Below are 54038 nucleotides of genomic sequence, written 5' to 3' on the forward strand. Positions count from 1 at the left end.
CCGTTCGGCGACGGTCTGAGCCGGACCAGGACTCCAGGAGCCACCATGACCATGCAGACCCCACTCTCCCGCGACACCGACCCGGCGACGTCCGGGCCGGCCACCGCGGCCGCCCGCACGCACCGCGCTGCCGGTTCGCGTCGCGCCGCCGGTTCGCGTCGCGCCGCCGGTTCGCGTCGCGCCGCCGGTTCGCGTCGCCCGGGTTCCCTCCGTCGGACCGAGGGCATGTACTACCTGTTCCTCGTGCCCGCCCTCATCGCGTTCACGGCCTTCGTCGTCGCACCCGCCTGCGTCGGCATCTTCTACAGCTTCACCGACTACCTCGGCTTCGGGCGGTGGGACTTCCTCGGGCTCGAGAACTACCGGGCGCTCGTGTCCGACCCGGCGATCCTCGCCTCGTACGGCTTCACCCTCGGGTTCGCCGTCGTCACCGTGATCGTCACGCAGGTCATCGCGCTGGCTCTGGCGATCGCGCTGGCGAAGAAGATCCGGTTCGCCGCGGGCCTCCGCTCGATCTTCGTGATCCCGATGGTGATCTCCGGGATCATCGTCGCCTACGTGTTCAACTTCCTGTTCTCCAACACCGTGCCCGCGCTGGCCACGAGCGTCGGGTTCGGACCGCTGGAGCAGAGCATCCTCGGTGACCCGAACCTGGCCTGGGTCGCGATCGTGATCGTCTCCGCCTGGCAGACCGTGCCCGGTGCCCTCCTCATCTACACCGCCGGGCTCACCTCGATCCCCGAGGAGCTGTACGAAGCGAGGCTCGCTCGACGGCGCGACCGGGTGGAAGCAGTTGCGCGCGATCACGCTCCCGCTGCTCGGCGGCTTCATCGTCATCAACACCGTGCTCGGAGTGAAGGGCTACCTCGGCGCCTACGACGTCATCGTCGGCCTGACGAACGGCGGGCCGGGGAGCGCGACGAGCAGCGTCGCGATGACCATCTTCGGCGGCTTCACCGGGGGCGACTACGCCTACCAGATGGCGAACGCGACCGTGTTCTTCATCATCACCGTCCTCATCTCCGTGCTGCAGCTCGCGGCGACCCGCGGAAGGAACCTGCGACTCGCATGACCGCCATCGACACCCGCCCACCCACCGACACCCGCGCGGTGACCACCGGCGACGCGCGACGACCGGGCCGTGGGCACCGGCGACGCCTCGGCGGCACGAACTGGACCCTGACCGTCGTGCTCGGACTCGCCGCGTCGACGGTGCTCATCCCGCTGTACGTCACCGTCGCGATGGCGTTCAAGACGAGCGAACAGTCCGTCGACGGCAACGCCCTGTCGCTGCCGTTCCCGTTCAACCCCGGCTCGTTCGCGTCGGCCTGGGAGCTCACGCGCTTCCCCGTCTCGTTCTCGGTGTCGCTCGGCGTCGCAGCGCTCACCGTCGTCGCGACCCTGCTGCTCAGCTCGTTCGCCTCGTACGCGATCGTCCGGAACTGGCACAAGCGGTTCTTCCGGTGGTCGTTCGTCTACCTGCTGGCGGCGATGTTCCTGCCGTTCCCGGTCGTGGCACTGCCGCAGATCAAGCTCACCGCCCAGATGGGCCTCGACAACCCGATCGGCGTCGGCATCCTGCACGCCATGTTCCAACTGTCGTTCAGCGTGCTGCTCTACTCGGCGTACCTCCGGTCGATCCCCGTCGAGCTCGAGGAGAGCGCCCGCATCGACGGCGCGAGCACGTGGCAGATCTTCTGGCGGATCATCCTGCCGCTGCTCGGACCGATGAACGCCACCGTCGGGATCTTCGCGTTCCTGGCGTCGTGGAACGACTTCATGATGCCGTCGCTCATCACCGCCGACCCGACCCTGCAGACGCTGCCCGTGGTGCAGAACATCTTCCAGAGCCAGTTCGGCACGAACTACAACGTCGCCTTCGCCTCGTACCTGATGGCCATGGCGCCGACGATCATCGTCTACCTGTTCGCGCAGCGCTGGGTCATCAGCGGCGTGACGCAGGGCGCGGTCAAGAGCTGAGGGGTACGACGTGACCATGACCACCACCGCACTCCCGACCATCCGGCCGTTCCCCGGATCCGACCCGGTCGCCGACCCCGCAGCCGTCGTCACCGGCGAGCACTGGCGGATCACCGTCCTCGACGCCGGCGCGTTCCGGATCGAGTGGAGCGACGACGGCGGGTTCGAGGACCGCGCCTCGACGTTCGCGATCCGGCGGCGGTTGCCGGTGCCGGCGTTCACCGTGGAGCGCGTCGGCGAAGGTGGCCTCGTCGTCACCACCGAACGGGCCCGGCTCCGGTACGACGGCCGCCCGTTCAGCCCGAGCGGCCTGGTCGTCGAGACCATCGGCCCGGACGCGAACCGCTGGCGCTGGGGGCAGGAGCCCCGCGACCTCGGCGGCACCGGCCGTACCCTCGACGACGTCGACGGCCGGATGCCGCTCGAGCCCGGCATCCTGGCCCGCGACGGCATCACCGCGCTGGACGACAGCGAGTCGTTCCTGTTCGAGGACGACGGCTGGATCGGCACGCGCGTGCCCGGCCGCCGTGACGTCACGGTGTTCGCGTACGGCCGTGACTTCGACGCAGCCCTCCGCGCCTTCCACCAGGTGTCCGGCGCCCCCACACGACTGCCCCGGTGGGCGCTCGGCAACTGGTGGAGCCGCTACCACCCGTACAGCGACGCCTCGTACCTGGAGCTCATGGACCGGTTCGCCGAGGAACGCCTGCCGTTCTCGGTCGCGGTCATCGACATGGACTGGCACCGCGTCGACTCCGTTCCGCCGCAGTTCGGTGACGGCTGGACGGGCTACTCGTGGGAGCCCTCGCTGTTCCCCGACCCGCAGGCCCTCCTGGCGGAACTGCACCGGCGGGGATGCGCACGACGCTCAACCTGCACCCCGCCGACGGCGTCCGGGCGTTCGAGGACGCCTACCCCGCGGTGGCCGCGGCGATGGGGATCGACCCGGCGACCGAGCAGCCGATCCCGTTCGAACCGACCGACCGACGGTTCCTGCAGGCGTACTTCGACCAGCTGCACCGACCGCTCGAAGCGCAGGGCGTCGACTTCTGGTGGATCGACTGGCAGCAGGGCAGCGAGAGCGGTCTGCCCGGCGTCGACCCGCTGTGGCTGCTGAACCACTTCCACCTGCTCGACTCGGCGCGCTCCGGGGGTCAGGGGATGACCTTCTCGCGCTACGCCGGCCCCGGCAGCCAGCGGTACGCCGTCGGGTTCTCCGGCGACGCCGTCGTGTCCTGGGCGTCGCTGGCGTTCCAGCCCGAGTTCACCGCCACCGCCGCGAACATCGGCTACCCCTGGTGGAGTCACGACATCGGCGGCCACACCCGCGGCGTCCGCGACGACGAACTCGCCATGCGCTGGGTGCAGTTCGGGGTGTTCTCGCCGATCATGCGCCTGCACTCCGCCAACAACCCGTTCATCCGCAAGGAACCGTGGGTGTTCCCGGCCGAGGCACGCACCGCGATGGGGAGGCCCTGCGCTTCCGTCACCGCCTGGTGCCGTACCTGCACACCATGAACCACCGGACCGCCGAGGGCACCGCGCTCGTCCGCCCGCTGTACCACCTGGAACCACGGCGCGACGAGGCGTACCGGGTGCCGAACACGTACGCCTTCGGGTCCGAACTGCTCGTCGCCCCGATCGTCGAACCGCGCGACCCCGTCACCTTGCACGGGACCGCACGGGCCTGGTTGCCGCCGGGGACCTGGACCGACGTGTTCACCGGCACCGTGTACGCCGGCGACCGGTTCGTCGACCTGCACCGCACCCTCGACACCGTGCCCGTGCTGCTGCGCGCGGGCGGGGTGCTGCCCCTCGCCGCCGCGGACCAACTCGACGCCACCTCGAACCCGACCGCGTTCGAGGTCCTCGTCGCCCCCGGTGCCTCCGGGTCGTTCACCCTGGTCGAGGACCAGGAGGACCCCGCCGGCGGCACCGGCCGCAGTGCCGAGACCCGTCTGACGTGGGACGCGGCGCTCGGCGAGTTCCGCGTGCACGCCACCACGGGCGCGGTCGACGTCGTCCCGGCCCGTCGCGACTGGCGGATCACGTTCCTCGCCGCCCCCGCCGACGGGCAGGTCGTGTCGGCCCGCGCCGAGGACCGGTTCTCCGTCGATCTGACGGTGGACTCGAGCACGGGTGGGGCGGTCACGTTGTCCGGGCCGCCGGTGGTCGGCGTCGACGCCCGGGAGCCCGTGCGGCGAGCCCTCGGGCGTGCGCAGGCCGGGAACGCCGAGAAGCTCACCGCGTGGGAGATCGTGTCGAAGGACCTGCCGCGCGCCGACCGGATCGTCGAACTCGGCACCGTCGACCTGCCCGAGGCGCTGCGTGCCGTCGTCGTCGAGCTGTTGGGGAGCGTGCACCCGGGCGAGCGCTGACGCGCGGAGGAGCGGCCCCGAGACTCGCGCTGGGCGACACTCCTCGGGCGGATCGCCACGAGGAGTGTCGCTCAGGCCGAGACTCGGCCCTGGCCCTGCGCCTGCCCGCGGTCGACCGAGCCGTCCGGGAACGGCGCGCTCTCGCCCACCAGCAGCCGATGCCCGACCGTGACCAGCCGGCCCGGTACCTCCGAGCCGTCCATCCGCTCGAGCAGCAGGTCGAGGGCGGTGTCCGCCAGCGCGACGGTGTCCGGCGCGACCGACGTCAGGCTCGGCACCAGGCTCGAACCGAGTCCCATCGCGTCCCACCCGACCACCGCGATGTCCCGCGGAGCGTCGAGCCCACGCAACCGCATCGCGCGCAGGACCCCGAGGGCAGCGAGGTCGTCGCGGCAGAGCAGTGCGTCGACCCGGAGCCCGGCATCGAGCGCCCGACCGAACGCGGTCTCGGCACCTGCGGCGTCACCGACCTCGCGGGGGACCAGGAGCGCGTCGTCGACCGGCAGACCGGCGGCTGCCAGCCCGGCCCGGTAGCCGTGGAGCCGCACGCCGGAGGTGCTGGACTCCGGGCCGGTCTCGTGCCCGAAGAAGCCGATGCGTCGGCGACCGAGCGCGACGAGGTGCGCGACGGCCTGCGCCGCCGCGGCCGCGTTGTCGATGACCACCTGGTCGGAGTACTGGGGGCGGACGTCCTCGCCGAGGAACACCACGGCGGTGTCCCCGCGGATCCGGTCGATCGCCTCGGGGGTCAGGACCTGGGGGTGGATGACGACGCCGTCGACCACCCCGGCCTCGCGACCGCGCACAGCGGAGCGCTCGCCGTCGGCCTCGCCGAGGGTCTCCTCGAGCAGCAGTTGGTACCCGCGTTGCGCGCAGACGCGGGAGAACACGTGCGCGAGGCTCGGCGAAGTACGGCCGCCGGAGGTCGGGGAACGCGAACGCGAGCATGTTCGACCGGCCGGTGGCGAGCGACCGTCCGGAGACGTTCGGGCGGTACCCGAGCTCGTCGATCGCGGCCTGCACCCGGTCGCGCATCGGCGGACTGACGTGCTGGTAGCCGCGCACGACGTTGGACACGGTCTTCATCGAGACGCCGGCGTGCACGGCGACGTCCTGCAGCGTGACCTTGCCCATCCGATCACCGTAGTGGGCAGGCTGATTGCCAGGTGGAATCGCACCTTCAGGCCCTAGGGTCGCACCAAGCGCAATCGCGTGAACTCTCTCGAACCGGCTGAAGGGCCGGTCCGTACCGGAAGGTCGGTCCTCTTGACCACCACTCCGCTCGCTCCGGGCTACACACGTACTCGTCCAGGAACAGGAAGCCCCAAGGGCACCTCGACCTACTCCGCTCTGCTCGCGCAGGTGAAGGAGAACGGACTCCTCCGCCGCCGCACCGGGTTCTACTGGTCGCTGTTCGGCACACTCATCGTCACCTTCGCGCTCGCATGGGTCGCGTTCGCGTTCCTCGGTGACTCGTGGTTCCAGCTGATCGTCGCCGGCGCGCTCGGCGTGATCTTCACGCAGTTCGCGTTCCTGTCGCACGAGGCCGCGCACCGCCAGGTCTTCGCCTCGCAGAAGTGGAACGACCACGCCGGCCGCTGGCTCGGCACCTTCCTGGTCGGCCTCAGCTACTCGTGGTGGATGAACAAGCACACCCGCCACCACGGCAACCCGAACACCGTCGGCAAGGACCCGGACATCGCACCCGACGGCATCCGGTTCCTGCCGGAGGACGCCGCCGCGGTCAAGGGCCCGCTCATGACGACGTTCATGCGGTTCCAGGGCTGGCTGTTCTTCCCCCTGCTGACGCTCGAGGGCCTGAACCTGCACCGGTACGCCGTGCAGAGCATCGTCACCGGCAACGGCACCAAGGCCGACGTGAAGCACCGCTGGCTCGAGGCCGCGCTGCTCGTCGCCCGCTTCGGCATCTACCTGACGGTCGTGTTCTGGTTCCTGCCGTTCGGCATGGCCTGCGCGTTCCTCGGTGTGCAGCTCGCCGTGTTCGGCGTGATGATGGGCGCCTCGTTCGCCCCGAACCACAAGGGCATGCCGACGATCGCGCACGACGCCAAGGTCGACTTCTTCTCGCGCCAGGTCCGCACGTCGCGCAACATCCGCGGCGGCTGGTGGGTCTCGTTCCTGATGGGCGGGCTGAACTACCAGGTCGAGCACCACCTGTTCCCGTCGATGCCGCGTCCGGCGCTGAAGCAGGCCCGCCTGCTCGTCCGCGACCACTGCGACACACTCGAAGTGCCCTACACAGAGACCACCCTGCTGCGCTCCTACGGCATCGTCGTCCGGTACCTGAACCGCGTCGGGCTCGCTGCCCGCGATCCGTTCGCCTGCCCGATGGTCGCGCAACTGCGCATCCACTGACGCTGTGCTGTCGACCATGCCGACCGGCACCGTGAAGTGGTTCGACCACGCCAAGGGGTACGGCTTCATCCACCCCGACGACGGGTCCGAGGACCTGTTCGCCCACTTCTCCAGCATCATCGCGACGACCGGCTACCGGTCGCTCGAGGAGAACGACCACGTGCAGTACGACGTGGGCCCCGGCAAGAAGGGCCCGCAGGCGGACAACATCTCGATCATCCGCTGACGCGGACGACGGACGGGAGGCACGGTGCCAGCTGGCACCGTGCCTCCCGTCGTTTCTTTCCCTTGTCCACTGCGCTGGTACGCCCGATGACGCCAGGGACGCGCGGGCCGGCCTGGCTCGAGGTTCAGGGCGTCAGGACGATCCGTCCGAACACCCGGCCCGCGTCCATGCGTCGGTGCGCCTCCGCTGCCTCGGCGAGCGGCAGCACGTCGTCGACGACCGGGGTGAGCTCGCCTGCGGCGGCGGCGCGGAACAGCTCCGCGCGGGCCGCGGCCAGCGCGCCGCGCGGCACCGAGTCGAGGCTGAACGTCGCGACGGACCGCGACTGCTGGAACGCGCGCAGCAGGTGCCCTCCGAAGTCCGCCGGCGGCATCCCAGCGACGGCACCGACGATCACGAGCCGCCCGTTGGGTGCCAGGCGGTCGATGAAGTCGGGCATCGCGGGGCCGCCGACGACGTCGATGACGGCGTCGTAGGCCTCGGGGCCGTCGCCGAGGCCCTGCCGGTCGAGCACGTGCGTCGCGCCGAGTCCGCGCAGCCGTTCGCCGCGCTCCGCCGAACCGGTCGTCACCGCGACGGCTTCGGCTCCCGCCTGCACGGCGAGCTCGACCGCTGCGATCCCGATGCTGCCGGCGGCGCCGCGGACCAGCACTCGCTCGCCGGCGTCCAGGTGCGCGTGCGCGAGCGCAAACCGTGCAACCGGGGCCGCCGACCCGAGGGCGACGGCCTCCACTGCGCCGAATCCGTCGTCGAGCGGTGTCAGGTCGGCGATCCGCGCGACGACCCGCTCGGCGTAGGCCCCGCCGACCCCGGTGAACGCCCACACCCGCCGGCCGAGCCACGCGTCATCGAGGGCGTTCCCGACGGCGACGACCGTACCGGCCACCTCGCTGCCGGGGACGTACTCGGGGTCGATCCCCGGGCGGCCGAGGGTGCCGCGCCGGATGACGGCGTCGACACCGCCGACGCCGATCGCCTCGACGTCGATGACGACCTGGCCGGGCGCTGCAACGGGTTCTGTGAGGTCGGTGGGGACGAGGCCGTCCGGCGATCCGAAGGACTGGATGGTGACTGCGAGCATGCTGCGACGCTAACGGACGCCTGCGTCCACTTGACTAAAGTGGAACGGATGACCGCCCAGATGCCTCACCTGCGGGCTGATGCGCAGGCTAACCGCGACCGTGTGCTGCAGGCGGCGCGTGACCTGTTCGGCTCGCGCGGTCTCGACGTGACGATGCGCGACGTCGCCCGGCACGCGGGGGTCGGCCCGGCGACGCTGTACCGACGCTTCCCGACGCGGCAGGACCTGGTCGACGCCGCGTTCGAGGACGAGCTCGAGCTGTGTCGGAGCATCGTCCTCGAGGGCGCCGTGCACCCCGACCCCTGGCTGGGCCTGCGCTCCGTCGTCGAGCGCACCGTCGAGTTGAACGCCCGCAACCAGGGCTTCGTCGATGCGCTCGTTGCCGCCGGGCAGGTGTCCGACCGGCTCGCCCGGCACCGCGCCGAGCTCCTGCACGCGATCGCAGCCCTGTCGGTGCGAGCGAAGGCCGAGGGACGGCTGCGGCCGGACTTCGTCGTCGACGACCTGCTCCTCGTGCTGTTCGCGGCGCGGGGGCTCCGGGGAGACGACGAGGCCGAGCGACTCGGGGCCGCGCGGCGGTTCGCTGCGCTTGCACTCGACTCCTTCCGAGCGTCGGCGACGAACGAGCAGCTGCCGGAGCCCGCGCGGGTCGTGGGAGCTGTGCTCCGCGCCGCGGTCTGACGGGGGCCGGGGTCCTCGGGACGGCCCTGCTCAGCCGTCGGTGAGGGACCCCGGGAAGCACTGCGAGAACGACGAGATCCGGGCCTTCTGCGTGTCGTTGTAGATCGTGACGAGGAACTGGTCGTCGTCGGCACCGGTGATCGTCAAGCGTTTCGCCCCCTTGCCGGTCGTGTCCGTGGTCGCGGTGTAGCCGTCGTCGCGGACAGCCGCGATCATCGCGTCGTACGCGGCGTCCGCGTCCACGTCCCGTGCCAGCGTCAGCCATGCGCCGCCGGCAGCCGAGACTTCGGTGTCCGAGCACGCGAGCAAGGTCCAGTCGATCGTTCGACGGCTCGCGACCGCGCCGTCGGGGAATGCAGCGATGACACGGTCCAGGATCGACGTCGTCTGCTCCTCAGCAGCAGCGCGAGTGATCGAGGGCGATGTGCTCGAATCGGGTGTCTCGGTCATCGACGGTCCTCCATCGCACGCGGTGAGTGACAGGGCCAGGGACATCACGAGGCTGGCGATGACCGTTCTGGACCGTCCTGTCACTCGCGCGGCTGCGGACACCTCACCGGTCGGCCAGGGATCCGGGGAAGCACGGCGAGAACGAGGCGATGCGGACGATCCCCGTCATCGTCGATCGTCACGAGGTAGCGTTCGCCGGCGCCGTTGCTGAGGGACAGCCGATCGAGACCCTTCGACGTCTGGTCCGTCTTCGTCGTGAACGACGGCTCGTCGGAGATCGCACCGCGGATCGACTCGTACGCCTCGTCGACCGGCACCGACTTCGCGAGCTGGAGCGTGATGCCGCCGGCCGACTGGACCGCATCGGCTGCGCAGGCGAGCAGCACCCAGTCGCGGGTGGTCTCCGAGGCCACGGCGGAGGACGCGAAGGTGTCGGCGATCCGCCGCTGGACCTCGCCGGTGTGGCGCTCGGCGTCGGATCGCGCTGCTGCCTGGTTCGAGCTCGAACTCGACGTCGGTGTCGGTGATTCCGCCATGGGTTGTCCTCCGGCGCAAGCGGTGAGGGCCAGGGAGATGGACGCCCCGACGGTGAGGGTGGTGAGCGAGCGGCGGATCACGGGTAGATCTCTCCTACCAGGTCGTCCAGGACATCCTGGTTCCCTTCGATGCGGGCAACCTTGTTGTGCTGTTCCATGAGGTTGCTGAAATCGTACGGGTTGACGTCATCCGGCGCCGGGCCGTAGTACTCGCCATGGGCGAAGGCGGGGTTCCACCGGGGATTGTTGCCGTCCCAGACCTGACCGGTCGCCTGACCGAGTTGGAGGATGTCGACGTACGAGTAGTCGGTGTAGGTCGTGAGCTGGTTCGGCTTCCAGGTCTCGGGCATCCCGGCTCCGGACAGCGAGACGACCTGGTTGTACTGCGTGCCGAGGGTCTCGGACGTGGTGATGTTCGCCACACCCCAGCTGTGCCCGATCGCGGTGGTCCGGGCGTTCGCGAGGTCCGGGTCCACGTCGAGGCCCGCGGCGAGCTGCCGGAGCCGTTCGGCGGGCCCGAGCGCGAACTCCGGCTGGTTCGCCTCGTTGACGCCCGCCGGACCCGCGGTCTCCTCGCCCGGGAACACGCCGTCCTTCGCGACGAAGGCGACGGTGTCGTCGGGCGAGTAGGCGTGGAGGTACTCGGCCACCTGCTGGACGCCACCGCCGTAGAAGGACTCCATGTTGCTGAAGGTCCCCGGCACGTAGGTGATCACGTGCTTCGTGTCCGGCGAGGGCGTCCCGATCATCTCGATGATGCGCTTCTCGACGGGGTCGTAGAGGTACAGCTGCGTCTTCGGCGGCTCTGCCACGACGCGCAGGAGGTACTTCTCCTCGAGCGCCAGGCTGTCGATCTCGTCCTGGGTCTTCTTGTCCGTCCGACCGGTGAGCGACTTCGACAGACCCTGCGCGATGCGGAGGGCTTGGAGCCGCGACTGCACCGTCGAGAGCCGGTCGCCGGCGAGGTTCCGGTTGGCGGCGACACGAGCAGCCGGCGGGACGCCGTTCAGCGCTCCGAGCACGCTCGGGATCGAACCGACGAGCGCCAGTTGCTCAGGGAGAGGACCGAGTCGTCGCCCGTGCCGAGGGACTGCCACCACGCGCGGACGGCACCGGGATCAGCCTGCTCGATCGCCTCGGCCGCCTCGGGGTGCTTCTCGAGGAAGGCCGCGGCCTCGTCGGCGGTCATGCCCTGCAGCAGGGCGAGCAGGGTCAGGGGAGTGGCGCCGGCGATCGACGACTGCGAGAGGGTGCGCGGGAGTCCGTTGGCGACGCGGCCGCTCAGGGCGTCGGAGCACTTCCGGTCCGCGGTGCGACGCTGCTCGACGAGGGCATCCCACTCGAGGTCGAGCGCACGGCTGGTGGTGACCGCGGCGGAGACCGAGTCCTCGTGCTGGTTCGCCGCCGAGCGGAGCGCGTCTCGCGACTCGGGTGTCGCGCTGTCGTCGGATGCGGCTGCGCGCGATTCGGAACGGGCCGTGTCGAGGGCCGACTGCGCCGTCGCCAGTGCCTCGGCGGCCGATGCGCGGGCCGTCTCGAGCCGCTGCTGTTCCTGTTGCACGGCGTGCAGGTCGCTGGCGTACTGCTCGAGCGCTGCTGCCTGCTCGTCGAGCGCGGTGCGGAGCGTCATCGTGTCCGCGGTGAAGTCGCCGATGTTCGCCATGAACGGCTCCTTGGCGCGACCCTTCCAATCGGCGCTCTGACCGTCACCCGCGACACCACGCAGCGTCCGTTCGACGTCGCGGAGCTCGTCGGCCCTGGTGCGTCGTGCCGTCGCCAGTGCCGTGACGGCGGCGGTGTCGCCGGCGCCCGGGTCGGTCGTGGTCCAGGTCATCAGCGACCACCGGCCTGTCCGGCGAGGTCGTCTTCGGTCGCCGAGATCTGCGTCGCGACCTGGAAGGGGTACTGTCCGATCGCGGTGAGGGACTGTGCGAGTACCTCGGCGCGGTCCGTCACGGTCGAGCCCGCATCACCGAGGGCGCCGGCCACCTCCGCCGACCCGAGGGCGTCTTCACGTGGATCACGGAACGATCGGTCCAGGCGGACGGCCTGGGGCACCGGCGTGAGGGCGTGCGTCAAGGCGTCGAGCGCCGACGTGTCGACCTGCAGATCCCCCATGTCCCCCCGCGTGGATCGCCGCCAACATATCAACCGACGGCGTCCACGTGCAAGGTTCCGACCGCCGCCGCGACCAACGCCCGCCGCCGCGCTACTTGATCCCGGTCGACGCGATGCCCTGCACGAACTGGCGCTGGAACGCCAGGAACACCACGAGCAGCGGCAGCACGGTCACGGTCGCGATGGCCATGACGGCACCCCACGGTGAACTGAACGCCGGGTTGTTCGTCAACGTCGACAGGGCCACCGGCACGGTCAGGTTCTCGTTGCCCTGCAGCACGACGAGCGGCCAGAGGAAGTCGTTCCACCGCGTCATGAAGCCGAGGATCACGAGCACACCGATGAGGGGACCGCACGAGGGCAGCACCACCCGGAAGAACGTCTGGAACTCTCCGGCGCCGTCGAGCCGAGCGGCCTCCATCAGGGCGTCCGGCACCCCGAGCATGAACTGCCGGGCGATGAAGATCCCGACGACGTCGAACACGGTCGGCAGGATCACCGCCCAGGGGAGTCGACCAGACCGATCTTCGCGACGACCAGGAAGCTCGGCACCAGGGTGACCTGGATGGGGATCATGATCGTGACGAGGAACGCCGAGTACAGCAGGCCCCGCCCGATGAACCGGAACTTGGCGAGGGCGTACCCGGCCATCAGCGAGACGACGACGCTCAACGCGGTGCCGACGCTGGTGATGAGCGCCGAGTTGCCGAGCCACCGCCAGACCGGCTGCGTGCTGAACACCTGCGTGTAGTTCTCGAACGTCGGCCGCGTCGGGAACAGCGAGAACGTGCCGCTCTGCGACTGCCCGCCGGGGGTGAGTGCCGAGACGACCATCCAGTACAGCGGGAACACCATCAGGATCGCCAGGGCGGTGAGCCCGGCGACGAGCACCCAACGACCAGGCCGGCGCCGGGAGCGGGCTCCAGCCGGACGTCGGCGGGGACCGCGGACATCGAGTACGGCCATCAGAGCATCTCCTCCGCCTTGCGGTTGGCGCGCTGCCGGAGCAGCGTGAACACGAGCAGGATCGCGACGAGCACCAGTCCGAGCGCCGCGGCGTAGCCCATCCGGGCATCGATGAACGCGGACCGGAACACGTACTGGATCAGCACGGTCGTCGAGAAGCCGGGGCCACCGCCGGTCATCACGTAGATGACGTCGAAGGCCTGCAACGAGAACACGACGTTCAGGATGAGCAGGATCGACGTCGTCGGGCGGAGCAGCGGCCACGTGATGGTCCGGAACCGGACCCATCGCGAGGCGCCGTCGATCGCCGCGGCCTCCTTGAGCTCGGCGGGCACGGACTGCAGCGCGCCGAGGTAGATCACCATGCAGAAGCCGATCCGGGTCCAGACCACGACGGCCACCAGGGTCGCCATCGCCCACCCCGGAGCGGTCAGCCAGGGCACGCGCCCCATCCCGAGCGCTTCGAGCAGGTTGTTCACGACGCCGTAGTCGCCGTTGAAGATCCACGACATGATGACGCCCACCACGACGCCGGCCGCGACCATCGGCACGAAGAACAGGGCACGGAACACCGAGCGCCCGGGCAGCGGCCGGTTCAGGGCGACCGCCAGGGCGAGCCCGATCGCCATCGAGGTCGGCACGGTGCCGAGCGTGAACACGAGCGTGTTCCGCAGCGCCGTGCCGATGAGTGGGTCGGAGCCCATGTCGACGAAGTTCTTCCCGCCGACCCAGGTGCCGTCGCCGAGCGAGGTGCTGGAGTCCTGGAAGCTCAGCGCGATCGCCGTGATGATCGGGATGAGCGAGAAGCCGAGGAACAGCAGCGCCGCGGGGCCGATGAACACGTACGGGACGAAGCGGCCCCGGCTCCGGCGGGCGCCGCCGCCAGCGGGGAGCCCGCCGGTCGGTGGGGCGGTGGACGCCGTCGTTCGGACCGGCGCGGTCTCAGTTCGCAGTGACACTGCGCATCGCCTCCATCATCTGGTTCGAGGCCTCTTTCGGGCTCAGTTGCCCGAGCAGGCAGAGGTCGAGGTAGTCGGCGAACACCGCGTTGAGCGAGCTGAAGTACTCGCCGCTCTCGGCCTTCACCATCGAGAGCGGGATCGTCGTCCCCTGGTCGATGAACCGCTGCATCGTGTCGGTGTTCGCGGCGTACCCGATGTCCTTCGCGTCGAGGGACTTCCGGGCGGGCAGCCAGTTGCCGTCGTGGCAGAACTGCTGCATCTTCGACCGGGACGTGATCATCGCCACGAGCTCGGCCGCGAGCTCCGGGTGCTTGCTCGACTTCGTGACGGCCAGGGCGTTGCCGCCCAGGTCGCTCGCCTCGCCGACGTTCCGGATCATCGGGGCCGTGCCCCAGTTGTCCGGCATGTCGGTGTCGAGCTGCGCGATCGACTCCGGGTTGTTGAGCATCATGCCGATCTGCCCCGTCAGGAACAGGTTCCGCGAGACGTCGCCGCCGCCGCTCTTGCTGAGGTTGCCCGTGGTCGCGAGTCCGTCGGCGTACCACTTCCGGCCGAAGGCCAGGGCGTCGATCGCCTCCGGGGTGTCCATCGACGGGGTGGCACCGTCCTCGCCGAGGAACGCGCCGCCGTTCTGGTGGACCAGCGGAAGCCACCGGTACGCCGTCTCGGGCGACGACCACCCGTACCCGAATGCGTACTTGCCGGTGACCTGCTTGACCTCCTGCGCGACGTCGAGGAACTCGTCCCACGTCCACGCGTCGGCCAGGGCCTGCGGTGGCGTGACGCCGATCTGCTCCATGACGTCGCGGTTGTAGTAGGTGATGAAGTTGTCGGTGTGCTGGAAGACGCCGTACACGCCGTCGTCCCGCGCGCCGATCGCCCAGAACGGGTCGCTGTAGTCCTGCCGGTAGTCCGCCGGGACGGACCCCGAGATGTCGACCAGGCTGCCGTTCGCGGCGTACCGACCGATCTGCTGCGGGGTGATCCGGATGACGTCCGGCGCCAGGTCGGCGGCGAGCCGGGTGATGAACCACTGGTGGAACTGCCCGGTGGTCACCTCGACGGCGACGCTCGTGCCAGGGTGCGCCGCGACGAACTCGTCGGCGATCGCCTGGTAGCTCGTGATGTCCGTCGGGATGTTCCAGGTGGACAGGCGGATGTGCTTCGTCCCGCCGCGGCCGGTCGTTCCGCCGCCGGCGCACGCTGCCAGTGCGCCGGTCAGCGAGATGCCGGCGAGGGCGAGGAACCCCCGTCTGGCGAGCTGGGGGATGGTCGGGTCGGCATGGTCCTCTCCTTTGAGGTCGTGGTGCCGTTCAGGTCGGCCGGGAGGCGCGGGGTGCGCACACGGGGCGCCGCGCGTCCGACGTGGGGTCGCGTCCTGGACCCGACCCCACGTCGGGCGCGACGGTTCAGACGAGCGCGGGGCGGGCCTCCCGGTCGGCCACCGGTGCCGCGGTGACCGCGTCCGCCGGACGCAACGACTCGGGGAGCAGCGCCGCGTGGGCGTGCAGGAGCTCGTCGGTCATCTCGGCGATGCGGTCGAGCGTCAGGTGCGCCGCCGTCAGCGGGTCCAGAGCCACCGCGTGGTGGACGTGCTCGACGTTGCCCGTCAGCGCAGCGCGCACCGCCAGGGTCTGCACGTTCGTGTTCGTGCGGTTGATCGCGGCGAGCTGCGGCGGGAGCTCACCGAACGACGTCGGCTGCACCCCTTGCCGTCGACCAGGCACGCGACCTCGACGCAGGCGTCGGACGGCAGGTTCTGGATGACGCCCGTGGCGTTCGGGACGTTGCCGTAGACCACCGCGGGGACGCCCGTCACGATCGCGTTCACGATGCTCGCGCCGTACTCAACGCTCGGCGTCAGGTCGGCCTTGAGCTTCTCGAGCTGCGTGTCCACGTCGCCCTGCTCGTCGTGCGCCAGGCAGATCTCGTAGTAGTCCCAGCGCTCCGGGATGTACTCGAGCACCGTCTCCGGGTCCTTGCGGAAGTACGGCACGTACTCGCTGGCGTGGTGGCTCGACTCGGTCTCGAAGTACCCGAACGAGCGCATCAGCTGGGTGCGGACCTGCTCGTTGCCGCCCTCGTAGTTGCTCGCCGCGGCAGCCGCCTCGCTGTGGTCGCCGTCGTCGTCGTGCAGGTCGGACGCCGCGACGCCCCGCTGGTGCTTCGCCGTCATCACCTCGCGCAGACGCGGGTACAGGTCCTCGCCGTTGCGACGCGTGAACTCGAGGATCCACGCCTGGTGGTTGATGCCCGCGCTGACGAACTCGACCTCGTCGTACGGCACGCCGAGCGTGCGCGCCAGCATGCGGGTCGTGCCCTGCACGCTGTGGCAGAGCCCCACCGTCCGGAGCCCCTTCGCGTTGAGGAACGCCGTGGCCATCGCCATCGGGTTCGCATAGTTGATGAACTGGGCGTCCGGGCAGAGCTCGAGCGCGTCGCGGGCGATGTCCTCGTACGCGCGCACCGACCGCAGGAAGCGGAAGACGCCACCCGGGCCGACGGTGTCGCCGACCGCCTGGTCGATGCCGTACTTGCGCGGGATCTCGACGTCCCACTTGTACGACTCGACGCCGCCGACCTGGAACGTGATGATGACGACGTCCGCACCCGCCAGGGCCGCACGCCGGTCCGTGGTGTCGAGGACCTCGACGCCGAGGCCGTGGTGGGCGACGAGCTCGCGGGCGGCCGTCGCGGTGCGGGCGACCCGGCCCGCGTCGAGGTCCATGAGGTGCAACGTCGCATTCTGCAGGGCGGGGAAGGAGACGAGGTCGCCGATGAGGCGGAAGGGGAAGACGAAGCCGCCGGCGCCGATGATGGTGATCTTGGTCATGTGTCGACGGTAGGAAGCGCGGGGGTGTGCGGTCCTCCGGCTTCGGACGGTGGGGTTCCAGGATCCTCGGATCGGTCCGTGGCCCGCTGTGCGAGTGTTGTCGGGTGCGCTACCGACTGATGAACGAGTACAGCGTCGATTGGCCGCTCTGGGACGAGGACGGCCTGTGCCCCGAGGGGACACCGGCGCTGTCGGAGACGGTCCGCGACGAAGTACTGCGGTGGGCCGCCGAGTTCAACGAGGGCTACTCGGTGGAGGCAGGATGGCCGACCGAGGCCGCGGCGCGCTCGTCCGAGCGCCAGGCGCGGCGACTCTTCCGGCTCGTCGAACGCGAACTGCCGCCGGGCGACGAGCTGGTGTTGGGGTACTGGGAGACGAACAGACGCACGGGGCTCTGACGTCGTCTCGACATCGTCCTCGACGTGGAGACGATTCGTCGTCATCGCTGCGGGGTCTCGGCGATCTTGAGTCGCCCGCTGGCACGACCCGGGTCGCGACGGTCGTCGTACTCTGGCGGTCGTGGACGAGTGGTGGGACGTGGTCGATGCGGGCGGTGGAGCGACGGGCACGACGTTCCGGCGAGGCGACAGCGGTTGGCCCGCCGGATCCTTCCACCTCGTGGTCACGGTCTGCGTCCACCGCGCCGACGGGACCGTCCTCGTCACGCAACGAGCTCCGACGAAGGAGTTCGCGTACGGGTGGGAGTTCCCCGGAGGGAGCGCGCTCGCCGGCGAGTCGGGGAAAGCGGCGGCCTGCCGTGAACTGCGCGAGGAGACCGCCCTCGAGGTCGCACCCGAGGCGCTGCAGTGGGTCGGTCGCTTCACTGAGGACTCTGCGCTGGTGGACCTCTTCACCGTGGGGGAACCTGCCGGCGCGACCGTGCGGCCAGCTCCGGCCGAGGTGATGGCCTGGAAGTGGCTCCCCGCGTCCGAGGTGGTCGAACTCCGTCAGAGCGGCGTGATGGCGGATCCGTGGGGACCACGTTTGGAAGCGCTGTGGCCAGCGGCGATGGCCACGATCCGGTCCGTGGGAGAGCCTCCCGCGGTGCAGCTGGAAGCACACCGCGACTCCTGGGAGACGGACTACCAGCGTGAGGCGCCCGACCGCCGTTGCACGGTACCGGGAGGTCAAGACCCGAGCAGCGCGATCGTCGGACGGTCGTGCCTACACGGCCGCGAAGAGCCAGGTGGTGCAACAGCTCCTCGATGAGGAACGTGCCGCCCGAGGTCTCGCGTCCGTGACGGCGTGGGACAAGGAGGCGCTGGGCTCGCATCGCCGCCCGAGTACCGAGGGGCTCTGACGTAGTCTCGACATCGTGCTCGACGTGGAGACGATGGAAGCGGCGTACTGGAGCCACCGCGGCCCGGCCCCGCTCATGGCGTCGTCCCACCGGCACGACGACCTCGAGATGAACCTGGTGCTCGACGGGCACCTGGACTACCGGTTCGGCGGTGCCCCGGTCAGCGTGCACGCGGGCGAAATCGCACTGTTCTGGGGCTGGACCCCGCACCAGCTCGTGGGTGACGGCACCGGCACGGGCGAGTTCCGCTGGGTGCACATCCCGCTGGCCGAGGTGCTGGCGTGGGGACTGCCCGACCACGACCTCGGAGCGATGCTCCTGAACCGCCCGGTCGTCGTGCCGACCGCAGCCGCTGGCCGTGACGTCGAGTCGATGCTCGGGTCGTGGCAGCGGGACTTCGAGGACGACGGTGCGGAGATCATCGCCAACCTCGAGGCGCAGGCGCTCGTGCGTCGCCTGCTCCGGCACCACCGCGACGCCGTTGACCTGCGGCCTGGCGGCGGGCACGGCACCGCGGATGCCATGCACCGGGTGATCGACATGGTGCGGTTCGTCGTCGACCGCTTCCGGGAACCGATCGAGGTCGCTGACGTCGCAGCGGCCGCACACCTGCACCCGCACTACGCGATGTCGGTGTTCCGACAGGACGTCGGCACCACGATCGTCGAGTACCTGACACGGTGCCGGGTGGCCGAGGCGCAGCGGTTGCTCGCGACGACGTCCATGACGACGTCGGAGATCGCGCACGCCGCGGGATTCGGGTCGCAGTCGAGTTTCTACGTGCACTTCACCCGCGCCTGTGGAACTGCGCCAGGTGCGTACCGAGCGCGGGCTCGCTGACCCGGCGCCTCCACGCACGAGCAACGCCCCGTCGCGAGCGACGGGGCGTTGGCCGTTCCGGTCTGCCATGCACAGCCGGAGTACGTGGGGTGTTACTTGATCTGTGCGGTGATGGTGGCGGTGCCGACGAGGAGGCCGCGCTTGACGGCGTCGGTGCCGAAGGTCTTGTTCAGCAGGCCGGCGGCGTCTTCGGAGACGTGGACGGTGGTGCCGGTCAGGATGGCGTTGTCGCCCTCGAGCTGGAGGGGCTTGAGGGAACCGCCCCAGAGCTCGAACAGGTACGCGTTGGACGCGGCGACCTTGCCGTTGACCAGGACGTCACCGTAGAGCTTGGAGGAGCCCGGGTTCACGACGAAGTTCTCGAGCGTGACGGTGGTGTCGCCGGCCTTGAGGGTGAGGCCGGAGTCGTCGTGGTTGAGCAGGCCCTGCACGTAGGGCTTGTAGTTGCCGTCCGGCGACCAGTAGGTGACCGACCCGGCGGTGATCGGGAACGACACGGAGCCGTCGGCGAGGGTTGCGTCGCCGGAGACGCCGGGGGTGAGCTTGAGGGCGGTGAGGGCGTCGGTGAAGCCGGAGTCGAGCTTCACGGCGGTGGAGCCACCGAGGACCTCGGGGACGGATGCGACGGGTGCGGGGATCTTCGACGACGACGACGAGACCGTGTGGATGGTCGGGGTGGCGGCCTGGGCGGAGGAGATGCCGAACGCGGCACCGCCGAGCACGAGGGCGCCGGTCGTGGCGAGGGTGATGGAGGTCTTCAGGCTCTTGCGCATGGTGATCTGTCCTTTGCTGAGGTGTCGCGCTCGGCGCGGCTGCTGTGTGCGCGCCGAACACACCCTGGTGCAGGGTGGAGAACCAGCAATGTGCGGCTGGTGAGCGCTCCGGGTGGTTCCCGGTCTGTGCAGGTGATTCGGCGCCCTGCCCCAAGTCGATTGGAATCCGTTCGGACGAGTTTCGCCGACGGCTGTCTGTCCTACGCTCGGTCCATGCAGGGGATCACGATCCGACCGACGACCGAGGCTGATTGGGAAGCCGTCCGAGCGCTCCGCCTGGAGATGCTCCAGGACACCCCGATGGCTTTCGCGGAGCACTTGGCGGATGCCGAGCAGTTCGACGAGACCGAATGGCGTGCGCGGGGTCGCCGGGGTCAGGACGCCGGCGGGACCGCGCTCGTGGCGATCGACGCCGACGGCCGCTGGGTCGGTGCGATGGGGTCGTTCATCCGGGACGCCGCTGCCGGGCCGTTGCTGGTCGGGGTGTACGTCGCGCCGTCGCACCGCGGCCGTGCGGCCGGCGTGACCGATGCGCTGCTCGACGCGATCGAGGCGTGGGCTTCCGGCCACGGGACCACGCTCCGTCTCCACGTGCACGAGCGCAACCTGCGGGCGCAGGCCTTCTACGCGCGACGTGGGTACGAGCTGACCGGGGTGAGCGAGCCGTACGTCCTCGCGCCCGACGAGCGGGAGCTCGAGATGATCCGCCGACTCGACGAGGTCTCCGCGTGACCGGCGGTGGGGTGCGGTGGCTGCTGCTCGACGTCGGTGGCGTGCTCGAGATGGTCGACGACGCGGCATGGCCGGGGCAGTTCCGCACGAGGTGGGCGGCTGCGTTCGGTCTGACCGACGAGGAGTTCTCCTCGCGGTTGTCGGACGCTGACCTGCCCGACGCTGCGCGACGGACCGGGGTCGACGACGAGTACTGGGGAAGATCGGCGCCGCACTCGGCGCCTCGGCCGAGGTGCTCGCGTCGATGCGAGCCGACTTCTGGGACGCGTACTGCGGCTCCTTGAACGAGCCGCTCTTCGACTTCGTCGCCGGTCTGCGCGGGACGGTCGGGCTCGCGATCCTGTCCAACTCGGGCGATGGCGCCCGTCAGGAGGAGGAGCGACGGTTCGGGTTCTCAGCCGTGTTCGACCCAATCTGCTACAGCCACGAGATCGGGGTCACGAAGCCGGAGCCAGAGGCCTTCCGGATCGCACTCGACCAGCTCGCTGCCGCGCCCGAGGACGTCCTCTTCGTCGACGACGTACCCGAGAACATCGAGGCTGCGCGGGCGATGGGGATCCGGGTGCACCTGCACGCGGAGACCGCGGACACGATCGCAGCGATCCGTGCGGTCGTGGGCGGAGCAGCGTGAGCGCCGCTACCGCCCCACGTCGGGCTCGGCGGGATGCGACCCGGTGGTGAGCGACTCGACCCAGCCCTGCGCCGCCCGGAGGAGGTCGTCTCGTGACGCGCCGTCGAAGGCGCTGAGGCGCAGGAAGTGCTGGGTGATCGTGATGCCGAGGATGCCGCTCACGGTGAGCAACGCCCGCAGCCTGGCGTCGTCGCCGTCCAGTGAGCGCGCCAGGTTCTCGACCCGCTCGTCGAGGTAGCCACGCATGGTGTCCGCCGCCTCGGGCACCGTCAGCATCGACCGGACGAGCGCGGCCGTCTCGGCGGGGAGCGCGTCGAACCGGATGCCCAGGACGTCGAGCAGGTGGTCGGCCGCCGCGCGCTCGCTCCCACCGTCCGACGTGGCCGGCAGCTGCACGGCGGTCGCGAACAGCGCTGCCTTCGACCCGAAGTGCTGCATCACGAGCGACGGATCGATGCCCGCTGCTGCGGCGATGCTCCGGATCGTCGTGCCCTCGTACCCGTTCGCACCGAACTGCTGCCGAGCGGCTGCGCGGATGCGCTCGGCGGTCTGTGCGCGCTTCGCGTCGCGTGAGGTCTCGGCCATGCGTCTGACTCTACGGCGTTGAGCGAGGTGTACGGTTCACTCAACGCCGATGAGCGAGAACGTCGGTACACGACCTGACGGAGGAACCAAATGACCCTGATCGCGATCGAAGAGCACTGGAACCACCCGGCCCTGACCGACGCCGTCAACGCCCTGCCCGAGGACCGCCGCGACCCGAGCACGGCGCTGGACGAACTCGGCGACAACGGCGAGCTGCTCCGTGACCTCGGTGACGCCCGGCTCGCAGCGATGGACGCACAGGGGATCGACGTCCAGGTGCTGTCCCTTGCGCCGCCCGGAGCGCAGCCGCTCGATGCTGCGGACGCGATCCCGCTCAGTCGGCAGGCGAACGACATCGCGATCGCCGCGGTCGCGGACCACCCGGACCGGTTCCGCGCGTTCTCGACCCTGCCGATGGCCGACCCGGGCGCTGCCGTCGCCGAACTGGAGCGCACCGCCGGCCTCGGCTGCGTGGGGGCGATGGTCTACGGGCGGACCGGCGAGGTGCCGCTCGACGATCGCCGGTACGACGACCTCTTCGCCGCCGCAGCGTCGCTGGGGCAGCCGGTCTTCATCCACCCGCAGGTCCCGTCGAAGCGTTTGCGCGAAGCGGCGTACCACGGGTTCGACCCGATGGTCGAGCTCGGATTGGCGACCTTCGGGTGGGGGTGGCACCTCGAGGCGGCACGCGCGGCACTTCGCCTCATCGTCGGTGGCACCTTCGACCGGCACCCGGACCTGCAGATCGTGCTGGGCCACTGGGGCGAGCTGTTGCTCTTCTGGCTCGACCGCGCGGACAGCCTCTCGCGGGTCGCGGGGCTCGAGCGGAAGGTCTCCGACTACGTCCGCTCCAACGTCCACATCACCAGCTCGGGCATGCTCAGCCCCACGCTGCTCCGGCACGCGCTCGACGTCACGACGCCCGACCGGCTGATGTTCTCCACCGACCACCCGTTCCAGCGGCCCTCCGCGGACGAGATCGAAACGTTCCTGCGGGAGTTCCCCTCGGACACGGCCCGCGATGCGTTCACGTCGGGGAACGCACGCCGGCTGTTCGGGATCGGCGACCAGAGGGATGCGGCATGATCGGTCCGTGCCCAACCCGAACGTGACCACCGCGTACCGCGCTGCCCGTGACCAGTTGCTCTCCGCAGAGTCCGCCGATGCCGCCCGTGCCGACTTCCGGTGGCCGGACCTCGGCGACACCTTCAACTGGGCGAACGACTGGTTCGACGTCATCGCGGCCGGCAACGACCGCATCGCGCTCTGGATCGTCGACGCGGCCGGCTCGGAACAGCGGCTCAGCTACGCGGAGATGGCCGCCCGGTCCGACCGCTTGGCCGTGCGCCTGCACGAGCACGGCGTCCGGAAGGGCGACCACGTGCTGGTCATGCTCGGCAACCAGCTCGAGCTGTGGGAGACGATGCTCGCGGTGATCAAGCTCGGGGCCGTGATCCTGCCGACGTCGACGATGCTCGACACCGCAGACCTGCAGGACCGCGTCGATCGCGGAGCCGTCGCACACGTCGTCACGAACCGCAGCGAGACCGCGAAGTACGACCACGTCCGCGGGGACTTCTCGCGTGTGGTCATCGGCGGCACGGCGGACGGCTGGACGGAGTACCCGTCGGACCTCGGAGAACCAGCGCCCGCGGGGAGTCGCGACCGATCGTGGTCACCAAGACCTCCGATGCCTGCCTCGTCTACTTCACGTCGGGCACGACCTCGAAGCCGAAGATGGTCGTGCACACCCAGACGTCGTACCCCGTCGGACACCTCAGCACGATGCACTGGCTCGGCCTACGGCCTGGGGACGTGCACCTGGCGATCAGCCTCGCCCGGCTGGGGCAAGCACGCCTGGAGCTGCTTCTTCGCGCCGTGGATCGCCGAGGCGACCGTCTTCGTCCACGACACCCCGCGGTTCGATCCGGCCGCGCTCCTCGCGCAGCTGGACGCCGCCGAGGTGAGCACGTTCTGCGCACCGCCCACCGCCTGGCGGATGATGCTCCAGTCCGACCTCGGTGCGCGCCCACGGGCACTGCGCGAGGTCGTGTCGGCCGGAGAACCACTGAACCCCGAGGTCATCGACCGGGTCGAACGCGCGTGGGGTCTGACCATCCGCGACGGCTACGGGCAGACCGAGACCACGGCGATCATCGGCAACGCCCCGGGCAGTACCGTCACCCCCGGTGCGATGGGCCGCGCGTTGCCCGGTGTCACTGTGACGCTGTTGGACCCGGTCACCGGGCAGCCCGGCGACGAGGGCGAGGTCTGCCTCGACCTCGACGAGCGGCCGGTCAACCTGATGGCCGAGTACCTCGGTGACCCCGACCGGACCGCGGCGTCGATGCGCGACGGCTTCTTCCACACCGGCGACATCGCCGTCCGAGACGCCGACGGGGAGCTGACCTTCATCGGCCGGACCGACGACGTGTTCAAGTCGTCCGACTACAAGGTGTCGCCGTTCGAGGTCGAGAGCGCCCTGCTGCAGCACCCGGCCGTGGCCGAGAGCGCCGTCGTGCCCGCCCCGGATGACGCCCGACTCAACGTCGTGAAGGCGTACGTCTCCCTCGCCGCCGGGTTCGAGGCGACGGCGGACACCGCCGAGCAGGTGCTCGCGTACGCGCGGACCGCGCTCCCGGCGTACGCACGCGTGCGTCGGGTCGAGTTCGCGGAGCTGCCGAAGACCATCTCGGGCAAGATCCGACGTGTGGAGCTGCGGGAGCGCGAAGAACGTGCGGCCGTGAGCGGCGTGCCCGTCGACGGTGAGTGGCGCGACGAGCAGTTCCCGGCACTGCGCGCGTCCCGTCCGCGGCCGCCCGCCGTCGGCTGATCACATGGTGGTCGCCCTGCGCCCGTGGTCGGTCGACGACGCACCTGCGCTGCTCCTCGCCCGGCGGACGACGCCGGACCTGGAAACGCAGTTCCCCGACGCCGATCTGCGCGACGAGGCGCAGTCGCGCGAGCACATCAGCCGTTCCCTCGGATTCGGCGACCGCGCAAAGAACTGGGCGGTCGTGGACGCCGGTGTCGTGATCGGGAACGTCGGGCTCACCGCGATCGAGTTCCGGCACGGGACGGCTTGGGCGTCCTACTGGCTGGCGCGTGGGGGACGCGGACGCGGACTGGCGACGGCGGCGCTGGCGAGTGTCTCGTCCTGGGCGTTCGGCGTCGGGCTGTTCCGCCTGGAGCTCGGGCACCGGGTGAACAACCCCGCGTCCTGCCGGGTCGCCAGTGCCGCCGGGTTCGCCGCGGAGGGCACCGAGCGACAGAAGCTGCGGTACGGCGTCGAACGCTTCGACGTGGAGACCCACGCTCGGCTCGCGACGGATCCGGCCCCGGCTCTGCCGACGCTGCCGGTGCACGCGGACGGTGTCGGTCGGGGCTCGTCCTAGGCTCGGCACGTGGAACTGATCACCGACGTGTCCCGCGGCGCCTGGCTGCTCGCCCGGGCGGGAACGTTCGGCACCGTGGGCGGGACAGCCGGAACCGGGTTCGAGGCCTCCGCGCGCATCCTCCACCCGGTGTCGGCGGACCGCGAGGACCGTTCGACCGTGGACGAACGGGAGGACCACCCCGTCCTCGAGTCCGGCCGGTGGCGGTGGTCCGACGTCGCATCGCGAACGGGCGGCATCGTGCACCCACTCGTCCAGTGGCGGAGCCTGACCGGCCGGACCGACGAGTCCGACCTGGTGTTCGAGGACGGCTGGCGCGTCCACCCGCCCGAGGAAGGTTGGTTCGAGCCGATCCTGCTTGCTGCGCTCACCGAGCACCTCGCGGCATCGACCTCGACATCGGACGACCTGGTCGCGGCGATCTGGAGCGGGTGGAGCGAACTGAGCGGGGGTCGACGCTTGCTGTCGGGTGGCAGGGCGCCGATCAGGCGACTGCGGAGGAGATCGAGGCGATGCGCCGCTACGCGCTCGAGATCCAGGCGCAGCACGACGATGCGCAGGCCGCGATCCGTGCTGCCCTCGCGGTCGAACGCTTCGACTGGCCGCACCGCGAGTGCCTCCTCCTCTCGATGACCCTGCTGCAGCTCGCCGACCCGGCGTGGCTGGACCGTGCCCGGATCGGGACGGTCGCGGACCTGCACCACACCCCGCAGATGCTCTGGCCGGAAGACCACTCCTGGGTGCTCGCGTCGGAGATCGACTGGGACTCGACGATCGTCGCCGGGTCACGTGCCCTGGTCGACGCGGTCCTGGCCGACGACCGGTTCGAGGCCTTCCCGGTCGACGAGGACAGCGACCTGACGTGGGGCGGCGATCCCGTCAACGGGTGAACCGTGGCGGTGTCGGCGGCCTCGCCTGTCGACTAGAGCCGCGCGGGGAACGCCGATCGTCGGCCGACCAGCGTGAGCAGCGCCGCGACCGCCCCGAACACGATCATCACCACGGCCAGGACCAGTCCGTCGAATACGGTCAACAGCGCGGCTCCGAAGATCCCGGCGACGAAGATCGCGATGTTGAACGCGACGGGCAGGAACGCGCTGGCGACGTCGGCGTTCTCCCCGCCGGCCGTGGTGAGCGCCGCTTGCAGCTGCGTCGAGGCGCCACCGAAGCTGACACCCCACAGGACGGCGGCGACGAGGACGGCGACCGGCGATGCGTGGCCGACGAGCAGCACGACGCCGGTGACGACGAACAGTCCGACGCTCAGGTGGAGCAGGGGGCGGGGGTGCCGATCGAGCAGTGCTCCGGTGATCACGACGCCGAGGATCGCTGCGATGCCGTAGACGAGGAGGACGAGTCCGGCGCTGAGGTCGGTGCCGGTCACCCGCAGGTACGGGGAAATGTAGGTGTAGATCGTGTTGTGCGCGACCATCCACGTGGCGATGACGGCGAGGATGATCGCGATCCCACGGATGCGGAACACCTTGACCACGGAGAGCTTCGCAGTGCCGGTCTGGCCGGGTGCGTCCGGCACGAACGCCGCGATCAGCGCGAGGATGACGACCCCGACGAGGCTGAGGCCGATGAACGACCAGCGCCAGTCCAGGGCGGTGCCGATGAACGACCCGAGCGGCGTGCCGAGCGCGAAGCCGACGGGGGCGCCCGTGGAGACGATGGCGAGCGAGACGCCTGCGAACCGCACGGGACTGATGCGCCGCGCGTAGGTGGCGAACATGCCCCAGATGATCCCGGAAGCCGCGCCGGCGACGAACCGCGTGACGAGCGCGATGGTCACGTTCGGGGCGAACGCGGTGAGGGTGTTCGCGATGATCAGCACGGCGATGGCCGTCGTGATCAACGGCTTGCGGCGCAGGCCCCGAGTGAGTGCGATCGCCGGCACCGTGACGATGACCGTGCCGATCGCGTAGGCGCTGACGAACAGTCCGACCGTGCCCTCGGACGTCCCCATGCCGTCCGCGATGACCGGCAGGAGGCCCGCGGGCATGGTCTCCATGGCGACGAGCACGAACCCGATCGCCGCGAGCAGTGCGAGCGGGAACCACGGCAGCCGGTCGTCGGCAACCGGAGTGGTCGGCGGAGCCGACGGAGCCGACGGGCTCGTGGTCACGAGGGGGTCCATGTCCCTGACGCTAGGGCGGCTCGAGCGTCGGAAGGGAGGTTCTGCTCGACCCCGTTTCGGCAGAGCCTCACTCGTTGCGCGGAAGTGGTCTTCGCTGGGGGCATGACCGAACCCCAGACCTTCTTCATCACCGGGACCAGCCGCGGCATGGGCACCGAGTTCGCGCGCGCAGCCCTGGACGCCGGACACCACGTCGTCGCGACCGGGCGGGACCCGGAACGCGTCGTCGCAGCGGTGGGCACGCACGATGAGCTGCTCGCCGTCGCGCTGGACGTCACGGACGAGCGCACCGTCCGGAGTGCGGTCGACGCAGCGATCGAGCGGTTCGGCCGCATCGACGTCCTGGTGAACAACGCCGGGAGCTTCCAGGCCGGGTTCTTCGAAGAGGTCTCCCCGGAGCAGTTCCGCGCGCAGATGGAGACGAACTTCTTCGGTGCGATGAACGTCACCCGCGCGGTGCTCCCCGTCATGCGGGCACAGGGCTCCGGTCGGGTCATCAGCATCAGCTCGACCGCGGGCGTCGTCGCCGGTGCCGGTGGGAGCGCGTACGCCGCGTCGAAGTTCGCGCTCGAGGGGTGGATGGAGGCCTTGCACGACGAGGTCCTGCCGTTCGGCATCCACACCACGGTCGTCGAGCCCGGCTTCTTCCGGACCGACCTGCTCGCCGAGGGCAGCTCCACGTTCTGGGGCGACGTCCACCTCGACGACTACCGGTCCTCGTCGGACCAGACCAAGGAGTTCTTCCGCGGCATGGAGGGCAAGCAGAGTGGCGATCCGGCGAAGCTCGCCCGGACGCTCCTGGCCCTGACGGAGATGTCCGCACCGCCGGTGCGCCTCGTCGCCGGTGCGGACAGCGTCGAGGGGGTCGTGCGGAAGGCGCAGCAGCTCGTCGAACAGGCGCGGGCGTTCCCGGAACTGACCTCATCACTCGACCTGGACGACCAGCAGCGCTGAGTCGGAGATCGGTCCGGACCAAACCCCTCGAACGGGGGCTCCGAATGAGTCCGGTCGTTCATGACCCGTTACAGGACGCGCCCTCGTCGTCGACCCGAACTTCGACGTGGGCGCGTTCGTACGCCGGAGCAATCGATCCGGCGCCCGGTTCCGAACAACCCGCAGTAACGGGATCAGGAGTTGTCCGTCCGGCCCTGTTCGGGTCAGGCACCGGACGGGCAGCTCTTCGTCGTCAGCGGCGCACCGGGTCGCATCCGGGTCACAGCGCACCCGCCAGGTCTCGCCAGCATCGAAGCCCGCCGCCCGCCATACTGAACCGATGACCCGCGCGCTGCTCCTCGTCGACATCCAGCTGGACTACTTCCCGGGCGGGGCCTTCCCCTCGTCGAACCCGAGGCCGCTGCCACCGCGGCCCGCACCGTGCTCGACTCCTTCCGCGCTGCCGGCGACCTGGTGGTGCACGTCTTCCACGTGTCCACCGACCCCGACGCCACGTTCTTCGTGCCGGGCACGCCGGGCCTCGACTTCCACCCGGCGGTCGCGCCCGTCGACGGCGAGCCGGTCCTCGAGAAGCACGCACCGAACAGCTTCATCGGCACCGGGCTCCAGGAACTGCTGACCGACGCCGGAGTCGACGAGGTCACGATCGTCGGGATGATGAGCAGCATGTGCATCGACTCGACGACCCGGGCCGCGCACGAACTCGGCTTCACCGCGACCGTCGTCGCCGACGCGTGCGCGGCGCCGGACCTGACGCTCGGGGGCGTCACCGTCCCGGGCGCGAGCGTCCACACCGCCTTCATGGCGGCGCTCGACGGCAGCTTCGCGACCGTCACGACGAGCGACGCGCTCAGCCGCTGACGTCCGCAGGGCACGTTCGGGGCACTGAGACCAGGGCGAAGCGGACGGGAGGCCCGTGGCGGCCCCGCCCCGCGCCTCCCGTCCGCCAGCCGGCTCAGTTGATGATCTCGCCGCGCTCGTCCGCGCGCAGCGCGGCCAGGCGCTCGCGCCAGAGGCGCAGCGCGTCGGGCGTGAGTCGGGGCCAGTCGATGACCTCGCGGACGATCCGCACCGGTTCGGTGCTGCGGTAGGACCGGGTCGGGTTGCCGGGGAACTTCTCGTCGGCGACGTTGGGGTCGTCCTCGTACGGACCGGTCGGCGCGAACTCGTAGACCCGCGGTTCGGCGTCACCGGCGGCGAGCTCGGCCGCGAGCCCGGCGCGGTCGGAGACCGCCGTGAAGGAGACGTGGTTCATGACCACCTCGGGGCGGTGATTCGACCGGAAGCCCGCGGTGAGCAGGTCGCCCGGTACGAGGTCGGCCTTCGTGCCGTGGAAGAACCGTCCGTCGTCCTGTGCCTGCTCCACGGCGTCAGGCTAGGCCGAACGGCTCCGGCCCCCGCGCGCCTGACACATCCCCCTTCCGACGGACGCGCCGCCGGACACCCCTGCAATAGCGTGGCCGCCGTGATCGAAGTCAGCCACCTCACCAAACAGTACGGTCCGAAGACCGCCGTGGACGACGTCTCGTTCGTCGTCCGACCCGGCAGTGTGACCGGCTTCCTGGGGCCGAACGGCGCCGGGAAGTCCACCACGATGCGCATGATCATGGGCCTCGACCGGCCCACCGCGGGGAGCGCGACGGTGAACGGCCAGCCGTACACGACGTTCCGCGACCCGCTCCGACAGGTCGGTGCCCTGCTCGAGGCGAAGGCGGTCCACTCGGGCCGCAGCGCCTACAACCACCTGCTCTCGCTCGCGGCGACCCACGGTATCCCGAAGGCCCGCGTGCACGAGGTCATCGACATGACCGGCCTCGAGTCCGTGGCGAAGAAGCGCGTCGGCGGGTTCTCGCTCGGCATGGGGCAGCGCCTGGGAATCGCTGCCGCACTGCTCGGCGACCCGAAGACCCTGATCCTCGACGAGCCCGTCAACGGCCTCGACCCCGACGGCGTGCTGTGGGTCCGGCAGCTCGCCCGACGGATGGCCGCCGACGGTCGCACCGTGTTCCTGTCCAGCCACCTGATGAGCGAAATGGCGCAGACCGCCGACCGCGTGGTCGTGCTCGGCCGCGGCAAGGTCCTGGCCGACGCCCCGATCGCCGAGTTCGTCGCCGGTGGGGAGCCGCACCGGGCGCCGCCGGCGGTGGCAGCCGGGTCATCGTCCGGACGCCGTCGCCCGACCAGCTGTTCCAGGCCATCGGCCCGAACGCGACGGTCACCCCGCGCGAAGACGGCACCTTCCTGGTCGTCGGTCCCGACGCACCGACGGTCGGCAACATCGCCGCCCAGGCCGGCGTCGCACTGCACGAACTCACCCCGACCGGCGCGAGCCTGGAGGAGGCCTACATGGCCCTCACCCGCGACGATGTCGAGTACCGATCGGAGGGCACCCGATGAGCGCCACCACCTCGCCCACCACGCCGTCGACCCGCATGCACGGTGCGACCCGCCTGTCGTTCCCCCACCTGGTGCGGAGCGAGTGGATCAAGCTGCGCAGCATCCGGTCCACGTTCTGGTGCTACGCGATCCTGGTGCTCGTGACGATCGGCATGGCCGCACTCGTCGGTGCGAACACCAACAGCGGCGGCGACCAGATGCCGAGGGACATCGCCAACGGCACCCTCGTGAACGTCAACACCGTGGGCGTCCTGCTCTCGTCGCTCGTCGTGGGCGTGCTCGGCGTGCTCATCATCACCGGCGAGTACGGCACCGGTCAGGTCCGCTCGACGTTCACGGCCGACCCCCGGCGCACCGGTGTGATCCTCGCGAAGGCCGTGGTCCTGGCGGTCACGACGTTCGTGGTCAGTGCCGTCGCGACCTGGATCGGTGTGCTCATCTCGCTGCCGCTGCTGGCCGGCAACGGTGTGGAGCCGGAGATCGGCAACCCGGCGGTGTTCCTGCCCATCCTCGGGTCGTCCGTTTACCTGACGTTGCTCGCCCTGCTCGCCTACGGGATCGGGCTGCTGGTCCGGTCGAGCGCCGGCGGCATCGCGATCACGCTCGGCATCCTGCTGGTCCTGCCGGTGGTCCTGTCGCTGATGGCGGGGCTGATGAACCTCGAGTGGCCGGTCAACATCATGAAGTTCCTGCCCGACCAGGCCGGCAGTCAGCTCTTCGCGTACTCCTACGACGGACAGGAAGCCAGCCAGGACGACATCGTCCTGAACGGCTGGGGCGGCTTCGGTGTCCTGGCGGCCGAGGTGCTCGTCGTGGGTGCACTCGCGCTGACGGTCGCACGTCGACGCGACGTCTGACCCGAGCGAGCGCGCACGCGTTCTGCGACGTCCCACCTGTCGATCGACGGGTGGGACGTCGTTCGTTGCGCCTGCATCGACTGGCCCCTGGCCTCGCTAGGCTCACGGCGTGCGACACCTCCCCGCCCTGGTCCTGCCGGCGCTCGCCGTCGTGGCCCTGCTGGCCGGCTGCACATCGGCCCCGCCCGTCGACGAGCAAGCCCTCGGCAGGTGGAAGACGCAGCAGGAGGCGAGAACCGAGACCGATGACGCGGTCCTCGGGGTGCTGAGCGCCGACACGAGCCCCGGCGACGAGGACCCGGCCCATCTCGAGCCCGGCGTCCGCGTCCAGTTCCCGGACTCGCGGACGATCGACCACCTCGAGTTCTCCTGCTACGGCAACGGTCACATGCGCGGCATCGTGCGGACGGTGCTGCCGGGCGGATCGCAGAGCATCGAACTCGATCCGATGGACTGCCGCGACAGCCCGCACCGGATCGAGCTGTCATCGAGCAAGGCCGTCGACAGCGTCGCGTTCAACGACTTCGACAGCGATCGGCCGAGTGCCTGGCGCCTGGTCATCATCGGTCCAGGCCCCTCGGGGAGTGACTACCGCAGCACCTGGTAGCGGTGCAGCGTGACCCCGTTGTGGTACTCCCGCTGCTCGAGCAGGTCCAGCAGCACCGGCGGTCGCACGCCCGTCTCCGGCGGGTCGAACAGCGGCCGACCGGCACCGAGCACGGCTGGGTGCGTGTAGAGCAACAGCTCGTCGAGCAGCCCCGCATCGAGCAGCTGTGTCGCGAGGTTCGGGCCGCCGACGCCGATGTCGCCCTCGGACTCCTCGCGCAGGACGGCGAGCTGCGCGATCGCGTCGTCGCCCCCGATGATCCGGGTGTTGTGGTCAGCGCTGGTCCGGGTGCGCGAGACCAGGACCTTCGGCTGGTCGGTCCAGACCTCGCCGTACTCGCGCATGAACGCCGGCATCGACTCGTCGGTGCGGGCATCCGGCCAGAACGGGTCCATCATGTCGCGGACGACCCTACCCTCGACGGACAGGGTCATCGCCGCGGCGCGGGCGTTGAACTCGCGGTGCAGCGGCTCGCCGATCCGCATCCACTCGGGCCCATCGACGTCGCCGAGTTCTCCGGCGTCGCGCTCGACGAAACCGTCGACCGACACGTTCATCCAGTACACGAACCTCGCGGGCATCGCTGACTCCTTCGTCGCGCGGAACCCGACGGAACCGGCCCGGTCCGCTGCCCGCGAGCGTACCCTCGCGCACACAGCCCTTCCTCGACGATGAGAGCAGGACCCCGTGCGCCGAACAGTCGCAACCATCCTCGCCGTCGCGACGCTCACGGCGGTCGCGACCACGGGCCTCCCGGTCGGCCCCGCCGCAGCGTCCACGCGCGTGGCGGACCGGACCACCGGCCACAGCAGCACGGGACACGGCGCGGCGGCGCCGACCCACCGGAACCCGGTCGCGCTCAGCCTGCCCGACGGCGAGACGGCGGCGAGCTGCGCCGACCCGACCGCGATCCGCGGCGTCGGGCGCGACCGCAACTGGTACCTGTACTGCACCACCGACGCGCTGACGGCGACGGAGCAGAACGCCGACGGGTCGCTCGTGCAGCACGGCGTGCCGACCTACCGGTCGACCGACCTGACGCACTGGACGTACGTGAACGACGCGTTCCCGACGCGACCGGCGTGGGTGGGGGCCGCCAACGGGATCTGGGCGCCGGACGTCGTGTACCGGGCCGGGGACCGCGGTCGCGCGGGCACCTGGTACCTGTACTACGCCGCGTCGGACACGCCCACGGCGACCGCGCCGACCGGTGGCGGCTCGGCAGTGGGCGTCGCGACGAGCTCGAGCCCGACCGGTCCGTGGAAGGACTCCGGCGGCCCGGTCGTGGCACCGCAGACCGCCGCGAACGGCACCGGGGCGCGTTGGGCGTTCGACCCCGAGGTCATCTCCGACAAGGGCACCACGTACCTGTACTTCGGCAGCTACTTCGGCGGCGTCAACGTCCGCACGCTCAGCGCCGACGGACTCCGCTCCGACCCCGCGAGCGAGCGGCAGATCGCGATCGACAACCGGTACGAGGGCGCCTACCTGATGCGCCACGACGGCTGGTGGTACTTCATGGGCTCCGCCACGAACTGCTGCAACGGCGCCCTGACCGGGTACGGCGTCTTCGTCGCCCGGTCGCGCAGCCCCTCGGACCCTTCACCGACCAGGACGGTGTCGCGATCACGAGCACACGGGTCGGCGGGACACCCCTGCTCGCGCAGAACGGCAACCGCTGGGTCGGCACCGGGCACAACACGGTGGTCACCGACCTCGCCGGCCAGGACTGGATCATCTACCACGCGGTCGACCGCCGCGACCCGTACTACGCGGGGCAGCCGACGTACACGAAGCGGCCGGCGCTCATCGACCCGCTCGACTGGCGGCACGGCTGGCCCGTCGTGCGGGGCGGAGCGGGACCGTCCGACACGGTGCAGCCGGGGCCGGTCGCACAGCCGGGACAGCGTGCGACCTACCGGGCGACCACCGCACCCGTCGACGTGCCCGGACGGACCATCCGCGCGCTGTCGACGTCGTTCGACGGGAGCACGCTCCCCACGGCGCTCCGCTGGACCCGTGAACCCGACCGCTCGACCTGGACCGTCGGCGGCGGCACGTTCCGCTGGCAGACGCAGGACGCCGACATCCACCCACCGGCGACGCCACTCGCCTCGGTGCTGTCCGAACCGGCACCGCGAGGCGACTACGTGGCGCAGACGACCGTCGCGGTGGACACCCCTGCCACCGGTGACGGCGTGAACTACGTGCAGGGCGGACTGATCGTGTGGGGCGACGACGGCAACTACGTCCGTCTGACGTCGAACTCGATCTTCAACACCCGGCAGACGGAGTTCGGCAAGCAGGTCTCCGGGCAGCCGGCCGGAGCCCCGAGCTACGGCAACACGGTCGTCGGACCGGTCGGGGACGCCACCACGCTCCGGATCGTGCACCGGGTCGTCGGCGGGGAGCACCGGTACACCGCCTGGACGAGCGTCGACGGGCGGCACTTCGTCCGTGGTGGGACGTGGACGGCGGACCTCGGGAGCGCGCCGAGGATCGGGCTCATCTCGCTCGGCGGTGCCGGGTTCACGAGCACGTTCGAGGACCTGCGGGTGAGCACGGTGGCGACGCACCGGTGGTGACGGTCCGGCTCAGCGCACCTGCGGCTCGTCGATCGCCCAGTACCAGTCGTTGTCGGCGTTGGTCAGCGCCCACTGGACGCGGACCTGCTTCGCACCGGACGGCACCGTGACGGGGACCGACGCGACCTGCGCGATCTGGTCGCTCGTGTACGACGCGACCTGCCGGAACGCGCCGCCGTCGAAGGACACGAGGACGGTGGCCTGCTGCGTGCCCTCCTGGCGGTAGTGGTTGCCGAACGAGACGGTCGCGCTGGTCTTGCCCACGACCGAGTACGGCTGCGAGGTGATGCGGCTCGAGAACGTGCCGGTGTGGGTCTTGTCCGCCCACTCGTCGGAGTCGGCGACGGCGAAGACACCGCGTTCGCGGACGTTGGCCTCGCGGGTCTGGTCGCGCTGCGTCTGCGTCCAGAAGTCGTCGTCGGTCAGGGTCCAGCCTGCCCACTCGGTGACGCCGCCGGTGCCCATGCCGGTGTTGTCGACGCTCCAGCCGGTCGGCATGCTCTTCGTCCAGCCGAGCGTCGAGGCCGGGATCCCGGTCTCGTCGACGCGGGGCTTCAGGGCGCCGACCATCGTGTCGAACGGGTCGGTCGACGCGGTCGCGAGCGGACGGCCGTCGAGCTCGGCGGGGCGGGCGACGCCGAACGTGGCGAGGACGTCGGCGGCTACGTCGACGTTCTTCGGGCGGATCGCCGGGGTCTGCTTCGTGATGCCGGGGCCGGTCTTGATGATGAACGCCGAACGCTCGGCCGGGGTGCTGCCGCCGTGGCCGCGGGCGTCGGTGTGCCCGTGGTCGCGGTCACGATGAACGACCACTGCTCCGACGAGTACGTCGAGCGGGCCTTCACCGCTGCCTGCAGCTGCCCGACGTACCCGTCGACCTCGGTGATGGCGTCGAGGTACTGCTGCGACGCGGCACCGTACGAGTGGCCGGCGTGTCCATCCGGAGAACGCCGCGGGCCACCACGATCCCCGTCGGGATGGGAAGATGCACCGAAGCCTGCCCGCACCGAGAACGAGGTTCGATGAGTCCGACCGAGGACCCCCAGTCCGCGGCCCCACTGCTCGACGGGCGCTACCGACTCGAACACGCCATCGGCCAGGGCGGCATGTCCGTCGTGTACCGCGGCATCGACGAGAGCCTGCACCGCCCCGTCGCCGTCAAGGTGTTCCACGCCGGCACCGTCGACATCGCCCGGCAAGAAGCCGAGCTCGGCGTGCTCGCCTCGCTCGAGCACCACAACCTGGTCAGCCTGCTCGACACCGGCGTCGTCACCGGCCACGACGGCACCCACCAGCGCTACCTCGTGATGGCGCTCGTCGTCGGCCAGGACCTCGAGGAACGCCTCGCCGTCGGTCCGCTCGCCTCCCGCCACATCGCCGAGATCGGCTACGACATGGCCGAGGCGCTGCACTACATCCACAGCCACGGCGTGGTGCACCGCGACATCAAGCCGTCGAACATCCTGCTCGTCGACTACGGCCACGACTCCGACCGTGCCCGCGCACGGCTCACCGACTTCGGCATCGCGCTCGCCGCGGGCGTCGAACGCATGACCGCCGACGGCGTCACCACCGGCACGGCCGCCTACCTCAGCCCCGAGCAGGCCCGCGGCGGCGACGTCGGGAGCCCGAGCGACGTCTACTCGCTCGGCCTCGTGCTGCTGCAGTGCTTCACCCGTCGCCGGGAGTTCCCCGGTTCGCTCGTCGAGTCCGCCGTCGCCCGGCTGTCCCGCGACCCGGTCGTGCCCGAGCCCCTGCCCGAGCACTGGAAGCAGCTGCTCCGCGCGATGACCGCGCAGGACCCGGCCGCGCGCCCCGCCGGCGCCGAGCTCGTGACGCTGCTGCGCGACGTCGTCATCGCCGAGACCGCCGGCACCGACCACGTCGTGGACACCACGGCGTCGGCTCCGGCCGCTGCTGCCGGTGCACCCCGAGCCGACGCCGACACGGCCCGACCGGCGACGCTCGACACCCTGCCCGACGAGGCCCTGCACCGCACCACCGCGATGGCCGCCCGCCTGTTCGACGCGCCCATCGCCCTGGTCGAGGTGCTCGACGAGGACCGCGCCTGGTCGCAGTCGTACATCGCCGAGGGCGTCGACGAAGCGGCGCGCAACATCAACTTCGGCAACGGCTTCGCGCCCGTCGCGGTCCCCGTGGTGATCCCGGACGGGTCGATCCACCCGGACATGCAGCACAGCCCGCTCGTCACCGGCGCGCTCGGCATCCGGTTCTACGTGAGCGTGCCGCTCGTGCGGCACGACGGCGTCCCGATCGGCACCCTCGCGGTGCTCGACACGAAGCCGCGGCAGGCGACCGAGGCCGACCTCGCCAACCTGCACGACCTGGCCGCCCTCGCCGTGACGCAGCTCGAGATCCGGCAGGAGTCGCTCCGCACGACGAGCGACTCGCTGCCCGTCGCGCAGGTGACGGGGCAGCAGGAGGGCGCGCGGCCCTAGACGGTCGCCGCTGACGGACGGGAGGCCCGGTGCGGGCCCGCCCCGCGCCTCCCGTCCGCCCTGCGGTCGCGCCCCGTGCGTCGATCCCGCCGAAGGTGGTCGCCTGCCCGCGCGTTCGCGCGCCCGTGCGCCCGTGCGCCCGTGTCGGCTTGCTCGGCTTGCTCGGCGTGCTCGGCTTGCTCGGCGCGCCCGGCGCGCGGCCGCCTGCCCCCTGCCCATGTGCCCGCGCCGGACGCCGAGCGGGCGAAATGCCAGGCTTGCGCGCCCCGCGACCCGGGCATTTCGCCCGCTCACGGGAGCATGCCGGAACTCGCATGCATCCGCTGGAATACGAGCGCCCGTTCGCGCGAGCGGGCGAAATGCCGGGGTGGGCGGCCGAACCGACCCGGATGTTTCGCCCGTTCGCGGGTGCGGGCGGCGGGAGTGGGTGCCGGCGGGCGCGGTGGCGGGATCGACGGGGCGTGAGGTCGATCCCGGCTGATCGGGCACTGCCCCTGTCGGTTCAGCCGAAGCACGCTCGGCCCGTGGGGAGGGAGCGCCTCACTGGGCGTCAGTCGACCTGTCCGGTTCCCGGGCTCGTGCGCGTCTCCGCGAGCCGGACCGTCACCGCCGCCCGGCTCGTGCAACTCACTCGGTGAGGGCGGCTGCGTAGGCGCGGACCGAGCGGTGGTAGCGGGGGAGCGTCGGCTCGACGGCCTCGATCGCGACACGCAGTGCCTCGTTGTGACGGCCCGCGCTGTGCAGCGCGAGCGCGAGGAACACCCTCGGCGCGGCACCCGTGGACGGGTGTTCCGGGGCGTCGCGGAGCATCGCGATGGCCTCGTCGACGCGGTCGAGGTTCCGCAGGGTCGAGGCGTGCTGCACGACCATCTGCGCAGCACGGGCGGGATCGACGTCGGCGAGTCCCGCGGCGGTGGCAGCTGCGTAGTGGACGTCGGCCTCGGCCTCGTGGCCACCGGAGTCGTTCGCGCCGCCGAGCTCGAACGCGCCGAGGGCCGGGTGCGGCGCAGTGCCGGCGAGTTCGCGCATGCGGTCGATGCGCTGCTGGTCGTCGATCGTGTCGTCGGCCCAGAGTGCGGCGACGCGGGCTTCCCAGTCTGCGGTGCTCATCGGTCCAGCCTATTGCCGCCCGGCGTCGCAGCGTCGGTGGCCGTCGTGCCGTCGGTGATGGTCGCGCGGAAGGAGCGGACGAGCGGGACGCCGGGGTGCACGAGCGCCGGCACACGCCAGGCGAGGGCCGAACCGATCGCCGGGTACTCGGCGGCACGGACGAACCAGGGATCGCGGTGGTCGAGCGCTTCGAGTCGGATCGTCGCCGGCGCTCCCTCGAACACCGCGGACCACTCGACCCAGGGCGCGACCGAGCCGTGCACCGCCGCTTCGCCCTGCGCGTCAGCGGTCCGGACGACCACGTCGGTGCAGTCGGCGAAGCGCCAGAAGAACCCGCCGTACCCGGCGCCGACCCGGCCGTTGCTGCCCGGACCGCCAAGGTGCACCACCGCATCACCGGGCGTGCGGAACGACGAGGACCAGTTCAGTTCCCACCCGGAGTCGACGGCGCGCCAGGCGAGTGTGCGGTCCTCGTGCAGGACGACTGCGTGGTCGGGACCGCGCCAGACGAGTTCCTGGGTCGTGCTGCTGCCGTACTGAGCGGGACGCTGCTCGGCGCGCACGACGTCGACACGGCCGTGGTCGTCGCGCCACACGTAGCCCCGACCGTGCACGTAGGTGCGACCGCCCCAGCAGTTCACGCCGTCGACGTCCGGGATCGCGACCCCGACACCGCAGTGCCAGTCGTGGTCGGCCGGGTGGTGGGCGCTCAGCACGGTGCCGCCGAGGGTCCGTACCGGGTGCAGGTACGGGCGAGGGGACGAGGTGTCGGTGGTGCCGGCGCCGTCGCGCTCGACCGCGACCTCGACGGCGCCCACCTCGATCGTGCGGACGCGGTCGTCGGTGCTCACCGCTCCGACGCTACCCGTGCAGACGGCGGACCATCACCACGCTGTCGAGCACCTCGTGCGGATCGCCGTCGGGCGTCGTCGCGGTGCGCGGCCGCAGTTCGGCGGCGACGACGTCCCACGAGCTGTCGAGCTGCAGGGCCGTCAGGTCCTCGTCGGGCGTCGGGAACCGGTACTCCCGCATCTCTGCCGGCAGGTCGTCGTGCGGTGGGGCAGCGTGCGCGGTGACGAGCAGGTGCCCGCCGGGTGCGACGAACCCGGTGGCCCGGCGCAGGATCTCCGCGCGGGGGATCTCCACCGGCCACGACTGCAGGAACGACGCCGTCACCAGGTCGAAGTGCGCAGCCGTCTCCCACGTGGCGAGGTCGGCGGCGACGAACGCGGTCTGTTCCTCGACCCCGGCCGACACGGATGCCCGCGAACCGCGCTCGATCGCCGTCACCGACAGGTCGACTCCCAGTGCGTCCCAGCCGTGCTCGGCGAGCCAGACGACGTCACCGCCCTCACCGCAGCCGAGGTCGAGCGCGCGCCCCACCGGTAGCTCCGCGGCGACGTCGGCCAGCACCGCGTTCACCCGGCCCGACCAGATCCCGTCCCGCTCGGCGTACCGCTGCTCCCACCAGTGGCGGGCCGAGCCGACGCCATCGACGGTGGTTTCGTGTGCATGCATCTGCCCAGTCGAGCGCACCTGCCGGGCCGAACCCAAGCCCGGTTGCCGCCCCGGCAAGGTCGCACGGTGCGAGGCGGACCCGCACCGGGCCTCCCGGCCGCCCGATCGTGAGCAGAGGATGTCGGGTCGCCGTCACGGACCCGACCATTTCTGCTCACGAAGCGCACGCGCACGTGCACGCGCCGCGCGCACGCGCCCGCGCACGCGTCACTCGGCGGGAGGGATGGGCTCCGCGTTCTCGATGCGGGCGCTCGCCGTGGCCATGTGCTCGTCCATCGCCCGCTGCACGGCTGGCACGTCGCCGGCCCGGAGTGCCTCGTAGATCGCACGGTGTTCGTCGTAGGCCGCCTCGGTGGCCTGGCGGGTCTGGACGCGGCGGCCGACCCACACGCTGAGCATCGAGCGCAGGCTCTGCAGCAGGTCGCCGAGCACGTCGTTCCCCGCGGCCCGGGCGAGCAGGACGTGGAAGCGCACATCGGCGTCGATGAAGGCCTCGGGGTCGTCGAGGGTCGCCTCTTGCCGGACGAGGTACTCGCCGAGCTCCGCGACCTGCTCGGGCGTGGCGCGCTGCGCGGCGAGGATCGCGACCGTGCGCTCGAGCGACGACCGGACCTCGAGCAGCTCGCGGGTGCGGTTCGAGGCGAGCATGAGGCCCCACGACAGCGTCGTCGGCAGCAGGTCCGAGGTGCCGCCCTGCAGGTACGTGCCCGAGCCGGGCCGGATCTGCACGATGCCCAGGATCTCGAGGGCGGCCAGGGCCTCGCGCACGGCGGAGCGTCCGACCCCGAGCCGCTCGGCCAGGATCCGCTCGGACGGCAGCCGCGAACCGGGCGCCAGCTCGCCCGCCGTGAGCAGGGACACGAGCTGTCGGGCGACCTCGGAGGCGGGCGACCCCGCGGGCACGGACTCGAGTTCGAGTCGGATGTTGAGGGGTCGTCCGGGCTGAACGCGGGCATGCAGCGAGCGTACCGTTCGGTCAACCGGTTCGGTTTCGAGGGTCTTGGCTTGGTTTGGTCAACCGGTTGACAAGTCGGCCTCGAATGCGCACACTGGACCAGGCGCACCGATGCGTCCGCTCCGTCCGGGCGCAGCAGCACGGGTCGGAGTCGTACCACCCCCACCGAGCAGGAGTCATCGTGGACATCCCCGCCACGCGAGGCATCCCCACCTCGGTCGTCGAGAAGACGGCCATCCGCAAGATCGCGATCCGCATCGTGCCGTTCGTGGCACTGATGTTCTTCATCAACTTCCTCGACCGCACCGCGATCTCCTTCGCGGCCCCGAACGGCATGGAGGCGGACCTCGGTCTGACCGCCGCCCAGTTCGGGTTCGCCTCCGGCGTGTTCTTCATCGGCTACCTCGTGCTCGAGGTGCCCTCCAACCTGGCGCTCCACAGGTTCGGCGCGCGCATCTGGCTCGCGCGCATCATGATCACGTGGGGCATCGTCTCGCTGCTCTTCACGTGGGTGCAGAACTACCCGCAGCTCGTCGGGCTGCGCTTCCTGCTCGGCATCGCCGAGGCCGGGTTCTTCCCCGGCGCGATCCTGTTCCTGTCGACGTGGGTGCCCGCCCGGCACCGCGGCAAGATGCTCGCGCTGTTCTACCTGGCCCAGCCCCTGACGAGCGTCATCGGCTCCCCGCTCGCCGGCTGGCTGATGACCCACGAGGGCCTGCTCGGCGGCCTGGCCGGCTGGCGCTTCATGTTCCTGTGCGTCTCGATCCCGGCGATCATCGTCGGCGTCCTGTGTCTCTTCGTGCTCAAGGACAAGCCGTCGCAGGCGAAGTGGCTCGACGAGGACGAGAAGGTCTGGCTCGAGACGACGCTCGCTGCCGAGAGCGCCGCGAAGAGCGGGGAGACGGGCACGCCAAGGGCGGTCTCCGTGCGGCCTTCGGTTCCGGCCGGGTGTGGATGCTCGCCGCGGTCTACTTCGGCTTCATCTACGGCCTGTACGCGCTGAGCTTCTTCCTGCCGACCATCATCGACGGCTTCCAGGAGCAGTTCGGCACCACGTTCGACCTGTTCCAGAAGGGCATGATCACGGCGATCCCGTACGTCCCCGCCGCGGTCGTCCTGTACTTCTGGTCGCGTGACGCCTTCCGCCGTGGCGTCCGGGTCTGGCACATCGCCGTCCCCGCGCTCGTCGGCGGCCTGAGCATCCCGGTCGCGCTCTACATGAACAGCCCGGCCGCCACGATCGCCGTCATCGCGATCACGGCCTGCGCGATCTTCGCCGCGCTGCCGAACTTCTGGACCGTGCCGACGCAGTTCCTGACCGGTGCCGCCGCGGCCGCGGGGTCGCGCTCATCAACACGATCGGGAACCTCGGTGGGTTCGCCGCCCCGTACATCACGGGCGTCGTCAGCGGGTGGACCGGCGGCTACCAGGTCCCGATGTTCATCGTCGGCTTCTTCATGGTGCTGTCGAGCGTGCTGATGTTCGTGCTCGGTCGGAACACGAAGCAGAACGAACGACGGGACGCCGACGCTGCGGCGCAGGCCACGCCGACCGCGACGACCGCGCAGGCCGAGACGACCGCGCAGGCCACGCCGACCGCGACGACCGCGCAGGCCGAGACGACCGCGCAGGCCACGACGACCACCACCCAGGAGCGCCACGCATGACCCGCCTGTTCAACGACCCGGCCGACTTCGCCGACGAGATGGTCGACGGTTTCGTGGCCGCGAACCAGGCCCGGGTCCGCAGGGTCCACGGCGGCGTCGCCCGCTCGACCACCAGCCCCGAGGGGACCGTCGCGCTCGTCGTCGGCGGCGGCTCCGGCCACTACCCGGCCTTCGGCGGACTCGTCGGGCCGGGCCTCGCCGCCGGCGCTGCGATGGGCAACCTGTTCGCCAGCCCGAGCGCCCAGCAGGTCGCGGCGGTCGCGAAGGCCTCCGAGCACGGCGGCGGGGTGCTGCTGAGCTACGGCAACTACGCCGGCGACGTGCTCAACTTCGACGCCGCGGCGCGGGCACTGGCCGACAGCGGGATCGACGTCCGCACGGTCCGCGTGACCGACGACGTCGCCTCCGCCCCGAGCGCCGAAGCCCACAAGCGCCGCGGCATCGCCGGTGACCTCTGCGTCTTCAAGGTCGCCGGTGCCGCCGCGGAACGCGGGGACGACCTCGACACGGTCACTGCGATCGCGACCCGTGCCAACGACCGCACGCGCAGCTTCGGCGTCGCGTTCTCCGGCTGCTCGCTCCCCGGCGCGGACGAGCCGCTCTTCACCGTCCCCGAGGGTCGGATGGCGATCGGCATGGGCATCCACGGCGAACGCGGCATCGCCGAAGCCGACGTTCCCACCGCGTCCGGACTGGCCGACCTGCTCGTCGACAAGCTGCTGACCGAGCTGCCGGAGGGTGGAAGCGCACGCCGGCCAGCGCGTCGTCCCGATCCTGAACGGCCTCGGTTCCGTCAAGTACGAGGAGCTCTTCGTCGTCTTCGGTGCCGTGCAGCGGAAGCTCACCGACGCGGGCGTCGTGGTCGTCGAGCCCGAGGTCGGCGAACTCGTCACGAGCTTCGACATGGCCGGCGTCTCGCTGACGCTCTTCTGGCTCGACGACGAACTCGAGCAGCTCTGGGCCGCGCCCGCCGACAGCCCCGCGTACCGCAAGGGCGGTGCCGTCCCGCAGCAGCCGGTCGCCGCCGACGTCCTCGCGGCCGACGTCCAGGCGCCCGTCACGGTCGGTTCGGAGGCGTCGCAGGCGTCCGCCGTCCGGGTCGCCGCGGCGATCGCGGCCATCCGCACCACCATCGACGACCACGCCGACGAACTCGGTCGCATCGACGCCGTCGCCGGGGACGGCGACCACGGGATCGGCATGCAGCGCGGCGCCACCGCGGCGGACCGTGCCGCCGCGGACGCGGTGACGCGCGGCGCCGGTGCCGGCACCGTCCTGGCGATCGCCGGGGACGCGTGGTCCGACAAGGCCGGTGGCACGTCCGGAGCGATCTGGGGAGCCGCCCTGGAGGCACTGGGTCGCGTCCTCGGGGACGACGAGCGTCCGTCAGCTGCCACGCTCCAGAGCGCGGTGCACGCCGCCACCGAGGCGGTCCTCGCCTTCGGCGCTGTCCCCGGTGACAAGACCATGGTCGACGCGATCGTCCCGTTCGACCAGGTCCTCACCGACCGCGTCGCGGCCGGCGACGACCTGGTCCGTGCCTGGTCGGCCGCGTCCGCCGCGGCGACTGCTGCCGCCGATGCGACCGCCGAGCTGCTGCCGAAGATGGGCCGCGCCCGCACCCACGGCGAGGACGCGGTCGGCACCCCCGACGCCGGTGCGATCTCGTTCGCCCTGATCACCGCGGCGGTCCTGTCGACCGTCTCCGTCCCCGCCTGACCCACACCACCACGAAAGGCACCCGCATGAGTGACCAGCAGTTCCGCATCGTCGTCGGCTCGGACGATGCCGGGTTCGACTACAAGGAGATCATCAAGCAGGACCTGCAGGCAGACCCGCGCGTGGCGTCGGTCGTCGATGTCGGCGTCGACGCGGACGGGCACACCGCGTACCCGCACGTGGCCGTCGACGCAGCGCGACTCGTCGCGTCGGGTGAGGCGGACCGCGCGATCCTGATCTGCGGCACCGGACTCGGTGTCGCGATCGCGGCGAACAAGGTCCCCGGCATCCGGGCCGTCACGGCGCACGACTCGTTCAGTGTCGAGCGTTCGGTCCTGTCGAACGACGCCCAGGTCCTCTGCATGGGCCAGCGCGTCGTCGGCGTCGAGGTCGCCCGCCGGATGGCGAAGGAGTGGTTGGGCTACGAGTTCGACCGCTCCAGCGCCAGCGCGTCGAAGGTCCAGGCCATCTGCGAGTACGACGGCTCGGCCCCGGTCGGGACCGACGCCTGATGCCGGCGACCACGGCGGCGGCCTCGATCACGATCGGGGTGTCGCTCAAGATGTACTTCGGGCACGCCCGGACGCTCGAGTGGGCGGCCGCCGTGGCCGACATCGCCCGGACCCACCCCGCGGTGCAGTCCGGCGCCGTCGAACTCTTCGTCATCCCGACGTTCCCGTCGCTCGTACCGGTGCACGCCGTGCTCGAGCGCACCCCGGTGCTCCTCGGCGCGCAGGACCTGGCATGGGCCGACGAGGGTGCCTTCACGGGCGAGGTGTCCGGCCGCGAACTCCGCGAGGTCGGGGTCGACCTGGTCGAGATCGCGCACGCCGAGCGTCGCTCCCTGTTCCACGAGTCCGACCAGGACATCGCCGGCAAGGTGCACGCCGCCTTCCGCAACGGCCTGCGTCCCCTCATCTGCATCGGTGAGACCGACCGGGCGGCCGACGGCGACCCGTCCGCTGCCGTCGCCGAGGTCACCGCGCAGCTCGACCGCTTCGTCGCGACGGCCGTCGCCGACGGGCTCGCCGGGCCGGTCATCGCCGCCTACGAGCCGGTCTGGGCCATCGGCGCACCGCAGCCCGCTCCCGACGAGCACATCGTCGCGGTGCTCGCGGGCATCGAGCAGCACCTGGCGAACCGGTCGGAGCTCGCCGGTTCGGTCGTCATCTACGGCGGCAGCGCCGGGCCGGGCCTGCTCACCCGGGGACAGGGCCGTATCGGTGGCCTGTTCCTCGGCCGCTTCGCCCACGACCCCGAGGCGATCCGCACGATCCTCGACGAAGCCGAGGCGCTGGGGGCGACCGCATGACCTCCCTGCTCGGTCTCTCCACCTACGCCTACTCCTGGCGCATGTCCGACCGTGTGCCAGCACCGCTGTCCCTCGACGACGCCCTGCGCGACGCCGCGGCCCACGACGGCGTCGACCTGTTCCAGATCTGCGACCACCAGCCGCTCGACACCGCGTCGGACGACCGGCTGGCCGCGATCCGGACGCTGGCCGACGACCTCGGACTCACGCTCGAGGTCGGCACCCGCGGCACCGAGCCGGCGCACCTCGCCCGGTACCTGCACATCGCGCGGGCACTCGGCGCGACGCTCGTCCGGTCGATGTGGACGAGCGGCGACGACCAGCCCGACGCCGCCGAGACCGAACGCCGTCTGCGCCAGGCGCTCCCCGCCTACGAGGCAGCGGGAGTGACGCTCGCCCTCGAGACCTACGAGGTCGTGGCCACCGCCGACCTCGTCGCGGTCGTGCAGGCGATCGGTTCCGACCACCTCGGCGTCTGCCTGGACCCGGCGAACACCGTCGCACGGCTCGAACACCCCGCCGACGTCGTCGCGATGACCGCCCCGCACGTCGTCAACTGGCACGTCAAGGACTCCGGGTTCACCCGGTCGCCGGGGTGGGTCGGGTTCCAGTACACCGGCGTCCCGATGGGCGCCGGGGTCATCGACCACGACGCCGTCCGCGCCGCGATCGACCCCGACGCCCGGGGGATCAACCGCGTCATCGAGTTCTGGCTGCCCTGGCAGGACGAGCACGCGGGTGCCGACCCGCGACCGGGCGAGACGCCCGCACAGACCACCACCCGCATCGAGGCGGCGTGGACCGAACACACCATCGAGCACATCAGGAGCAAGGAATCATGACCGACACCGTCACCACCCCCACACCGTCGCTGCCGGATCCGGTACGGCCGACGTCACCGTCGCCGTGATCGGTGCCGGCGGCAAGATGGGCACCCGCGTCTCGAACAACTTCGCGAAGAGCGAGTACACGACGCTCTACAGCGAGGCCTCGCCCGCCGGGCAGGAGCGCATCCAGGCGCTCGGCCGGTCACTCACCGACAGCGTCGAGGCCGCCAAGGTCGCCGACGTGGTCATCCTCGCCGTGCCGGACGTCCTGCTCGGCACCATCTCGGAACAGCTCGTCCCGGTCATGAAGTCGGGTGCCAGCATCCTGACGCTCGACCCGGCCGCCGCCTACGCCGGACTGCTCGCCAAGCGCGAGGACATCCACTACGCCGTCGCGCACCCGTGCCACCCGTCGGTGTTCCTCGAGCGCACCACCAAGGCCGAGTGGGACGACACCTTCGGGGGCATCGCCGCCCCGCAGGAGGTCATCGCGGCCTTCGACGCGTCCGAGTCCCTCGGCGACCAGGACGAGCGTGCCAAGGCGATCGCCGAGGCCGTCATCACCACCATGTACGCGCCCGTCATCCAGGTGCACTGGGTCACGGTGAAGCAGCTCGCCGTGCTCGAGCCGACCCTGGTCGAGACCATCGCCTGCATGATCGGCGACTTCCTCAACGACGCCCTCGAGGAGACCGTCACCGGTGTCGGCGTGCCCCGCGAGGCCGCCCGCGCCATGCTCTACGGCCACACCTGGATCGCGCTGACCAACGGCCTGCGCGGCTCGAACCCGTTCTCGGACGCGTGCCACATCGCCATGGGCTACGGCCGCGAGAAGCTCATCAAGGAGGACTGGAAGCAGGTCTTCGACGACAGCGAGCTCGACGGCGTCATCGCCAAGATGCTCAAGATCGACGCCGTCCGTCGCTGACGATCGTCTGATCCGCCGAAGCGACAGATTCCCGCCGACCATCGGCGGGAATCTGTCGTTTTCGCGGCACTCACCGCCCGCCGCGCACTCACCGTCCCGCGCACGCACCGCCCCGCGCACTCACCGGCCGCCGCGCACCCACGGCCCGCCGCGCGGTCCCCAGGCCTCGGCGAGGGTGATGGAGGCGACCCCCGGCACCGTCAGCGCCTCCACCGACGCCGCGAACCACGCCGCGGCCGCCGCCGAGTGCTGCTCCGGATCCGTCGCGTCCGGCACGAACTGCGGCCCGTACCCGGCGTCGATCGACGCATCGTTCACCAGCGGGCGCGCGGACGTCGCCACCGCGTTGAACCGTGGCCGCAGCGTCACCGGTCCGACGTGGAGCGCCCTGCCGGCGGCCAGCCTGGAGGCGCTCATCACCACCCAGCGCTGCATCCGGATCGACTCGGTCACCTGTTCGTGCGACCGGTCGTGCATCTGCGGCGTCACGCTGAAGGTCAGGGGCCGTCCCAGTCGCGGAACAGGTCGACGGTCCGGTTCAGCTCCGTGAAGTGCGCGCGCGTGCCCGCGACGACCTCGAGGTCGCCGGCTGCAGCCGCAGCATCGAGGAGGGCCTGCTGCAGCGCCGGGGTCGTCACGTGTGTGGTCGGGTCGAACGCGCCGATCCGCACGACCGTGCCCGAGTCGAGCACGTCGTCGATCGCGGCGCGCAGCCTGACCGGGTCATCGGTGACGAACCGGACGTCGAGCGGCCCGCCACCCGCATCGCGTCGAGCGGACGCCAGGACAGCCTTGACGTTCGGATCGCCGAGCACGGGCTCCACCAGGACCGGCACGTCGAGCGGCACCGCGGTCGGGCGCACGTCGGCCGGGCGCGCAGCCGCCGGGGCCGAGGCGGCGAGCAGCTGGAGCGTCGGCGGCGGGGCGACCACGGCGGGGGAGCCGGCCCGTCCAGGCACGCGAGGTCCGGGGCGGGGAGGCCGTGCCTCCCTGTCGACCGTCCGGCGTCGCGCGCAACGTGAGCGACTGGTGGACCACGGAGCCCGCGTCGAGCGCGACGGGGAACGGTTCGGACAACGGCGTCGAGTAGGTCTTGAACGAGGCGTCGGTCCAGTTCCGTTGATCCTCCGTCTCGAACACGTCGCCGGCCAGGTCGAGCGTCAGCGCGACCCGACCCGTCGACCAGTCCAGCCCCGAGAGGTCGGCGGCCGGCTGGTGCGGCGCGATCCAGGTCGGGAACGCGGCCTGGGTGACGGTGCCGGACGGGTGCCGCGCGGTGACGGGCACGCCGGCCAGCGCCGGCGAGTGGAGCACGACCAAGCCGATGCGGTTGCGGCGGAACGGCGTCGTCGTGGTGCCGACCGCGTCGACGTGCAGGGTGGGACCGTCGACCGTGACCTCGAGGACGTACCGGAGCACCTCGGTGCCGTCGTAGCGGGCGCTTGCCTCGATGCCGACCCGCCCGCTCGTGCGGTCGGCGTCGGCGTCGGTCGTCCGGGTGAGCACGATGTCGTCGGCGGTGCGCCAGTCGTGGTCACGCGTCACGAACCGGATCGCCCGCAGCACCGGTCCGCCGTCGTACGCGAGGTCGGCGAGCTCGGCACCGCGCAGCGTGAACCGCCACGCGCCGATCGACACCGCAGTCATGGCTCATGACTACCACCGGTCAACCGGTTGGGCAATGATGGGTCCGTGGAGCGACGACGCTCCCAGGACGGAGCTCCCGCATGACCGCACGACTCGACCACACGACCGCACTCGTCACGGGGGCGGGCTCCGGCATCGGCCGTGCGATCGCGGACCGGTTCGTCGCCGAGGGCGCGCGCGTGGTCTACGCCGACCGGGACGCGACGGCGGCGGGCGCCGCAGCAGCGGCGGCCGGGGCGCTCGCGTTGCCACTCACCATGGACATCGCCGACGAGGCCAGTGTCGCAGCCGGATTCGCCGCCCTCGCGGAGCGCGACCTGACGCCGGACGTGGTCGTCGCGAACGCCGGCGTGCAGTTGTTCGGCCACGACGCCGCGGTCGCCGACGTGTCGCTCGACACCTGGAACCGCACGGTCTCGGTGAACCTGACGGGCACGTTCCTCACCGTGAAGCACGCCGTCCGGGCGATGCTCGCGGCCGGCGGCGGCGGGTCGATCATCGCGACGGGATCACCCACCGGGCTGAACGGCGAGGGGGCGGACTTCGCGGCCTACTCGTCGACCAAGGGCGGCATCCACGCGCTCGTCCGCGCGACCGCGATGGCCTACGCGCGGGACGGCATCCGGGTGAACACCGTCGTGCCGGGCTACACCGAGACCGGCCTCGTCCAGGCGATCTCGGGCGACCCCTCGGCGCGGGCCGCGATCGTCTCCCGCACGCCCCTCGGCCGCCCCGGGACCCCCGACGACGTCACCGGCATCATGGTCTACCTGGCCAGCGCGGAGTCGTCCTACGCGACGGGCGCCGAGTTCCGCGTCGACGGCGGCATGACGAGCCTCTGACCGCCTGCGGCGCGCGCTCGGGCTTTTGCGCGGGCTTGGGCGCAGCGTTCCGCGAAAGCGACAGTGTGCCGCGAACGGTTCGCGGCACACTGTCGCTTTCGCGGACGTGACGGCGCGCGGCCGACGAGATCTGTCGCCTTCGCGGCACACACCGCCACCCCGACCGGGAGGCCCGGCGCAGCCCCGTCAGGCCGGCGTGCGGTGGGCGAGCAGTGCGCCCAGGGCCGCGGCCCCGCCCGCAGCGTCCGGCACCGTCACCATCCGCGCCTGCCCGCCGCGAAGACGTGCCACGAGGCCCGGCCCGGACCGCACCACGTAGGCGACCCCACGGCCGGAGAACCGGTAGCCCCAGCCGCCCCACTGTCCGGGGAGACGTCCTCCCACCCGCAGGACTCGATCCGCTCGAGCGGGACGCGCATGAGCGGGATGCGGGTCCAGGTCGAGGTCAGGCGCATCCCGCGACGGTCCACGGTGAGCTCCACCCGGGCGAGCACCAGCACGGCGAGCCCGGCGACGACCAACACCGCTCCGGACGCGACGGCCGTGCCGAGGCTCGCCGGGGCCGTCGCGAGCCCCGTGCCGATCCCGAGTCCGACCACGACGGCCCCGAGCGCCGCGAACCAGCGACTGCCGATGCGGGCGCTCCACGCGACCCGCGTGTCCGACCCGATGCGCAGCGGTTCGACGTCGTGCGCCGGCACCGGGGGAGCCGTCCGGACGAGCGCGACGACCGGGACCGCGGCGATGACCGCGCTGACGGCCAGGAACGGCACGGCCCACCAGCCGGACAGCGTCCCGTCGCCGACCGTGTTCGTCGCGGCGAGCACGATCCAGGCGGTGCCCAGGCTGCCGGCGAACAGGTTGGCGACGAGCACCAGGGTGGCGCCGGTCCGGCGGTCGGGCATCCGCAGCGCCGCGAACGCCAGGGCCACGGCGCCGGCGGTCACCGCGAGCGTGAGCCAGAACACCGGCCAGGGCGAACTCCAGCCGTCCGCGGTGCCGTCGGCCCCGAAGTGGACGGCCATGCGGTCCGGCAGGCTCGGTGCGGCGACGAGGGCCGTGACCACCAGGGCCAGCAACACCCCCATCCCGGGTGCCACCACAGCCAGGCGAGTCCTCGCGTGCATCGGTCGGTTCGTCATCGTGCCCCCTTGATCATCGTGAACAGGTCGTCGAGCGGGACCCCGAGCGTGTCTGCCTGGTCGCGCAGCTCGTCCACGAGCGTGCGCAGCCGGTCGAACGACGCGTTGCCCGATCGCAAGACCGTTGCTCCGCGACCCCGCCGCAGTTCGATCAGTCCCTCGTCCTGCAGCTGTGCGTAGGCGCGCAGCACCGTGTGCATGTTGACGTCGACCGCGGCGGCGAGGTCGCGCGCCGCCGGCAGGCGTTCCCCGCTCGCGAGGTCTCCGCGTGCGATCGCGTACCGGATCTGCGACGCGACCTGTTCGGCGAGGGTGGCCCGCGCGGTCGGGTCGACGGTGATCAACATGTTCGCATTGTATGCGAACAATCCCGCTGGCGCGAGGGTCCTGGTGGCGCGCTCTCCGGCCTTTGGCCATGGAACGCAGGCCCCCGTCCGGGGGTACGGCGTCCGGGTACTTTCGGCTGCAGCGAACCACTCGCGATTCAGGGAGAAAACCACGATGACGAACTACGAATCCGCCGACGGGGTGGAGCCCGTCCAGGTCACCACCTACCGTCTCGTCCGCAAGGCCGCCCGACGTGGTTGGGCCGTGCCCACCGACGAGGCCGAACCGTCCCTCGCCGACCTCGTGAGCACTCGCGGCTCCGCGCGCCCCGAGGCCCGCTGACCGCTCCGCCGACACCGCACGGTCGCGCGCAGTATCGTCGGGCAATGCCCCCTTCGACCCGAGCGGTCACCCGTGGCGTCGAGGTCGGGACCCGAGGCTCCGACACCGGCGTCCCCGTGCTCGTCCTGCACGGCAGTCCCGGCGGGATCGACGTCGCCGAGCTGATGGCCGGCTTCCTGCCGTCGGAGGACTTCCGGGTGGTCACGGTGTCGCGGCCCGGCTACCTCGGCACCCGGCTCGACGCCGAGCGCCCCACCATCGACGACGAGGCCGACCAGCTCGCCGGTGTCCTTGACGGACTCGGCATCGACCGGGTCGGTGTGCTGGCGTGGTCGGGTGGCGCCCCGGCCGCGTACCGCCTGGCGGTCCGACACCCGGACCGGACCAGGGCACTCGCCGTCGCCTCCGGGGTGTCGAGTCGCTGGGTCCCGGGGCCGGCCGGACCCGCCGAACGGCTCGTGAGCGGCACCCCGTTCGGTGCGGGTCTGGCAGCCGTCGCAGCACGCCTCGCCCCGGCTGCCGCGGCACGCGCTGCGGTGGCCGGCGTGAGCACCCTGCGTGGCGGAGCCCTGCGGGAACACGTCGCCGGCGTCATGGCCGACCCGGAGCGGCGGGCGTTCCTGCTCGGCCTCGCCCGGACGGGCAACTCTTCCGGGCCCAGACGCGTCGGCTGGGACAACGACGTGCGCCAGCTCGCGGCCGTCGAGTCGCTCGACCTCGGCGCCGTCCGGACCCCGACGCTCCTGGTGCACGGGGACGCCGACGCCGAGGTCGTGCACGACGACAGCGCCCGTGCGGCCGCAGCGATCCCCGGCGCGGAGCTCGTCACGCTGCCGGGTGGCACGCACTTCGCGCTCTGGGACCACCGCGACGCCGCCGCCGTGCAAGCACGGGTGCGCGCACACCTGCAGCAGCACTGACCACCGGCTCGCCCCGCCTGCTCACGATCCGGTTTCGACGAGGTCTCGATCGCGACACGACGCCCCGTGCGTGACCACGGCGCTGCCACGATGGCGGGTATGGCTTCCCTCCGACTCGTCCTGCCCGTCGTCGTCGGTGCGCTGCTCGCGTCCCTCGCCCTGTCCGGTTGCTCCGCCGACGCCTCGTCGACACCGACGCCGACCTCGTCGAGCGCCCGGTCGGCGGACGCAGCGGTGGACGCGCCGGCGGCGTCCCCCACGGTGGACCCGATGGAGGAGGACCTGAGCGCTGCGGCTGTCTGCGGGCAGATCAGCGCGCTGTCGACGATCGCCCTGAACGCCTCGGACGGTCGTTCCCGCGGTGCCCTGACCGAGGCGCAGTACGAGGCACTGATCGCGGCAGAGCGCTTCGGGTACGAGCACCTGTCGAGCAGCGACGACCGGCTCGACAACGCCATCGACTACGCGCGCGAGTACCTCGACGCCCACCCGGCACCCACGTCGGGGCCGGCGCTCGAGGGCAGCCCCGAGTGGGAGCTCGTCGGGCGCACCCTGAACACCGCGTGCCAGCAGGCCGGATCGAACGTGGTCGCGACCGCGCAGTCCGGCGGCTGATCGCGACTGCCCCGGCGGCCAGAGCCCACCGGGACGCCACGGGCACCAGGGTCACCGGGGTCGCCCGGGTCACACAACGGTCTCGGCCCGCTCGACCGCCCCGATCACCGCGTCCAGCGCCCGGTCCAGCTCCGGCGCCGTCACCGCCCCGTACCCCAGCACGACCCCGGCCGGCGTGCTGCCCGGAGCCAGCCCGTACTCCTCGAGCGTCGAGACGAGCACGCCGGCACCGGCCATCCGCGCGGCGACCTCCTGCCCGGTCGCCGGACCCGACCACACGACCACGGCGTGCAGTCCGCCGGTCAGGGCACGGGCCTCCAGTCCGGCGACGCCGTCGAGCCGGGCCGCGATCCGGGCGCGACGGTGCGTGTAGTCCCGCCGGACCCGGCCGAGGTGCCGGCGGAGCGCACCGGTCCGGAGCAGGTGGGCGAGTGCGACCTGCACGGGCTCGGCGACGACCGCACCGCGGGCGCGACGGGCAGCGAGCACCGCGTCGGCGACCCCGGCCCCGGACCCGGACCCGGACCCGGACCCGGCCCCGGCCGGCCCGCCTGCCGCCCCGGGCAGCACGACGTAGGAGCAGCGCAGCCGCGGGTCGAGCGTCTTCGAGAACCCGCCGACGTGCAGCACCACCCCTCGGCGTCGAGCGCCGCGAGGGCGGGCACCGGGCTGCCGCGGTGCCGGAACTCCGAGTCGTAGTCGTCCTCGACCACGAGCGTGCCCGTCGCCGCAGCCCAGGCGAGCAACCGCTGCCGTCGTGCCACCGGCATCACCGAGCCGAGCGGGTACTGGTGCGTCGGTGTGACGAGCACGACGTCGACCGGCGGTGCGGCGGTCAGGGCGTCGAGGTCCATCCCGTCGTCGTCGAGCGGGATGCCGATCACGGTCCCGCCCGCGCTGAGCACCGCACGCTGACCGGTCCGGTACCCCGGGTCCTCGACCGCGAACACGGGTGCGCGACCGAGGTGCACGCGGAGCGCCTCGGTGACGAGCGACAACGCCTCGGAGGTCCCTGCGGTCAGCAGCACCCGGTCGACCGACGGGGCGAACCCGCGGCTCAGGCCGAGCTGTGCGACCACCTGCGCTCGGAGTTCCACCGTGCCGAGGGGTCCGCGACCGCGTTCCGCAGTGGGGCGTCGGCCGCCGCCCGCCACGCCGCACGCCAGTCCCGCTGCGCGATCGCGGTGACGGCGGGGACCCCGGGGCGGCAGTCGATGAGCCGGGCTGCGGTGGCTGACGCTGACGCCGCCGTCGCACCCGGGCCGGTCGCGGTCGGCAGCACACGAGGACCGGCCGCATCCGGGAAAGCCGAGCCGGTTGCTCCA

Annotated in this window: 64 protein-coding genes and 6 pseudogenes (2 of these 70 only partly in view); 40 read left to right on the forward strand and 30 right to left on the reverse strand. The window is 71.4% G+C overall.

Features of this window, described 5'->3' with window-relative positions:
* From JN350_RS09595 to JN350_RS19325, 6 genes and pseudogenes are all read left to right on the forward strand, one after another.
* Positions 1-19: the 3' end of an extracellular solute-binding protein gene (locus JN350_RS09595; protein WP_240347228.1), read on the forward strand. The gene continues 1184 nt to the left of window position 1, outside the view; the window shows 19 of its 1203 coding nt (coding positions 1185-1203); its start codon lies beyond the left edge, outside the window; it ends in the stop codon at positions 17-19.
* Positions 20-225: 206 nt separating this feature from the next.
* Positions 226-1072 (forward strand): annotated as a pseudogene (locus JN350_RS09600) (carbohydrate ABC transporter permease).
* On the forward strand, positions 1069-1980 hold the full coding sequence (locus JN350_RS09605; RefSeq protein ID WP_205462036.1) for a carbohydrate ABC transporter permease: 912 nt from the start codon (positions 1069-1071) through the stop codon (positions 1978-1980). The pseudogene JN350_RS09600 and the gene JN350_RS09605 overlap by 4 nt, the downstream one beginning before the upstream one ends.
* 16 nt (positions 1981-1996) lie before the next feature.
* Positions 1997-3097 carry a TIM-barrel domain-containing protein gene (locus tag JN350_RS19320; RefSeq protein WP_240347230.1) on the forward strand — a complete coding sequence of 367 codons (1101 nt, stop codon included), beginning with the start codon at positions 1997-1999 and terminating at the stop codon, positions 3095-3097.
* Positions 3037-3498 (forward strand): TIM-barrel domain-containing protein, encoded by a 462-nt coding sequence (locus JN350_RS20155; protein ID WP_275898033.1) that lies wholly within the window; start codon positions 3037-3039, stop codon positions 3496-3498. The genes JN350_RS19320 and JN350_RS20155 overlap by 61 nt, the downstream gene beginning before the upstream one ends.
* Positions 3495-4358, forward strand: coding sequence for a TIM-barrel domain-containing protein (locus tag JN350_RS19325; RefSeq protein ID WP_275897967.1), 864 nt, complete (start codon positions 3495-3497; stop codon positions 4356-4358). The genes JN350_RS20155 and JN350_RS19325 overlap by 4 nt, the downstream gene beginning before the upstream one ends.
* A gap of 71 nt (positions 4359-4429) precedes the next feature.
* On the opposite strand, the gene JN350_RS09615 is transcribed toward JN350_RS19325, so the two are convergent.
* Complete coding sequence (locus JN350_RS09615; protein WP_240347231.1) at positions 4430-5248, reverse strand: substrate-binding domain-containing protein; 819 nt, start codon at positions 5246-5248, stop codon at positions 4430-4432.
* Between the two features lie 154 nt (positions 5249-5402).
* Positions 5403-5492 (reverse strand): annotated as a pseudogene (locus tag JN350_RS20820) (LacI family DNA-binding transcriptional regulator); the annotation flags it as partial.
* 132 nt (positions 5493-5624) lie between these two features.
* Here JN350_RS20820 and JN350_RS09620 point away from each other — a divergent pair.
* Positions 5625-6734: a fatty acid desaturase family protein gene (locus tag JN350_RS09620; RefSeq protein WP_123673544.1), complete on the forward strand. Its 1110-nt coding sequence runs from the start codon at positions 5625-5627 to the stop codon at positions 6732-6734.
* Positions 6735-6750: 16 nt separating this feature from the next.
* The gene (locus JN350_RS09625) at positions 6751-6960 is read left to right on the forward strand and encodes a cold-shock protein (RefSeq protein WP_111086735.1); all 210 of its coding nucleotides are present in this window, start codon (positions 6751-6753) and stop codon (positions 6958-6960) included.
* A 124-nt stretch (positions 6961-7084) separates the two neighbouring features.
* Here the strand turns inward: JN350_RS09625 and JN350_RS09630 are convergent, their stop codons facing one another.
* A complete protein-coding gene (locus JN350_RS09630) occupies positions 7085-8041 on the reverse strand; it encodes a zinc-binding dehydrogenase (RefSeq protein WP_205462037.1) in 957 nt (318 codons plus the stop codon).
* A 48-nt stretch (positions 8042-8089) separates the two neighbouring features.
* Here JN350_RS09630 and JN350_RS09635 point away from each other — a divergent pair, with 48 nt between their 5' ends.
* Positions 8090-8722 carry a TetR/AcrR family transcriptional regulator gene (locus JN350_RS09635; RefSeq protein ID WP_205462038.1) on the forward strand — a complete coding sequence of 211 codons (633 nt, stop codon included), beginning with the start codon at positions 8090-8092 and terminating at the stop codon, positions 8720-8722.
* Between the two features lie 30 nt (positions 8723-8752).
* Here the strand turns inward: JN350_RS09635 and JN350_RS09640 are convergent, their stop codons facing one another.
* The 10 genes and pseudogenes from JN350_RS09640 to melA form a co-directional block, all read right to left on the reverse strand.
* Entirely contained in the window at positions 8753-9172 is a 420-nt protein-coding gene (locus JN350_RS09640) for a hypothetical protein (RefSeq protein ID WP_205462039.1), read from the reverse strand.
* Between the two features lie 80 nt (positions 9173-9252).
* Positions 9253-9708 carry a hypothetical protein gene (locus JN350_RS09645; RefSeq protein WP_205462040.1) on the reverse strand — a complete coding sequence of 152 codons (456 nt, stop codon included), beginning with the start codon at positions 9706-9708 and terminating at the stop codon, positions 9253-9255.
* 77 nt (positions 9709-9785) lie between these two features.
* Positions 9786-10730, reverse strand: coding sequence for a hypothetical protein (locus JN350_RS09650; protein WP_205462041.1), 945 nt, complete (start codon positions 10728-10730; stop codon positions 9786-9788).
* A complete protein-coding gene (locus JN350_RS09655) occupies positions 10715-11542 on the reverse strand; it encodes a hypothetical protein (protein ID WP_205462042.1) in 828 nt (275 codons plus the stop codon). Before JN350_RS09655 ends, JN350_RS09650 begins: the two co-directional genes overlap by 16 nt.
* Positions 11542-11826, reverse strand: a complete 285-nt coding sequence (locus JN350_RS09660) for a hypothetical protein (RefSeq protein WP_205462043.1) — start codon at positions 11824-11826, stop codon at positions 11542-11544. Before JN350_RS09660 ends, JN350_RS09655 begins: the two co-directional genes overlap by 1 nt.
* Positions 11827-11917: 91 nt before the next feature.
* Entirely contained in the window at positions 11918-12325 is a 408-nt protein-coding gene (locus JN350_RS19335; RefSeq protein ID WP_240347232.1) for a carbohydrate ABC transporter permease, read from the reverse strand.
* Positions 12322-12717: a carbohydrate ABC transporter permease gene (locus tag JN350_RS19340; RefSeq protein ID WP_240347233.1), complete on the reverse strand. Its 396-nt coding sequence runs from the start codon at positions 12715-12717 to the stop codon at positions 12322-12324. The genes JN350_RS19335 and JN350_RS19340 overlap by 4 nt, the downstream gene beginning before the upstream one ends.
* A gap of 74 nt (positions 12718-12791) precedes the next feature.
* Entirely contained in the window at positions 12792-13751 is a 960-nt protein-coding gene (locus JN350_RS09670) for a carbohydrate ABC transporter permease (RefSeq protein ID WP_205462044.1), read from the reverse strand.
* Positions 13735-15024 (reverse strand): ABC transporter substrate-binding protein, encoded by a 1290-nt coding sequence (locus JN350_RS09675; RefSeq protein WP_240347711.1) that lies wholly within the window; start codon positions 15022-15024, stop codon positions 13735-13737. The genes JN350_RS09670 and JN350_RS09675 overlap by 17 nt, the downstream gene beginning before the upstream one ends.
* A 139-nt stretch (positions 15025-15163) precedes the next feature.
* A pseudogene (gene melA, locus JN350_RS09680) lies at positions 15164-16587 on the reverse strand (alpha-galactosidase).
* A 119-nt stretch (positions 16588-16706) separates the two neighbouring features.
* Here melA and JN350_RS09685 point away from each other — a divergent pair.
* The 3 genes from JN350_RS09685 to JN350_RS09695 all read left to right on the forward strand — a co-directional run bounded on the left by JN350_RS09685 (position 16707) and on the right by JN350_RS09695 (position 18727).
* Complete coding sequence (locus JN350_RS09685; protein ID WP_205462045.1) at positions 16707-16985, forward strand: hypothetical protein; 279 nt, start codon at positions 16707-16709, stop codon at positions 16983-16985.
* Between the two features lie 121 nt (positions 16986-17106).
* Positions 17107-17796, forward strand: coding sequence for an NUDIX domain-containing protein (locus JN350_RS09690; protein ID WP_205462046.1), 690 nt, complete (start codon positions 17107-17109; stop codon positions 17794-17796).
* A 106-nt stretch (positions 17797-17902) separates the two neighbouring features.
* On the forward strand, positions 17903-18727 hold the full coding sequence (locus JN350_RS09695; protein WP_123338428.1) for a helix-turn-helix domain-containing protein: 825 nt from the start codon (positions 17903-17905) through the stop codon (positions 18725-18727).
* Positions 18728-18819: 92 nt separating this feature from the next.
* Here JN350_RS09695 and JN350_RS09700 read toward each other — a convergent pair whose 3' ends face one another.
* Positions 18820-19500 carry a hypothetical protein gene (locus JN350_RS09700; RefSeq protein ID WP_205462047.1) on the reverse strand — a complete coding sequence of 227 codons (681 nt, stop codon included), beginning with the start codon at positions 19498-19500 and terminating at the stop codon, positions 18820-18822.
* A 213-nt stretch (positions 19501-19713) separates the two neighbouring features.
* Between JN350_RS09700 and JN350_RS09705 the strand changes: the two genes are divergently transcribed.
* From JN350_RS09705 to JN350_RS09710, 3 genes are read left to right on the forward strand one after another with little or no spacing between them, the layout of a single operon-like run.
* The gene (locus tag JN350_RS09705) at positions 19714-20232 is read left to right on the forward strand and encodes a GNAT family N-acetyltransferase (RefSeq protein WP_205462048.1); all 519 of its coding nucleotides are present in this window, start codon (positions 19714-19716) and stop codon (positions 20230-20232) included.
* On the forward strand, positions 20229-20516 hold the full coding sequence (locus JN350_RS19350) for a hypothetical protein (protein ID WP_240347236.1): 288 nt from the start codon (positions 20229-20231) through the stop codon (positions 20514-20516). The genes JN350_RS09705 and JN350_RS19350 overlap by 4 nt, the downstream gene beginning before the upstream one ends.
* The gene (locus JN350_RS09710; protein ID WP_240347237.1) at positions 20477-20863 is read left to right on the forward strand and encodes an HAD-IA family hydrolase; all 387 of its coding nucleotides are present in this window, start codon (positions 20477-20479) and stop codon (positions 20861-20863) included. Before JN350_RS19350 ends, JN350_RS09710 begins: the two co-directional genes overlap by 40 nt.
* A gap of 6 nt (positions 20864-20869) precedes the next feature.
* Here JN350_RS09710 and JN350_RS09715 read toward each other — a convergent pair whose 3' ends face one another.
* Positions 20870-21448: a TetR/AcrR family transcriptional regulator gene (locus tag JN350_RS09715; RefSeq protein ID WP_205462049.1), complete on the reverse strand. Its 579-nt coding sequence runs from the start codon at positions 21446-21448 to the stop codon at positions 20870-20872.
* Positions 21449-21538: 90 nt separating this feature from the next.
* Between JN350_RS09715 and JN350_RS09720 the strand changes: the two genes are divergently transcribed.
* The 5 genes from JN350_RS09720 to JN350_RS09740 are packed head-to-tail and all read left to right on the forward strand — an operon-like array spanning position 21539 to position 25733.
* Positions 21539-22534 carry an amidohydrolase family protein gene (locus JN350_RS09720; RefSeq protein ID WP_205462050.1) on the forward strand — a complete coding sequence of 332 codons (996 nt, stop codon included), beginning with the start codon at positions 21539-21541 and terminating at the stop codon, positions 22532-22534.
* A 7-nt stretch (positions 22535-22541) separates the two neighbouring features.
* Positions 22542-24281: an AMP-binding protein gene (locus JN350_RS09725; protein WP_275897968.1), complete on the forward strand. Its 1740-nt coding sequence runs from the start codon at positions 22542-22544 to the stop codon at positions 24279-24281.
* Between the two features lie 4 nt (positions 24282-24285).
* Entirely contained in the window at positions 24286-24843 is a 558-nt protein-coding gene (locus JN350_RS09730) for a GNAT family N-acetyltransferase (protein ID WP_205462051.1), read from the forward strand.
* Between the two features lie 9 nt (positions 24844-24852).
* A complete protein-coding gene (locus tag JN350_RS09735; protein WP_205462052.1) occupies positions 24853-25476 on the forward strand; it encodes a hypothetical protein in 624 nt (207 codons plus the stop codon).
* Positions 25473-25733 (forward strand): hypothetical protein, encoded by a 261-nt coding sequence (locus JN350_RS09740; RefSeq protein ID WP_205462053.1) that lies wholly within the window; start codon positions 25473-25475, stop codon positions 25731-25733. The genes JN350_RS09735 and JN350_RS09740 overlap by 4 nt, the downstream gene beginning before the upstream one ends.
* Before the next feature lie 32 nt (positions 25734-25765).
* Here the strand turns inward: JN350_RS09740 and JN350_RS09745 are convergent, their stop codons facing one another.
* Entirely contained in the window at positions 25766-26983 is a 1218-nt protein-coding gene (locus tag JN350_RS09745) for an MFS transporter (protein ID WP_205462054.1), read from the reverse strand.
* A gap of 102 nt (positions 26984-27085) precedes the next feature.
* Here JN350_RS09745 and JN350_RS09750 point away from each other — a divergent pair, with 102 nt between their 5' ends.
* Positions 27086-27937, forward strand: coding sequence for an SDR family NAD(P)-dependent oxidoreductase (locus JN350_RS09750; RefSeq protein ID WP_205462055.1), 852 nt, complete (start codon positions 27086-27088; stop codon positions 27935-27937).
* A gap of 420 nt (positions 27938-28357) precedes the next feature.
* Complete coding sequence (locus tag JN350_RS09755; RefSeq protein ID WP_240347238.1) at positions 28358-28798, forward strand: cysteine hydrolase family protein; 441 nt, start codon at positions 28358-28360, stop codon at positions 28796-28798.
* Between the two features lie 94 nt (positions 28799-28892).
* Here the strand turns inward: JN350_RS09755 and arr are convergent, their stop codons facing one another.
* Positions 28893-29303, reverse strand: a complete 411-nt coding sequence (arr, locus tag JN350_RS09760) for an NAD(+)--rifampin ADP-ribosyltransferase (RefSeq protein ID WP_205462056.1) — start codon at positions 29301-29303, stop codon at positions 28893-28895.
* A gap of 99 nt (positions 29304-29402) precedes the next feature.
* Here arr and JN350_RS09765 point away from each other — a divergent pair.
* The 3 genes and pseudogenes from JN350_RS09765 to JN350_RS09775 all read left to right on the forward strand — a co-directional run bounded on the left by JN350_RS09765 (position 29403) and on the right by JN350_RS09775 (position 31798).
* A pseudogene (locus JN350_RS09765) lies at positions 29403-30334 on the forward strand (ABC transporter ATP-binding protein).
* The gene (locus tag JN350_RS09770) at positions 30331-31191 is read left to right on the forward strand and encodes an ABC transporter permease (protein ID WP_205462057.1); all 861 of its coding nucleotides are present in this window, start codon (positions 30331-30333) and stop codon (positions 31189-31191) included. The pseudogene JN350_RS09765 and the gene JN350_RS09770 overlap by 4 nt, the downstream one beginning before the upstream one ends.
* Before the next feature lie 109 nt (positions 31192-31300).
* A complete protein-coding gene (locus tag JN350_RS09775) occupies positions 31301-31798 on the forward strand; it encodes a hypothetical protein (protein ID WP_205462058.1) in 498 nt (165 codons plus the stop codon).
* Here JN350_RS09775 and JN350_RS09780 read toward each other — a convergent pair.
* Complete coding sequence (locus tag JN350_RS09780; protein WP_205462059.1) at positions 31780-32379, reverse strand: dihydrofolate reductase family protein; 600 nt, start codon at positions 32377-32379, stop codon at positions 31780-31782. The genes JN350_RS09775 and JN350_RS09780 overlap by 19 nt on opposite strands.
* 202 nt (positions 32380-32581) lie before the next feature.
* On the opposite strand from JN350_RS09780, the pseudogene JN350_RS20825 reads away from it, so the two are divergent.
* Positions 32582-33316, forward strand: a pseudogene (locus JN350_RS20825) (family 43 glycosylhydrolase); the annotation flags it as partial.
* Entirely contained in the window at positions 33307-34383 is a 1077-nt protein-coding gene (locus tag JN350_RS19360; protein WP_240347242.1) for a family 43 glycosylhydrolase, read from the forward strand. The pseudogene JN350_RS20825 and the gene JN350_RS19360, both read left to right, overlap by 10 nt.
* A 9-nt stretch (positions 34384-34392) precedes the next feature.
* On the opposite strand, the gene JN350_RS09795 is transcribed toward JN350_RS19360, so the two are convergent.
* Positions 34393-35196, reverse strand: coding sequence for a hypothetical protein (locus JN350_RS09795; RefSeq protein ID WP_205462062.1), 804 nt, complete (start codon positions 35194-35196; stop codon positions 34393-34395).
* A gap of 209 nt (positions 35197-35405) precedes the next feature.
* Between JN350_RS09795 and JN350_RS09800 the strand changes: the two genes are divergently transcribed.
* A complete protein-coding gene (locus JN350_RS09800; RefSeq protein WP_205462063.1) occupies positions 35406-36842 on the forward strand; it encodes a protein kinase domain-containing protein in 1437 nt (478 codons plus the stop codon).
* A gap of 627 nt (positions 36843-37469) precedes the next feature.
* On the opposite strand, the gene JN350_RS09805 is transcribed toward JN350_RS09800, so the two are convergent.
* The 4 genes from JN350_RS09805 to JN350_RS09820 all read right to left on the reverse strand — a co-directional run bounded on the left by JN350_RS09805 (position 37470) and on the right by JN350_RS09820 (position 40331).
* Entirely contained in the window at positions 37470-37952 is a 483-nt protein-coding gene (locus tag JN350_RS09805) for a tetratricopeptide repeat protein (protein ID WP_205462064.1), read from the reverse strand.
* Positions 37949-38803 (reverse strand): DUF6807 family protein, encoded by an 855-nt coding sequence (locus JN350_RS09810; RefSeq protein WP_205462065.1) that lies wholly within the window; start codon positions 38801-38803, stop codon positions 37949-37951. The genes JN350_RS09805 and JN350_RS09810 overlap by 4 nt, the downstream gene beginning before the upstream one ends.
* Positions 38804-38813: 10 nt before the next feature.
* Entirely contained in the window at positions 38814-39470 is a 657-nt protein-coding gene (locus JN350_RS09815; RefSeq protein WP_205462066.1) for a class I SAM-dependent methyltransferase, read from the reverse strand.
* A gap of 207 nt (positions 39471-39677) precedes the next feature.
* Positions 39678-40331, reverse strand: a complete 654-nt coding sequence (locus JN350_RS09820) for a FadR/GntR family transcriptional regulator (RefSeq protein ID WP_240347243.1) — start codon at positions 40329-40331, stop codon at positions 39678-39680.
* A gap of 275 nt (positions 40332-40606) precedes the next feature.
* Between JN350_RS09820 and JN350_RS20160 the strand changes: the two genes are divergently transcribed.
* From JN350_RS20160 to JN350_RS09850, 7 genes and pseudogenes are all read left to right on the forward strand, one after another.
* Positions 40607-41428 (forward strand): MFS transporter, encoded by an 822-nt coding sequence (locus JN350_RS20160; RefSeq protein WP_275897970.1) that lies wholly within the window; start codon positions 40607-40609, stop codon positions 41426-41428.
* A gap of 355 nt (positions 41429-41783) precedes the next feature.
* Positions 41784-42092 (forward strand): hypothetical protein, encoded by a 309-nt coding sequence (locus JN350_RS19365; protein ID WP_461964399.1) that lies wholly within the window; start codon positions 41784-41786, stop codon positions 42090-42092.
* Positions 42089-43811: pseudogene (locus tag JN350_RS09830) on the forward strand (dihydroxyacetone kinase family protein). The gene JN350_RS19365 and the pseudogene JN350_RS09830 overlap by 4 nt, the downstream one beginning before the upstream one ends.
* Before the next feature lie 26 nt (positions 43812-43837).
* Complete coding sequence (locus JN350_RS09835) at positions 43838-44323, forward strand: ribose-5-phosphate isomerase (protein ID WP_205462067.1); 486 nt, start codon at positions 43838-43840, stop codon at positions 44321-44323.
* Positions 44323-45123 carry a triose-phosphate isomerase family protein gene (locus tag JN350_RS09840; RefSeq protein WP_205462068.1) on the forward strand — a complete coding sequence of 267 codons (801 nt, stop codon included), beginning with the start codon at positions 44323-44325 and terminating at the stop codon, positions 45121-45123. Before JN350_RS09835 ends, JN350_RS09840 begins: the two co-directional genes overlap by 1 nt.
* Complete coding sequence (locus tag JN350_RS09845; RefSeq protein WP_205462069.1) at positions 45120-45965, forward strand: sugar phosphate isomerase/epimerase family protein; 846 nt, start codon at positions 45120-45122, stop codon at positions 45963-45965. The genes JN350_RS09840 and JN350_RS09845 overlap by 4 nt, the downstream gene beginning before the upstream one ends.
* Before the next feature lie 85 nt (positions 45966-46050).
* Positions 46051-46878, forward strand: coding sequence for a phosphogluconate dehydrogenase C-terminal domain-containing protein (locus JN350_RS09850; protein ID WP_205464426.1), 828 nt, complete (start codon positions 46051-46053; stop codon positions 46876-46878).
* 120 nt (positions 46879-46998) lie between these two features.
* On the opposite strand, the gene JN350_RS09855 is transcribed toward JN350_RS09850, so the two are convergent.
* From JN350_RS09855 to JN350_RS09865, 3 genes are read right to left on the reverse strand one after another with little or no spacing between them, the layout of a single operon-like run.
* The gene (locus tag JN350_RS09855; protein WP_205462070.1) at positions 46999-47367 is read right to left on the reverse strand and encodes a hypothetical protein; all 369 of its coding nucleotides are present in this window, start codon (positions 47365-47367) and stop codon (positions 46999-47001) included.
* A gap of 8 nt (positions 47368-47375) precedes the next feature.
* Complete coding sequence (locus tag JN350_RS09860) at positions 47376-47570, reverse strand: hypothetical protein (RefSeq protein ID WP_205462071.1); 195 nt, start codon at positions 47568-47570, stop codon at positions 47376-47378.
* A gap of 31 nt (positions 47571-47601) precedes the next feature.
* Positions 47602-48525: a hypothetical protein gene (locus JN350_RS09865; RefSeq protein ID WP_205462072.1), complete on the reverse strand. Its 924-nt coding sequence runs from the start codon at positions 48523-48525 to the stop codon at positions 47602-47604.
* Between the two features lie 80 nt (positions 48526-48605).
* Here JN350_RS09865 and JN350_RS09870 point away from each other — a divergent pair, with 80 nt between their 5' ends.
* Positions 48606-49367 (forward strand): SDR family NAD(P)-dependent oxidoreductase, encoded by a 762-nt coding sequence (locus tag JN350_RS09870; protein WP_205462073.1) that lies wholly within the window; start codon positions 48606-48608, stop codon positions 49365-49367.
* A gap of 254 nt (positions 49368-49621) precedes the next feature.
* Here JN350_RS09870 and JN350_RS09875 read toward each other — a convergent pair whose 3' ends face one another.
* Both JN350_RS09875 and JN350_RS09880 read right to left on the reverse strand, forming a co-directional pair.
* Positions 49622-50509, reverse strand: coding sequence for a DUF1648 domain-containing protein (locus tag JN350_RS09875; RefSeq protein WP_240347245.1), 888 nt, complete (start codon positions 50507-50509; stop codon positions 49622-49624).
* Positions 50506-50856, reverse strand: a complete 351-nt coding sequence (locus tag JN350_RS09880) for a GntR family transcriptional regulator (RefSeq protein ID WP_205462074.1) — start codon at positions 50854-50856, stop codon at positions 50506-50508. The genes JN350_RS09875 and JN350_RS09880 overlap by 4 nt, the downstream gene beginning before the upstream one ends.
* A 154-nt stretch (positions 50857-51010) precedes the next feature.
* On the opposite strand from JN350_RS09880, the gene JN350_RS09885 reads away from it, so the two are divergent.
* From JN350_RS09885 to JN350_RS09895, 3 genes are all read left to right on the forward strand, one after another.
* The gene (locus tag JN350_RS09885; RefSeq protein ID WP_159572230.1) at positions 51011-51178 is read left to right on the forward strand and encodes a hypothetical protein; all 168 of its coding nucleotides are present in this window, start codon (positions 51011-51013) and stop codon (positions 51176-51178) included.
* A gap of 44 nt (positions 51179-51222) precedes the next feature.
* Positions 51223-52098: an alpha/beta fold hydrolase gene (locus tag JN350_RS09890; RefSeq protein WP_205462075.1), complete on the forward strand. Its 876-nt coding sequence runs from the start codon at positions 51223-51225 to the stop codon at positions 52096-52098.
* A 99-nt stretch (positions 52099-52197) separates the two neighbouring features.
* Positions 52198-52713: a hypothetical protein gene (locus JN350_RS09895; protein WP_205462076.1), complete on the forward strand. Its 516-nt coding sequence runs from the start codon at positions 52198-52200 to the stop codon at positions 52711-52713.
* A 69-nt stretch (positions 52714-52782) separates the two neighbouring features.
* Here the strand turns inward: JN350_RS09895 and JN350_RS09900 are convergent, their stop codons facing one another.
* On the reverse strand, positions 52783-53343 hold the full coding sequence (locus JN350_RS09900) for an aminotransferase-like domain-containing protein (RefSeq protein ID WP_205462077.1): 561 nt from the start codon (positions 53341-53343) through the stop codon (positions 52783-52785).
* A gap of 87 nt (positions 53344-53430) precedes the next feature.
* Between JN350_RS09900 and JN350_RS09905 the strand changes: the two genes are divergently transcribed.
* Positions 53431-53628, forward strand: a complete 198-nt coding sequence (locus JN350_RS09905) for a hypothetical protein (protein ID WP_205462078.1) — start codon at positions 53431-53433, stop codon at positions 53626-53628.
* A 142-nt stretch (positions 53629-53770) separates the two neighbouring features.
* On the opposite strand, the gene JN350_RS09910 is transcribed toward JN350_RS09905, so the two are convergent.
* Positions 53771-54038 carry the 3' portion of a winged helix-turn-helix domain-containing protein gene (locus tag JN350_RS09910; protein ID WP_240347246.1) on the reverse strand. 254 nt of this gene lie beyond the right edge of the window, so only the last 268 of its 522 coding nucleotides appear in the window; its start codon lies beyond the right edge, outside the window; the stop codon is at positions 53771-53773.

Source organism: Curtobacterium sp. 24E2 (assembly GCF_016925595.1).
GTDB lineage: Bacteria > Actinomycetota > Actinomycetes > Actinomycetales > Microbacteriaceae > Curtobacterium.

What these genes read in the sequence shown, in the direction of transcription:
- JN350_RS09720 (WP_205462050.1), top strand. Translation starts at nt 21,539, where the DNA reads ATGACCCTGATCGCGATCGAAGAGCACTGGAACCACCCGGCCCTGACC.
- JN350_RS09870 (WP_205462073.1), top strand. Translation starts at nt 48,606, where the DNA reads ATGACCGCACGACTCGACCACACGACCGCACTCGTCACGGGGGCGGGC.
- JN350_RS09700 (WP_205462047.1), bottom strand. Translation starts at nt 19,500, where the DNA reads ATGCGCAAGAGCCTGAAGACCTCCATCACCCTCGCCACGACCGGCGCC.
- JN350_RS09895 (WP_205462076.1), top strand. Translation starts at nt 52,198, where the DNA reads ATGGCTTCCCTCCGACTCGTCCTGCCCGTCGTCGTCGGTGCGCTGCTC.
- JN350_RS09605 (WP_205462036.1), top strand. Translation starts at nt 1,069, where the DNA reads ATGACCGCCATCGACACCCGCCCACCCACCGACACCCGCGCGGTGACC.
- JN350_RS09730 (WP_205462051.1), top strand. Translation starts at nt 24,286, where the DNA reads ATGGTGGTCGCCCTGCGCCCGTGGTCGGTCGACGACGCACCTGCGCTG.
- JN350_RS09655 (WP_205462042.1), bottom strand. Translation starts at nt 11,542, where the DNA reads ATGACCTGGACCACGACCGACCCGGGCGCCGGCGACACCGCCGCCGTC.
- JN350_RS09875 (WP_240347245.1), bottom strand. Translation starts at nt 50,509, where the DNA reads ATGACGAACCGACCGATGCACGCGAGGACTCGCCTGGCTGTGGTGGCA.
- JN350_RS09840 (WP_205462068.1), top strand. Translation starts at nt 44,323, where the DNA reads ATGCCGGCGACCACGGCGGCGGCCTCGATCACGATCGGGGTGTCGCTC.
- JN350_RS09750 (WP_205462055.1), top strand. Translation starts at nt 27,086, where the DNA reads ATGACCGAACCCCAGACCTTCTTCATCACCGGGACCAGCCGCGGCATG.
- JN350_RS09780 (WP_205462059.1), bottom strand. Translation starts at nt 32,379, where the DNA reads ATGCCCGCGAGGTTCGTGTACTGGATGAACGTGTCGGTCGACGGTTTC.
- JN350_RS09710 (WP_240347237.1), top strand. Translation starts at nt 20,477, where the DNA reads ATGCGAGCCGACTTCTGGGACGCGTACTGCGGCTCCTTGAACGAGCCG.
- JN350_RS09835 (WP_205462067.1), top strand. Translation starts at nt 43,838, where the DNA reads ATGAGTGACCAGCAGTTCCGCATCGTCGTCGGCTCGGACGATGCCGGG.
- JN350_RS09740 (WP_205462053.1), top strand. Translation starts at nt 25,473, where the DNA reads ATGACCCTGCTGCAGCTCGCCGACCCGGCGTGGCTGGACCGTGCCCGG.
- JN350_RS09660 (WP_205462043.1), bottom strand. Translation starts at nt 11,826, where the DNA reads ATGGGGGATCTGCAGGTCGACACGTCGGCGCTCGACGCCTTGACGCAC.
- JN350_RS09885 (WP_159572230.1), top strand. Translation starts at nt 51,011, where the DNA reads ATGACGAACTACGAATCCGCCGACGGGGTGGAGCCCGTCCAGGTCACC.
- JN350_RS09770 (WP_205462057.1), top strand. Translation starts at nt 30,331, where the DNA reads ATGAGCGCCACCACCTCGCCCACCACGCCGTCGACCCGCATGCACGGT.
- JN350_RS09805 (WP_205462064.1), bottom strand. Translation starts at nt 37,952, where the DNA reads ATGAGCACCGCAGACTGGGAAGCCCGCGTCGCCGCACTCTGGGCCGAC.
- JN350_RS19320 (WP_240347230.1), top strand. Translation starts at nt 1,997, where the DNA reads ATGACCACCACCGCACTCCCGACCATCCGGCCGTTCCCCGGATCCGAC.
- JN350_RS19325 (WP_275897967.1), top strand. Translation starts at nt 3,495, where the DNA reads ATGAACCACCGGACCGCCGAGGGCACCGCGCTCGTCCGCCCGCTGTAC.
- JN350_RS09745 (WP_205462054.1), bottom strand. Translation starts at nt 26,983, where the DNA reads ATGGACCCCCTCGTGACCACGAGCCCGTCGGCTCCGTCGGCTCCGCCG.
- JN350_RS09865 (WP_205462072.1), bottom strand. Translation starts at nt 48,525, where the DNA reads ATGACTGCGGTGTCGATCGGCGCGTGGCGGTTCACGCTGCGCGGTGCC.
- JN350_RS09705 (WP_205462048.1), top strand. Translation starts at nt 19,714, where the DNA reads ATGCAGGGGATCACGATCCGACCGACGACCGAGGCTGATTGGGAAGCC.
- JN350_RS09640 (WP_205462039.1), bottom strand. Translation starts at nt 9,172, where the DNA reads ATGACCGAGACACCCGATTCGAGCACATCGCCCTCGATCACTCGCGCT.
- JN350_RS09715 (WP_205462049.1), bottom strand. Translation starts at nt 21,448, where the DNA reads ATGGCCGAGACCTCACGCGACGCGAAGCGCGCACAGACCGCCGAGCGC.
- JN350_RS09850 (WP_205464426.1), top strand. Translation starts at nt 46,051, where the DNA reads ATGGGCACCCGCGTCTCGAACAACTTCGCGAAGAGCGAGTACACGACG.
- JN350_RS09645 (WP_205462040.1), bottom strand. Translation starts at nt 9,708, where the DNA reads ATGGCGGAATCACCGACACCGACGTCGAGTTCGAGCTCGAACCAGGCA.
- JN350_RS09630 (WP_205462037.1), bottom strand. Translation starts at nt 8,041, where the DNA reads ATGCTCGCAGTCACCATCCAGTCCTTCGGATCGCCGGACGGCCTCGTC.
- JN350_RS09890 (WP_205462075.1), top strand. Translation starts at nt 51,223, where the DNA reads ATGCCCCCTTCGACCCGAGCGGTCACCCGTGGCGTCGAGGTCGGGACC.
- JN350_RS09800 (WP_205462063.1), top strand. Translation starts at nt 35,406, where the DNA reads ATGAGTCCGACCGAGGACCCCCAGTCCGCGGCCCCACTGCTCGACGGG.
- JN350_RS09845 (WP_205462069.1), top strand. Translation starts at nt 45,120, where the DNA reads ATGACCTCCCTGCTCGGTCTCTCCACCTACGCCTACTCCTGGCGCATG.
- JN350_RS09625 (WP_111086735.1), top strand. Translation starts at nt 6,751, where the DNA reads ATGCCGACCGGCACCGTGAAGTGGTTCGACCACGCCAAGGGGTACGGC.
- JN350_RS09815 (WP_205462066.1), bottom strand. Translation starts at nt 39,470, where the DNA reads ATGCATGCACACGAAACCACCGTCGATGGCGTCGGCTCGGCCCGCCAC.
- JN350_RS09685 (WP_205462045.1), top strand. Translation starts at nt 16,707, where the DNA reads ATGAACGAGTACAGCGTCGATTGGCCGCTCTGGGACGAGGACGGCCTG.
- JN350_RS09635 (WP_205462038.1), top strand. Translation starts at nt 8,090, where the DNA reads ATGACCGCCCAGATGCCTCACCTGCGGGCTGATGCGCAGGCTAACCGC.
- JN350_RS09880 (WP_205462074.1), bottom strand. Translation starts at nt 50,856, where the DNA reads ATGTTGATCACCGTCGACCCGACCGCGCGGGCCACCCTCGCCGAACAG.